Source organism: Bradyrhizobium sp. GW821-FHT12B03, assembly GCF_058807535.1.
In genome coordinates, this window is sequence record NZ_JBXAQU010000033.1 from 1 (window position 1) to 41509 (window position 41509).

Consider the following 41509-nt stretch of genomic DNA (forward strand, 5'->3'; position numbering starts at 1 on the left):
AATACTTCCATGCCCTCTCAGCCGGATGGAGCCTTAGAGATATGTGCATGCCCTAGGGCCTTCGCCGGGACGACATTTGAAATCGGAGCGATATTGTTGCCCTACCCCAGATGCTTCCGGAAAAACTCCGTCGCCCTGCCCCAGGCGAGCTCGGCGGCCTCGCGGTCGTGCACGGCCTGACGCTGCTCGTTGACGAAGGCGTGCTCGGCGTCATAGCGGAACAGCTCCAGCGACTTGCCGGCGGCCTTCATGGCCTTTTCGAAGCCGTTGACCAGCTCCGGCGTGCACCAATCGTCCTTGTTGGCGAAATGGGCCTGGAGCGGGATCTTGACGTCGGCGGGCTTGGCCGCCTGCTCCGGCGGGATGCCGTAGAACACGACGCCGGCGGCGAGCTCCGGCACATGCACCGAGCCGATGATGGTGACGGCGCCGCCGAGGCAGAAGCCTGTCAGCCCGACCTTGGCGCCATTGCGCGACAGGTATTGCGTGGCGCCGCGCACGGTCTGCGTGGTGGCATCCATGAAGTCGAGCGAGTTCATCTCTTTGCCGGCCGCGTCCGTGTCGTGATACGGCACCACCTTGCCCTTGTAGAGATCGGGCGCCAGCGCATCGAAACCGGCCAGCGCGAAGCGGTCGCACAGGCCCTTGATCTGGTCCGACAGGCCCCACCATTCCTGGATCACGACCACGCCCGGCGCATTGCTACGCGCGGCGTTGGCCAGATAGCCCGAGGCATCCTTGCCGTCCGGGCGCTTGAAGGTGATGGCGGTTCCCATGGTGTCCTCCGACGATGTTGTGGGGAGCAGTTGACCGCATTTTGGCGGCTGCGCGTGCGATAGGCAATCGCGCCAAACAACACACACTCGTGTCCAGCAAAAAGCCCCCTTGCGGGGGCTTCTTCGTTTCGCGTCCGGCCTGGCCGCTCAGTGCGAGTCGGCCCAGACTTTCTTCTTGGTGAAGTACATCAGGCCCGCGAAGAGGATCAGGAAGATGAACACCTGGAATCCGAGGCGTTTGCGCGCTTCCATGTGCGGCTCGGCGGTCCACATCAGGAACGTGGTGACGTCCTTGGAATATTGCGCGACCGTGGTCGGCGAGCCGTCGTCATAGGTCACCTGGCCGTCGCTGAGCGGCTTCGGCATCTTGATGGCATGGCCCGGGAAGTACTTGTTGTAGTACGAGCCCTCCGGAATGGTCACGCCTTCCGGCACCTTCTCCTCGAAGCCCTGGAGCACTGCCGAGACGTAATCCGGGCCCTGCTCCTGGTACTGGCTGAAGAAGTCGACGATGAACATCGGGAAGCCGCGCTTGTAGGAGCGCGCCTTGGTGATCAGCGACAGGTCCGGCGGCGCCGCACCGCCGTTCGCCGCACGCGCAGCCTGCTCGTTCGCGAATGGCGAGGGGAAATAGTCGGCAGGCCGGCCCGGACGTTCGAACATGTCGCCGGCATCGTTCGGACCGTCCTTGACCTTGTAGTCCGACGCGAATGCAGCCGCCTGCGCCACCGAATAGCCGGGTCCGCCGGGCTCGGCGAGGTTGCGGAAGGAGACGTAGGACAGGCCGTGGCAGCTGGCGCAGACTTCCTTGTAGACCTTGAGGCCGCGCTGCAGCGCGCCGCGGTCGTACTTACCGAAAGGGCCCGAGAACGACCATTTGTTGCCCGGCGGCGTGTCGCTGCCCTCGGAGGCGCGGGCGTCCTGCATGCTGCCGAGGAACAGCGCGCCGGCGGCAACCAGCGCGATGGCGACGGAGGCCACCGCCTTGCCGCTCTTGGCGAGGATCGCTTCCGAGATCGAGTTCGGCACCGGCCGTGGCTTCTCGATGCGCGAGAGCAGCGGCAGCACGATCAGGAAGTAGGCGAAGTAGCAGACCGTCAGGACCCGGCCGGCGATCACGTAGATGCCTTCCGGCGGCTGCGCGCCGAGATAGCCGAGCAGGATGCAGACCGCGACGAAGATCCAGAAGAACTGCTTGGCCAGCGGACGATACTTCGACGATTTGGTCTTGGCGGCATCGAGCCAGGGCAGGAAGCACAGGATGATGATCGCCGAGAACATGCCGATCACGCCCGCGAGCTTGTTCGGGATCGAGCGCAGGATCGCGTAGAACGGCAGGTAATACCATTCCGGCACGATGTGCGGCGGCGTCACGCCCGGATTCGCCGGAATGTAGTTGTCGGCGTCGCCGAGATAGTTCGGCATGTAGAAGATGAACCAGGCATAGAGCAGCAGGAAGCAGGCGACGCCGAACCCGTCCTTGATGGTCGCGTGCGGCGTGAACGGCACCGTGTCCTTTTCCGTCTTCGGCTCGACGCCGTCAGGATTGTTCTGGCCGGCAACGTGCAGCGCCCAGACGTGGAGCACGACGACGCCCGCGATCAGGAACGGCAGCAGATAGTGCAGCGAGAAGAAGCGGTTCAGCGTCGGGTTGCCGACCGAATAGCCGCCCCACAGCAGCGTCACGATGCTCTCGCCGACATAGGGAATGGCGGAGAACAGGTTGGTGATGACGGTGGCGCCCCAGAAGCTCATCTGGCCCCAGGGCAGCACGTAGCCCATGAAGCCGGTCGCCATCATCAGGAGGTAGATGATGACGCCGAGGATCCACAACACCTCGCGCGGCTCCTTGTAGGAGCCGTAATAGAGGCCGCGCAGCATGTGGACGTAGACCGCGAAGAAGAACATCGACGCGCCGCAGGCATGCATGTTGCGCAGCAGCCAGCCGTAATTGACGTCACGAACGAGCAGCTCGACCGACTTGAAGGCGAGATCGGCATGCGGCGTGTAGTGCATCGCCAGGATCACGCCGGTCAGGATCTGCATCCCAAGCATGAAGGAGAGGATGGCGCCGAAGGTCCACCAGTAGTTCAGGTTGCGCGGGGTGGGGTAGACGACGAAGGAGGAGTGCATGAGGCCGAGGATCGGCAGGCGCCGCTCGATCCATTGCAGGGCCGGATTGCTCGGCTGGTAGTCGGATGGTCCGCTCATGATGCGATCCTGAGGAAATAATACGACGAGACGGCGCGAAGCTTCGGACGAGAGTCCGAAGCTCAGCCGATCTGGATTTTGGTGTCGGAAACGAACTGGTACGGCGGCACCGGCAGGTTCGCGGGCGCGGGCCCCTGACGGATGCGGCCGGACGAATCGTACTGCGAACCATGGCAGGGGCAGAAGAACCCGTCGTAATTGCCCTCATGAGCGATCGGGATGCAGCCGAGATGGGTGCAGATGCCGATCACGACCAGCCACTGCTCGTGGCCGGACTTGACCCGCGCCTCGTCGGTCTGCGGATCGGGCAGGCTCGCCACGTTGACGGCACGTGCCTCGTCGATCTGCTTCTTGGTGCGGTGGCTGATGTAGATCGGCTTGCCGCGCCAGAACACCTTGATGTCCTGGCCCTCGGCGACCGGGCTGAGATCGACCTCGATCGGCGCACCTGCGGCGATGGTCGAGGCGTCAGGATTCATTTGAGAGATGAAGGGCCAGAGCGCGGCTGCGCCCCCTACTGCTGCAGCTGCCCCCGTTGCAACGAATAAGAAATCACGGCGTGTCGGATGGTCCGCCGAAGACGCTGTCGTCACGATTCCAACCCTTTCTTCTTATGCTGCCGGTGGAACCGCTCCAGAGGCCCCCCAAAGGTCCCCGGAACAGTCTGCCGGCGCCCGCGGCCCCCCGCGGCGGCAGAACTTCGCTCGTCCCCGCCAAAACAAGCGAAAACAGCAGTCCAGAATCGTTCTATTGGCACCCTTGCCGGGCGAGCGCAAGCCCGCTAACGGCGGGGAAGCGTGCAATGCACGAATTCCCGCGCCGGCGATGTTTTATTGAGACATTTCCAGCCCGCAACCAACCGTCCGCCGCCCATGCAGATCGCGCTTTTCCAGCCTGACATCCCCCAGAACACCGGCACGATTCTCAGGCTCTGCGCCTGCCTCGGGCTGGCCGCCCATATCATCGAACCGGCCGGGTTCCCGGTCTCCGACCGGCATTTCCGCCGGGCGGGAATGGATTACCTCGACCAAGTCAGCATCGTCAGGCACGACTCCTGGCGGAAATTCGAGGACTGGCGCGCGGCACAAGGCTACCGCCTGCTGCTGTTCACCACCAAGGCCGCCACCGACTACCGCGATTTCCGTTACCAGACGTCGGACATCCTGCTATTCGGGCGCGAGAGCGCCGGCGTCACCGACGCGGTCGTCGAGGCCGCGGATGCGCGGCTGGTGATCCCGATCGCCCCGGGACTGCGGTCGCTCAATGTCGCCATGACCGCGGCGATGGCCGCAGGCGAGGCGCTGCGGCAGATCCGGAACCCGCCAGTTTGAGATGTTGAGGAGAGACCATTGAGTTACACGGTCAAGGAAATCTTCCTGACCCTGCAAGGCGAAGGCGCCCACGCCGGGCGCGCGTCGGTGTTCTGCCGTTTTGCCGGCTGCAACCTCTGGAGCGGCCGCGAGGCCGACCGGGTGGATGCAACCTGCAAGTTCTGCGACACCGATTTCGTCGGCACCGACGGCACGCTCGGCGGCCGCTATGGCACGGCCGCGGACCTCGCGGGCACCATCGCGGCACAATGGACCGCAACGGCCGCCAACCGCTACGTGGTGCTGACCGGCGGCGAGCCGCTGCTCCAGGTCGATGCCGCGCTGATCGAGGCGCTCCACGCGCGAGGCTTCGAGATCGGCGTCGAGACCAACGGCACGATCGCAGCTCCTGACGGCCTCGACTGGATCTGCGTCAGCCCCAAGGGCGGCAGCGAGCTCGTGCTGCGCCGCGGCCACGAGCTGAAGCTGGTCTATCCGCAGGCCCTCGCCGCGCCGGAAACCTTCGAGGGCCTCGCCTTCGAGCGCTTCTCGCTCCAGCCGATGGACGGGCCGGAGGTCGCCGAGAACACCGCGCGCGCGATCGACTACTGCCTGCACCATCCGCAATGGCGGCTCAGCGTGCAGACGCATAAATCGCTCGGCATCAGATAGGATGGGTTGACGACAGATGTGGGAATTGACGAAATCGTTCCGCTTCGAGGCGGCGCATTCGCTGTCGGGAACGACGTTTGGTGCCGCCAGCGAAGAAATCCACGGCCACTCCTTCCGCGCCGAGGTGACGGTGCGCGGCACGCCGGACCCTGCAACCGGCATGGTGGTCGACCTCGGCCTCCTCCAGCGCGCCATCGAGGACGTGCGCTTGACGCTCGACCACAAGTTCCTCAACAAGATCGAGGCGCTGGGCAAGCCGACGCTGGAAAACCTGGCGCGCTTCGTCTGGGAGCGGCTGGCGCATATCGGCAAGCTGACCCGCGTCAGCATCCACCGCGACAGTTGCAACGAGAGCTGCACCTATTACGGTCCGCAGGGCTGACGAAATGGCATCCACAATGGACCCGAGCTTGATCGAAGACCGCAAGACGCGCGCCCGCGCCTGGTTCGAAACCTTGCGCGACGACATCTGCGCCAGCTTCGAGCGGCTGGAAGATGACGCGCCGCAAAGCCTCTATCCGGGCGAAGCCGGCCGCTTCAACCGCACGCCCTGGCAGCGCACCGATCACAGCGGCGCGGCCGGCGGCGGCGGCGTGATGTCGATGATGTCGGGCCGCCTGTTCGAGAAGGTCGGAGTGCACTGCTCGACCGTGCACGGCGAGTTCGCGCCCGAGTTTCGCGCGCAGATCCCCGGCGCGGCCGAGGATCCGCGCTTCTGGGCCTCCGGCATCTCGCTGATCGCGCACATGCGCAATCCGCACGTGCCGGCCGTGCACATGAACACGCGCTTCGTCGTCACCACCAAGGCGTGGTTCGGCGGCGGCGCCGATCTGACGCCGGTGCTGGACCGCCGGCGCACGCAGGCGGATGCCGACAGCATCGCCTTCCATGCGGCGATGAAGGAGGCCTGCACCGGACCGAACGGCGTGGCCGATTACGACAAGTACAGGAAATGGTGCGACGAGTATTTCTACCTGCCGCACCGCAAAGAGGCGCGCGGCATCGGCGGCATCTTCTACGACTGGCACGACAGCGGCGACTGGGACGCCGACCTTGCCTTCACGCAGGATGTCGGCCGCGCCTTCCTGAAGATCTACCCCGACATCGTCAGGCGCAATTTCGCGAGCGCATGGACCGCTGCGGACCGCGAGGAGCAACTGGTCCGCCGCGGCCGCTATGTCGAGTTCAACCTGCTGTACGACCGCGGCACCATCTTCGGGCTCAAGACCGGCGGCAACGTGGATTCGATCCTGTCGTCGCTGCCGCCTGAGGTGAAATGGCCATGACGACGATGAAGCCCGCATCAAAGCCGCTGCCGCGCGCCATGTTGATCGACATGGACGACACCATCCTGTCCGCCTATGGCCGGCCCGAGATCGCCTGGACCACGATCACGAACGAGTTCGCCGAGGAGCTCGCGCCGCTGCCGCCGGAGCAGGTCGCAGCCGCCGTGCTCGCCTGCGCACGGCAATTCTGGTCGACCGCGGAGCCGATCTGGCGGATGAAGCTTGGCGAGGCACGGCGGCTCACGGTGCGAGGCGGCTTCGCCGCACTCGCCGCCGCTGGCCACCGTGCCGTCCCCGACGATCTCGCCGATCGCCTCGCCGACCGCTTCACCACTTATCGCGAAGAAGCGATCTTCGTCTTTCCCGGCGCGCATGATGCGATTGACGCGTTTCGGGCCCACGGCGTCAAGCTCGCGCTCGTCACCAACGGCGCCGCCGACATGCAGCGCGCCAAGGTCGAGCGCTTCGAGCTGGCGCACCGCTTCGATCACATCCAGATCGAGGGCGAGCACGGCTTCGGCAAGCCCGAGGAGCGCGCCTATCGGCACGCGATGGAGGCGCTCGGCGTCACCGCGAAGGACACCTGGATGATCGGCGACAATCTGGAATGGGAAGTCGTGACGCCGCAGCGCCTCGGCATCTATGCGATCTGGATCGACGTGCATGGCGAGGGTCTGCCCGAGGGATCGACGATCAAGCCGGATCGCATCATCCGCTCGCTGACCGAGCTCGTTCCGGGCTGACCGTCATCAGGGCGCGAAAACAAAACATCGAAAACAACCCCATGCACAGTAGCCGGCTGCTGCAAAATCAATGGCTTGCAGCGAACGCCGGCGCGATTGCGGATTTTACGAAATCGCTTGACCCGTCGGGCAAAACAGGCGCATGATGTGACCATCGCGGCGCATGGGACGGACAAGCCCTTGCGCAACCCATCGAGCAGGCGCCCGTGCCTCCGTCATGGTCCCGCTTCCGGCCTGAAGCTCCCTCATCGGCGTTTCAGCAATCCGGCCGGCGGATGCGCGCTGCCGCAGCACATCCACTAATCCCGCAGCTCGTGATCGGCATGTCATGCCGGCCTGCTAGCCTCTTAAGTCAATCAACCCGAAAGGACCATCCATGGAACTGAAAGCCGGCGATATCGTCATGCTCAAATCCGGCGGCCAGCCGCTGACCGTCGCAGAAGTCAAAGGCGACGACGTGATCTGTCTCTGGATGGGCGTCGAAGGCGATTTGTTTCGCGAGACCCTGCCGCTCGCCGTGCTCGAACACCTGGAAGAGGTGGACGAGGATGAAGACGACGAGGACGATGAAGACGAGGAGTAGGCACGGCTAAGGCCGCATCCTACTTGGATCGGAGCGCTCGGCTCCGGCGCGACTGATGTCCGCTTCTTTGCCAACAATGGCGAGGTGGCGGACATCGCTGTATGGCGCGGCGTCTCGCTACTGTGCCCTTCGGGCTTCTGCAACGCGCAACATGACGTAGATCAGAACACCGAACGCTGCCCCGCCGATCAGGCTGATACCAAGCACGGCAGCGATCATAAATGCCATCTGGGCGGGACGTCCCATCGTGTCGAGGACCATCCCGGCGGCAAGCAACTAGACGCGATTGGCTTGGCTGTCGAGCCTCGGGATTACGGTGCAGTCCAGCACTGTCACCGCAATCCGCGGCTCCTAGCGCCCGGCCGCCCGGGGCCCCAGATACTTCTCGTAGATGGCCTCAAAGCTGTGGTCGTCCTTCATACTCGTCAGCGCCCGATCGAAATCGGCAATGACTTTCGAATAGTCATGTTGCTTGGTGAATGCCAGATAACTTGGAATCTCGTCGATGCCTGGAGACAGTTCCCTTATCTTGTCCAGATACCCCTTGTTGCGCGCGGCTTCGAGGACGACATGCCGGTAGCCGATCGCCAGGTCGATCCTCTTCCGAGACAGCATGCCAACGAGGTTATCGACATTGTTGGTTTCGACAACGGTCGACCATACCCCTGCCTTGAGTGCGCTATCGACCTTGAGGCCGTAACTCGTGCCCCTGATGGTCCCGATTCCAAGCCTTCCCAACTTGCCGATGTCGCCGTCAAACTGCACATCGGAATCGGCAGGGACAAAAAACGCCAGCACCTGGGTGATGACCGGGACGTTGGTGTAGGTGAGAAACTCAGTTCGCTCAGGCAGCCTGAAAACGGAGAATATTCCGTCGACACGACCGCTGCGAACTTCGGCCAGGCAACGTGCCCATGGCATCACCTGAACTTCAATCGGCTCGCCAGTCCTTCGAAAGGCTTCGGTCACGACATCGACAAGTATTCCGGACGGCTTGCCATTCTCGACATAGGCTGTGGGCGAACTGTCAGCGGCCACGAGGACAAGGCCGGTGGGATACGCATCGCCGTAGCCGGTTGTCGCGATCGCAAGGGCGAACAGGAGGGATCTCAGGGAAACAGCACCCTTGGCTGAATTCCGGATGCGCTGATTTCGCATCATGTTGAGCTTTCGCGGCGCCGGCTCACGCGCAAATCGAAGTCACGCGCGAATCTCGCACCTCCGCCGAGAGTTGACAAGCGCAAAGGAATTTGGAGCTGCGGGATGCACCGAAATTGGCAGCCGAAGTTCCTTCCGGCGCGATCCGCACCGCGGACGCAGCCTTCGCGGAAGTCGTCGACCGCTCGTTAAGATGCGCGCAAAGATCGTTTGCGAGTTTTGTTTGGCTTCTTAACCGCGCGACCGTTAGCGCCTGACAACCATTTGTCTATCTTTCGAATGACAGAGATATCGGTCGACTCTGCGATTATCTTCGGCAACAAGAATTCCGCAAAACTCGGGTCGCTTGGATTTGGGATGTGTTCGATTCGTTCACCGCGGATGGTTCGCGCACGAAACTCTTCGAGTGTGGCCACCGAGTATGACGATGAAGTCTCAGAGTTGAATTTCTGGAGAAGTGTGACGGCTTGTTGCAGCAATTTCTCATAATCACCTCCAAGCGAGTTCTGGATGGCATTGTCGAGCTTTGAAAGCAGTTCTTGATCTCGCGATAGATCGTAATGAATAAATTCGAAATGCCGGAGATCAACCGGAGCAACCTTGGGATCTTCTTGAGTCATAAAAATGATGGGCTTACGATTCGCTCGTGCGATCCCAAGCTCGTAGAAAACATTCGGGCTCGAGTATGTGATGTCCCCAATAATGAGGTCGGCTGTTTGAATCTCCGCCTCCACCTTCTCCATCAATGACTTCGTCAGGATACTTGTGTCGCCTCTTCGGATGCGAAGCCCATGTGTCTGCATTAGATATTGTTGCAGAAACAAATACAAAAAATTGAGTTCCGATCGGAACGGCATGACCATAAAGCAAACGCGTGATTGGGCCATCAGCGTTGCTCCCGACGCTGAATAACTTGTTGGATTGTTCTACGAAGACGATCCAACAGAGGCGAGAAATTCGAGCTAGAATATGGGATGAACTGATATCCGGCGAGATCGCTGGGCAAATTAGCGCCAGCGGCATCGTCTACTAGAAGCACAAGCGGCTTGCCAAGACCGTGAGCGATTCCGATCTCAAACATCACATTAGGGTTAGACCGTGTTACATCCGCAATTACGGCGTCGCTTATACCGATAAGTCTGTAAACTTCGTCTGCCCAAACAGCACCGGGCTTGATCTCATCGAGGAAAAGTGGCTCACCGTGACTGGCGCGGACAACCTTACCGACAACATCCCTTAGAGACTTGGCGGATGCATCGAAGGGCAATAGCACCAACAATTTCGACGGGGATAGGTCGTTTTCGCCGAGTGCCGGTTCTTGGATATCGTCGTCCGCGCCGCTCATCCGCTTGTCTTTCAGTGCGTAAAGCGTTTCTCCTCGAGTGTTTCCTTTCTTAGCGCGCCTGATTTCTGGTGATCGCTCTAAGATTTTGATGGTATTGTCGACTGAGATACCAGTCTGTTTCGCGATCCAGCGAGCTGTTCGCCATCGGGCTTCGGAATTCGCGAGTGCTTCAGTTATCGTTGTCTTATCACTACTCATTAGTCTAACCTGCAATCTGGTTTCGACCTAAATATCGCTTATAACTCAACACGGAGAGCGGGTACACACATCGCTTTTCAGCATTGCCGGAAACTATTGCCGCCGTGAAAAGCCCGGCACATGCTCCTTCCGTCGATGTGGCATCTTCATTGGGAGCATTCCCGGGCGTGGAATCGGCCGACCTCGTGACTTATCGAAATTACGCCAGTCACTGTCACCGCAATTGCAGCTCAATTCACCTGCGCGCCGGAATTCTTCACGATCGGCGTCCACTTCTCCACCTCCTTGGCGACAAAGGCCTTGAAGGCCTCGGGAGTCGAGCCCTGGATGATGAAGCCCTGCGCCGCGAAGTAGTCCTTGATGTCGGGAGACTGCATGGCCTTGTTGACTTCCGCGCTCAGCTTTTCGACCACCTCGGGCGGCGTGCCGGCCGGCGCGAACAGGCCCTGCCATGACAACGCCTCGAAACCCTTCAGTCCCGTTTCGTCCAGCGTCGGCACGTCAGGCAGCAGGGGGTGCCTGGTTTTCGAGGTGACGGCGAGCGCGCGAACCTTTCCGGCCTGGATCTGCGGCATCAGCACCAGGACATCGCCGAACGTGACCTGGATCTGCCCGCCCATGAGGTCGGTGAGCATGGCGGCGCTGCCGCGGTAGGGAACGTGCACCATCGCGACGTCGGTCGCCTGCTTGTACATCTCGCCGGTGAGATGCATCGAGGTGCCGTTGCCGGCCGAACCGAAACTCAGCGCGCCCGGTTTCGACTTCGCCAAAGCGAGAAACTCGGCCGCCGTCTTCGCCTCCAATTCGGGATTGACGGCCAGCACCAGCGGCGCGCTCACCATCATCGTCAGCGGCGCGAAGTCCTTGATCACGTCGTAGGGCAATTTGGGATACAGCGCCTGCGCGATGGCGTTGCTGCCGGTCACGCCCGCGAGCAGGGTGTAACCGTCGGGCGCGGACTTGGCCACGAAGTCGGCGCCCAGGGCGCCGCCGGCGCCGGCACGATTGTCGACCACGACCGGCTGGCCCCAGGCCGCGGCGAGCTTGTCGCCCAGCCGCCGCGCCAGCACGTCGGTGCTGCCGCCGGGCGCGAACGGCACGACAATGTGGATCGCCTTGTTCGGGTAGATTGCCTGCGCACGACCCGGCACAGGCAGCAGCATCGCAAGACCGGCCAACGCCAGCGTCGCGCGGCGCGAAATCGGGAAGCGGATCATGGGCAACTCCTTGCGAGTGGGTTGGCGGAGTCAGCTGGAGCAAGACGCCCCCAGCCGCCCCCGCCGGCGGTTTCGATGATCAGCAGGTCGCCGGCGGACCACGCGATGCGGGCGCGCGCGGGCAAGTGCTCGACAGCCCCGTCCACACGCAAGACCCGGGCCACCGAATTTGCGCCGGCTCCGCCGCCCTGGGCACCGCGGGCACGGCCGACGTGGCGCTCGCCGCGATAGGCGATCCAGCCCTGCCCTTCGAGCAGGCGATAGGCGCGCCGCACGCCGTCGCCGCCACATTGCAAGCCGGCGCCGCCGCTGCCGCGGCGGATCTCGTAACATTCCACACGCAGCGGCGCTTCGGCCTCGATCACCTCGACCGGGGTATTGCGCGCATTGCCGACGTCGGTGGAGACGCCGGCGCGGCCGGGCGCGCGGACGCTGGCGCCGGCGCCGCTGGCGATGATCTCGGTGAACATCCAGCGCCGCCCGTCCGTCCGCGTGCCGCTGAGCGCCAGCACGGTGGCGACGCCGGCATGCGGCGCCACGCCCGTCCCGTTTGCCGACTGTGACCAGGCACCGAGAATGGCGTTGCATGCGAGCTTCACGGTCGCCGTGCGCGCATTGACCGCCGCCGGCAGCGTCGGATTGACCAGGCTGCCGGGTGGAAGCTTCAGCGTCAGCGGCGCCAGGCAACCGGCATTGTTGGGGGCCTCCGGCGCCAGCGTGCGCATGAAGAACAGCGCTGCCGACAGCATCGCCGCCGGCGACGCGTTGAGCGGTCCCCGCACCTGCGCCGCGGTCCCCTCGAAATCGATCTCCAGCGCGTCACCCTGCTTGCGCAGGCTCACGACGATGGCCACCGGCGCGGTGTCGACGCCGTCGCCATCGAGTTGATCGCGCCAGGTCCATTCGCCGTCGGGCGCAGCGGCAAGAGCCGCGCGGGTCATGCGTTCGGTCTGCGCAATCAAGGCATCGCACACCTCGGGGAAACGGGGCCCGGTGTGGCGCGCGATCTGCCTCAGTTCGCGCGCGCCCTGCGTCAGCGCCGTCCACTGCGCATCCAGGTCGCCCCGCAAATTGTCGGGCGTGCGCGAATTGGCCGCCAGGATGGCGTCGATGTCCGATAGCACCCCCTCGGCGCTGCGCCAGCGCACCGGCGGCAAGCGCAGGCCCTCCTGGTACACTTCGGTTGCATCAGGCGGGATCGAGCCGGCGGCCATGCCGCCGACATCCTGGTGGTGCAGATTGGCCGCGGCCAAGGCGATCACTTCGCCATCCCGGAAAACCGGGTGCACCAAAGCGAGGTCCGGCAGATGCGTGCCGCCGGACCAGGGGTCGTTGAGCAGATAGACATCTCCGTCGGACATCGTGTGAAGCGGGAAGCGCGCGAGCACGCCTGAAACCGCCGGAATCAGCGAGCCCAGCAACAGCGGCAGCGAACGCGCCTGGGCCAGCAAGCGCCCGTCCGGCAGGAACAGCGCTGCGGCACAGTCGCCGCTCTCGCGGGCGATGGACGACACCGCGGCGCGCATCATGCCGTCCTGCATGCGGTCGGCCGTGCCTTGCAGCGCCAAGCGCAGCGGCTCCATGCGCAGCGCGATCTCCGGATCGGATGCGACGTCGCGCGCGCGCGGCATCATGCCTTCGCCTCCAGCGCCAGCGTCCGATCCGGCATCAGCCGCCAGGACCAGCCCGCCGGCACAAAGGCGGTGGTCATCGGCGTGAACAGGGAATGCGGTCCCTCGCCTTGCGGGGATAGCGAATCCCACGGGCTTTCGCCCGCCGCCAGGCGGACGTCGCCCTCGTTCGGACTGCAGAGCATGCCGAGCGCCGCCATCACGCCGGCATGCGGCATCACCAGCACGCGGCGCATGCCGGCGAGTTCAGCGATCTCGGCCGCATGCTGCGCGCCGCCGCCGCCGATGGCGACGAGCACCGCGTCCGCCGGATCGAGGTTGCGCTGGAAGGCGTGGGTCTTGAGCGCCTCCGCCATCCCGGCGGCGGCCGCGCTCACCACGGCCTCGGCCGTGCGAGGCACCGATAGACCGAGCGCACCGGCGACATCGCCGAGCGCGCGCTCGGCGGCGGCGCGGTCGAGCACCATCCCGCCGGCGAGCCGGGGCGGCAGGCGGTCCAGCACGCAGAGCGCATCGCTCAGCGTCGGCAAGTCACCGCCCAGACCAAAGGCGGCCGGCCCAGGCCATGCGCCTTGCGAGCGTGGACCAAGGCGCAGCGCGCCGCCCGGCAGCACCGACACCACACTGCCGCCGCCGATGCCGATCGACGTGATGTCCGCGCAGCGCTGGCGGATCGGCAAGCCGCCGCATTCCAGCGCGTCGGTGAAGGTCGGCCTGCCGTCCAGGAGAATGCTGATGTCGGCGCTGGTGCCCCCGACATCCAGGATGATCGCAGGACCGGAGGTTCCGAGGCAGGCCGCCACGCCCTGCAGCGCCGCGCAGGGGCCGGACATGGCAAGGCCGATCGGCTGCGCGGCGAGATCGCGCCAGGGCGCGGTGCCGCCGGCCGATCGCATCAGGCGCAGCGCCGGCAGACCGCGCGACGTCAGCGCCTCGGCCAATGCGTGCAGATAATCTGTTGCCAGCGGCTTGGCATAGGCGTCGAGTGCCGTGGTCAGCCAGCGCTCGAACTCCCGCGGTTGCGGATCGACCTCGCTGGACAGGGAGACGTACAGGCGAGGTAAGCGCGCATGCAGCGCAGCCCGCAGCGCGCGCTCATGCGTGGGATTGCGGTGCGAGAACAACAGACCGACCGCCAGCGCGCGCACGCCGGCCGCGCTCACCGCATCCGCAATGGCGTCCACGGCCGACAGGTCGAGCGGCTCGATCTCACGCCCCTCGGCATCGATCCGTCCGCCGATTTCGAAACGCAGCGGCTCCGGAAACAGCTTGGCTTCGGGCAAGGCCGGCGCGATCACCGGCTCATACAGCTCCTTGCGGTCCTGGCGCGCCAGGACCGGCACGTCGCGCATGCCGCGCGTCAGCACGAGGGCCACCGGCGGCTCGTTCAACTCCAGCAGCAGATTGGTGATCACGGTGGAGCCGTGCACCACGCGGTCGACGTCGCCGGAGCCTATGCCGGACTGCGCACAGAGTCGATCGAGCGCCTCGACGACCGGCTCCGCCAGACTTCGTCCGGCGCGCGGATATTTGAGCGCCGTGATGTGCCCGTCGCTCCGCAAGGCCACCGCATCGACGAAGGTGCCACCCATGTCCAAGGCGAGCGACCAGGACGCGCTCAACGGAATCGCTCCGGCGAAAACGGCGTCAGATCCACCTGCGTCGGCCGGCCAGCCACCAGATGCGCGATCTCGCGGCCGGTCGCCGCACCCATGCACATGCCCATATGGCCGTGACCGAAGGCGAGCCAGGCGTTGTCGGCCGCGTGGACCGGACCAACCACCGGCATACTGTCCGGATGACAGGGACGATGGCCCATCCAGCGCGTGACGGACGATGTGTCCAAATGCGGGAATAATTGCTGTCCCTGGCGAAGCAGGGCGTCGGCGCGCGCCATGTTGGGTGGCGCTTTCAAGCCGGCGAATTCCACCGTGCCGGCGAGCCGAAGGCCCATGGCCATCGGGTTGACCATCAGATTGTGCTCCACCGCCATCACGGTGTGGCGCAGTGCCAGGTTCGAGCTCTGCACGGTGACATGGTAGCCGCGCTGGGTCTCCAGCATCACCGGGCTGTCGAGCTGTGCGGCCAACGGGCCCGACCAAGCACCGGCCGCCACCACCACGCCGTCCGCCACCAGCGGCTCGCCGCGCTCCAGCAGCACCGCCGTGACGCGCCGGCCCTGACGCTCGAAACCGCGGACACGGTCGCGGACGTGACGCGCGCCGTCGGCGATGCAGCGATTGTAGATCGCCTTGACGAGGGCCGACGGGTCGGACGTGGAGCCGTTGTCGGGCGCCAGAATGCCGAAGCGAAAACGTCCCTTCAGGTCCGGCTCGAGACTTTCCAGCTCGTCCTGTTCGACGTCCTGCATCCGCACACCCAGCGATCGCCGCAGGTTCATGCCCCAGGCCCACTGGGCCGCCGTCTCGCGCGAGGAAAAGACATACAGGCAGCCGCTCCGCCGCACCAAATCCTGCGCATCGGCATGGGCGAGCAGCGGATCGTAGCAGTCGAAGATCGGCGCCAGCAGCGAACGCAGCGCGGTGGCGATACGCGTGACCTCGTCGCGCGACGAATGACCGAGCATGCGCAGCAGCCATGGCGCCACCAGCGGCGCATAGGCCCAACGCACCGTCAGCGGCCCCAGGGGATCGAGCAGCCAGCGCGGGACCTTCTGCCACATGCCGGGCATGCCCACCGGCAGGCAGGCGCTGGGCGACAGCGAGCCGGCATTGCCGAAGGAGCAGGCCTCGCCCGCGTCCAGCGGATCGACGAACGTCACCGCATGGCCGTCGCGCTGCAGCCATGCCGCGGTACAAGCGCCGACGATTCCGGTCCCTATGACGACAATGTGCATGCCCGGGAATTCTGAAAAATTAGTCCCCCATCACACAAGCCAATTCTTTTAATACTGTCATCAGGTTTCCTGATAGTCGATGCATTTGCGCGAGGATCTGTGATGCGGCCCGCAATTCTCTCCACGCTCAGCCTGCGCCAGATGCGCGCCTTTGCCGCGGTTGCCCGCGCGGGCAGCTTCACGGCGGCGGCGCGACAGATCAACCTGACGCAGTCGGCCGTCAGCATGCTGGTTCAGCAGCTCGAGGACACCCTCGGGCTGAAACTGTTCGACCGCGGCGCGGTCGTGCTGTTGACGGCGGCCGGCGAGCAATTGCTTCCGCTGGCGCGCCGCATCCTGGACGACGTGCAACAGATCGCGGAGGGCGCTTCGGACCTTCGCTCGCTGCGCACCGGCCTGCTCCGCGTGGTCGCGCCGCAGATGCTGGCATGCACCTGGGTGGCGGCGGTGCTCGGCGAATTCGAGCGGGCGCATCCCGATGTCGGTCTGCGCGTGACCGACGCGATGGCGGACGAGGTGGTGAGCATCGTGCGCCGGGGCGAGGCGGAACTGGGCGTCGGCCCCGAGCGCGCCACCGGCGAGGATGTCACCAGCACGTTCCTGATGGACGTCCCGATCCGCGTGGTCTGCTCGGCAAGGCACCCGCTGGCGCAGCAACGTGCCGTCTCGTGGAAAAAACTGCGCGACGAGCGCTGGGTGATCTATTCCAGCGAGTTCAACCGTCACCTGGAGAGCCTGCTGCATGCGCATGACAGCTCTCTCTCCATACAGACCGCCGTCGAGGTCAAATATCTGACCACCGCTTTGGCGTTGGTGGGCGTCGGGACCGGCCTTGCCGCCGTTCCCGACTACGGACGGCTGTTCGCGCCGAATTTCGACGTGCGTTTCATCAAGCTGCGCGCTCCGGACATCCAACGCCGCTACTACATCTATCAACGGCGGGGACTCGTGCTCTCACCGCCCGCGGAGGCGTTCGTCAAGCTGCTGCGCAGCGCGGCACGCAACGATGGATGAAGCCGTGCCCGCGAATGTGCCGGTGCACAGGGCGATGCCGATCGCTGACGCACCAATTGCGTTGGACGAAAAGGCTGACTAGGACGTTCGGATGAGCATCGAATCGCCTCCGAACTGGCCGGTCGTGGAGCCGCCGCCTTTACTGCCCGCGCCTCCTCGCCGATGGCCGTTTGTGCTCTTCGCGGTCGTCGTCCTTGCACTCGCAGGCGCAGGGGCATCTTACGCCTGGCTGAACCCGGGATTGTTCGGTCAGTCCGCCGGGCGCGAGGACGGGGAAGCCGACAGCGGATCCAATGACCGGGCGATCATGACGGACCTGCTCGCCGCGCAACAAAAGACGGCCGACGACCTGGCGGCGATCGACAGGGCCATCGCCGACCAGCAAGAGCAGCTCAAGGCGATCGTCAGTCAGCTTGCCAACCTCAATTCGAAAATCGACGCACTGAAGAGCCCGGCCCCGCAGGCATCGGCCGCACCGGCTCTGCCGACTGCGCCCAGCGTCGCGATGCCATCGGCTTCAGCGCCTGCCGTCGCGCGAGCTCCGACAGGGCGTGTCACCCCGAGGCCAAAGCAGCCGCCGCGCGTAACGACCCCGTCGGGTCCGATCTCGGTCGGGGGAGCGCCGTTGAACGCGACGCCCGATGCGACTGTGCGCTGAGCCGGGTCGGCCTAAGCGATCAGCTGCTTTGCCGCCGCCGAGATCATCACCAGCCCGCCGGTGATCACGGCCGCATCGAGGATCGCGGTGTGGATGTGCACCGGCATCCGCTCGACGAAGGCTTTTGCCAGGAACGCGCCGGGGATCGCGATCCCGCCGATCAGCAGCGCGAAGGCGAGCACCTGCGCATTCACGGCGCCGGCAAGGCCGAACACCGAGATCTTGATGAGGCCGGTGCCGAGCGAGATCATCGCGTCGGTCGCGATCACGGCGGCGCCTTCGAGGCCCGCGGCCATCAAGAGCGAGAGCAGGATCACGCCGGAGCCGGAGGTGCCGCCGACCAGCACGCCGTAGCCGACGGAGCCTGCGGCAAGGCCGGTGTCGCCGATCCTGACCTGGCGCCGTCGCAGCACGCGGCGCAGCGGCACGCTCAGGATCAGCATGGAGCCGATCACGAGCGCGGCGCCGGCATTGGTGAGGCGCGTGTAGCCGTAGGCGCCGAGCGCGGTCGTCAAGGCCGCGCAGGCGAGCACGATCAGCGCGCGGCGGCGGTCGGCGTAACGCAGATAGGCAATGGCGCGGCTGCAATTGGTGAAGATCGCCGAGATCGCGATGATCGGCACCACGGGCTCGGCGCCGACCAGCGGCACCAGCACCAAGGGCATCAGCGCGCCGGTGCCGTAGCCGGCGAGACCACCGATGATCGAAGCAAACAACGCCATCGACGCGACCAGCAGGAGCTGGAAAATCGAGATGTCGGCGAAGCCCGAGACGATGGTCACGTTTTCCGTTCGCGGCTGACTCGTGCCGCAGCTTGATCTGCGATGGAAGCGAGCGCGGCTTCCTCTAGTGGAAAATCCGCCGCAAGCCAAGCGTCCTCGGCGAGTGTCAACACATGTCCGAGCGCGGGCCCTTCCGCCATCCCGCGCGCGATGAAGTCGGCGGCGCGCAGCGGAAATTTCGGCGCAGTCCAGCGCTGCGGCAGTTCGGCGAGCGCGCGCCAGCGCGACGAATGCACGTCCCCCGCCGCCCGCGACCAGCCGAGCAACACGCGATCGTGATAGCGCTCCGCACCGAGCCGGTAGAGCAGACGCCGCGCATTGCTCTCGTCCTTGGTGGCGAACCGCCACCAGCGGTGGCCCATCGAATCCAGCGCCTTGGCTTCGGCATTGGAGAGCCGCAGGCGCGTGGCGAGGCGCTTGGCGTCTTCGGTCACGGCCACCGTCAGCGCGGCCAGGCGCCGGGTTACGCTCGCCGGCAGGCCAAGCTCGCGCTCGATCGCGATCATCGTCGTGAGCGGCCCGGTGTAGACGACGCCGCCGGTCAGCGCCTGCAGCAATCCGCCCTCGGCCATCGCCAGCACGGCGGCGGATGCACCGCCGGCCAGCAGCAGCTTCAGCATCTCCATGCGCACCCGCTCGGCCGACAAATGGGCCAGGCCCGCACGTCCCCGGATGCAGGCGAGGTAGCCGTCGCGGTCGGGCTCGCCGGCGCCGAAGGCGGCATGGATGCGGAAGAAGCGCAGGATGCGCAGATAATCCTCGGCGATGCGCTGGTCGGGGTCGCCGATGAAGCGCACGCGGCGCGCTTTGGTATCCGCGATCCCGCCGACATAATCGTAGACGACGCCTGTCGCATCGACCGACAGGCCGTTCATGGTGAAGTCACGCCGCTCGGCGTCCTTCACCCAGTCGCGGCCGAACGCGACCTTGGCCTTGCGGCCGAAGGTTTCGGTATCCTCGCGCAGGGTCGTGACTTCATAGGGATGGCTGTCGATGACCAGCGTGATGGTGCCGTGGTCGATGCCGGTCGGCACGCTCTTGATGCCGGCGGCCTTGGCGCGCCGCACCACCTCCTCCGGCCGCGCCGTGGTCGCGATGTCGATGTCGCCGGGCACGAGGCCGAGCAGTGCGTTGCGCACCGCGCCGCCGACCACCCGCGCCTCCTCGCCATCCGCGCCCAGCAATTGCAGGACGCGCGCGGTCCCGCCGGCGGTCAACCAGGGCGCATCGGCAAGGACCGGCTCCGCGCTCATCGGCAGGCCCCTATCTTTCCGTGCCCGGCACGAACTTGCCGTTCTCGACATGGGCGGGAACGTAGGTCGAATCCGGGCCGGCGCCGGAGAATTGCGCCAGGCCGATCAGCCCCGCGATCACCAGCACGATCGCCATGATGGCAAGGCGGGCGACGATGGTGACCGGCCAGGACGATTGCACGAACAGTCCGGACCGCGTGGCGGCCAGGAACAGCGCATAGACGGCAAAGGGAACGAGGAAAATCCCGATCTCGGTCAGGATCGGCCGGATCATGATGAATAGATCCGCTCATACAGCACACGCAGCATTCCGGCCGTCGCACCCCAGATGTAACGTTCCGCGAACGGCATCGCATAATAGAAGCGCTCCATGCCGCGGAATTCCTTGCTGTGCATCTGGTGGTTGGCCGGATCCATCAGGAAGGATAGCGGTACCTCGAACGCATCATCAACCTCGGAATGGTTGATCGTGAGCGCAAAGCCGGGCCGGACCCTGGCGACCGTCGGCAGGATGCGAAAGCCGAAGCCGGTACCGTAGAGATCGAGATAGCCGATCGGCTCGACGAAATCTCGGGACAGGCCGACCTCCTCCTCGGCCTCGCGCAGCGCCGCATCGAGCGGGGACGCATCGGTCGCGTCGATCTTGCCGCCGGGAAAGGCGATCTGGCCGGCGTGGTCGTTGAGATGCGCCGAGCGCTGCGTCAGCAGGATCGTCGGCTCCGGATGGTCGACCACCGCGATCAGGACCGCCGCCGGCCGCACCGGCTGCTCGCGCGCGACGATCTCCAGCATCTTGTCGGTTCCCGGATCGCCCGAGGCCGGAATGATGTTCGGATCGTAGAGGCCGGGCGGAACGTCGAAGCCGAGCTTCGCCCTGGAACGGGCGAAGAAATCCGCCGCGCCGAGCACGACAGGTTCGCTTTTCAGGATAGGCTTGTTCAAAGCGCGGCCCTCACCTGCTCCGCATCCGCCATGGCGAAGAATTCGCCTGATGATTCGACGCCGAACATCGGCTGGCCATCGACCATCCGCTCCTCGCCCATGTCAACCAGATCGTAATAGAGCGCGCGGGTGACCTTGGCCCAGAGATCGGCGCGGACGTGCAGATAGGGCGTCAGCCCGCCGTCCTCCGCCTGCTCGAAGCGCAGCCGGTGCGCGGCATCGCAGGTGACCCAGTCGTCGACATTGGTGCGGAAGCGCAGCACGCGATGGTCGTCCTCGCGGTCCTTCTGCATCTCGACCGCCATGAACGGCGCGTCGTCGACGCGAATGCCGACCTTCTCGACCGGCGTGACGAGGAAATGCTTGTCGCCTTCGCGCTTCAGGACCGTCGAAAACAGCCGCACCAGCGCAGGACGGCCGATTGGCGTGCCCATGTAGAACCATGTACCATCCGAGGCGATTCGGATGTCGAGATCGCCGCAAAACGGCGGATTCCACAGATGCACCGGAGGCAGGCCCTTTTTGGCGCCTTCGGCACTGGCAGCACTTTTGGCGGCGGCAGTCAGCCCCTCAAGACCGCGATCGGCGCTCTGCCCTTGGTTCGCCATGGTTTGCCCTGACTTTGTCATTTGGCACGATTGGTGCAGGTCTGACTTGTAAGTCTACGTTGTACATCGGTGCACGGTTCCACCCCGGATTAGTCCGGTGTGGAGGTCGCCACTTCGTGATGCCCTACATACCCTTAAGCCGATAAGGTGGGGATAGGTTAATTCAACGAATACATGGCCTTCCTGCAAGTCTAGCATAGGGCCATGATTTGACGCGATGCGATGATTTGACGACGCGAGCGAGCCGCGTGGCAGGCTGAAGGAGCTAACGGATGGCGGAGAGTGTCGAGAAACTCGAAGATGGAATCGTCCGCTCGGCCGAGCAGGTCTCAGCCCAAGTTCGCGCGGCGAAGGACGCGATCGCGTCCGTCATCTTCGGCCAGGACCGCGTGATCGAGAACACGCTCGTCACCATCCTCTCAGGCGGCCATGCGCTGCTGATCGGCGTGCCCGGCCTTGCCAAGACCAAGCTGGTCGAGACGCTCGGCGTCACGCTCGGTCTCGACGCCAAGCGCATCCAGTTCACGCCCGATCTGATGCCGTCGGACATTCTCGGCGCCGAAGTGCTGGACGAGACCACCTCGGGCAAGCGGGCCTTCCGCTTCATCTCCGGCCCGGTGTTCGCGCAGCTCCTGATGGCCGACGAGATCAACCGCGCCAGCCCGCGCACGCAGTCGGCACTGCTCCAGGCGATGCAGGAGCAGCACATCACCGTTGCCGGCGCGCGTCACGACCTGCCGAAACCGTTCCACGTGCTCGCCACGCAAAACCCGCTGGAGCAGGAAGGCACCTATCCGCTGCCCGAAGCGCAGCTCGACCGCTTCCTGATGGAGATCGACGTCGACTATCCCGACCGCGACGCCGAGCGCCGCATCCTGTTCGAGACCACCGGCGCCGACGAGACGCTGGCGAAGGGCTCGATGACCGCGGACGCGCTGATCACCGCGCAGCGGCTGGTCCGCCGCCTGCCGGTCGGCGATTCCGTGGTCGAGGCGATCCTGTCGCTGGTCCGCTCGGCCCGTCCGGGCGAGGAGAGCGGTGAGGCCGGCAAGTTCATCGCCTGGGGCCCCGGCCCGCGCGCCAGCCAATCCCTGATGTTGGCGGTGCGCGCCCGCGCGCTGATCGACGGACGGCTGGCGCCGTCGGTCGACGACGTGCTCGACCTCGCCGAACCCATCCTGAAGCACCGCATGGCGCTGACATTCCAGGCGCGCGCCGAAGGCCGCACGATTCCGGACGTGATCCGGCAGTTGAAAACACGGATCGGTTGATGGCCGCGGAGAACGGGCACACGGCGAAGGAGATCATCGCGATCCGACGTGCCGATGGCGAAAGCCGCACGCTCGCAGCTTCCTTGCCGCGCCTGGTGCTCGAGGCCCGCCGCATCGCCGCCAACGTCATCCACGGTCTGCACGGACGGCGCCGCGCCGGCTCCGGCGAGAATTTCTGGCAATACCGCCGCTTCGTCTCCGGCGAGCCGTCGCAGAACGTCGACTGGCGGCGCTCGGCGCGCGACGACCATCTCTATGTCCGCGAGCTCGAATGGGAAGCCTCGCACACGGTCTGGATCTGGCCCGACCGCTCGCCGTCGATGGCCTTTGCCTCGAAGACCGCGCGCGAGTCCAAGCTCGAACGCACCCTGATCGTCGCCTTCGCGCTGGCCGAGCTGCTGGTCTCCGGCGGCGAGCGTGTCGGCATTCCCGGGCTGATGGCGCCGACCGCGAGCCGCAGCGTCATCGACAAGATGGCGCAGGCGATGCTGCATGACGATGCCGACCGCTTGAGCCTGCCGCCGTCCTTCGTCCCTTCGGCGCTCGCCGAGATCATCGTGCTGTCGGACTTCTGGTCGCCGATCGCGGAGATCAGGACGACGCTCGCGGGGCTCTCCGGCTCCGGCGCGCATGGCACGATGGTGCAGGTCGTCGATCCCGCCGAAGAGTCGTTCCCCTATTCCGGCCGCGTCGAGTTCGTCGAGCCGGAAGGCTTTGGCGTGATCACCGCCGGCCGCGCCGAGAGCTGGGCGCAGGACTACACCGCGCGGCTCGCGCTGCACCGCGACCAGATCCGCGCCGAGACCTCAAAGCTCGACTGGCTGTTCACGACCCATGCGACCGACCGCTCCGCCGCCGAGCTGCTGCTGTATCTGCATGCCGGCATGCAGGTGAGCAAGTCGGGCGCCCGCACCACGACGATCAAGGCGGGGCCGGCCGCATGATGGGATTGCCGCTCGCCTTCACCGAACCTCTGCTCCTGATCGGCCTCGTCAGCCTGCCGGTGCTGTGGTGGCTGCTGCGCGTGATGCCGCCGCGGCCGCGCCGGATCGAGTTTCCGCCGACGCGCCTCTTGTTCGACATCGCGCCCAGGGAAGAGACACCGTCGCGGACGCCGTGGTGGCTGACCGCGCTGCGCCTCCTGGCTGCGGCGCTCGTCATTTTCGCCGCCGCCGGCCCGATCTGGAATCCGCAAGTCGGGGCAGCCGGCAGCAAGGCGCCGCTGATGATCATGTTCGACGACGGCTGGAGCGCGGCCTCGCGCTGGGACATCAGGATCAGGGCCGCCGACGAATTGATCGCCAACGCCGACAACGACCGCCGCGCCATCGCGCTGGTGCCGCTGTCCGAGCCGAACCGCGACATCACCCTGATGCCGGCGGGGGCCGCGCGCGTCGCGCTGCGCCAGCTCACGCCAAAGCCCTATTCGATCGAGCGCGTCGAAACCCTCGCGGCGGTCGATCGGTTCCTGAAGGCGACCGGCGACTGCGAGATCGCCTGGCTGTCCGACGGCGTCGACACCGGCCGCGGCGAAGAGTTCGTGCAGGCCCTCGGCAAGACCATCGGCGATCGCAGCCTGACCATCTTCGAGGGCGGCACCTCCTCGCCGCTGGCGCTGGTCGCGGCCGAGAACGCCGCCGCCAGGATGACGGTGAAGGTGCTGCGTACCGACAGCGGAATCGCAATCGGCACCGTGCGCGCGCTGGACCAGAAGGCCTCGCCGATCGGCGAAGCGCGATTCTCGTTCGGCCCGCAGGACAAGGAAACCGACGCGGCGTTCGACCTGCCGGTCGAGCTGCGCAACGACATCACGCGGCTCGAAATATCGGGCGAACGCTCCGCCGGCGCGGTGCAGCTGCTCGACAAGCGCTGGCGCCGCCGCGCCATCGGCATCGTCTCGGGCGCGAGCAGCGAAACCGCGCAGCCGCTGCTGGCGCCGACCTTCTACCTCACCCGCGCGCTGGCGCCGTTCGCCGACGTGCGGCTCGCCGACAAGGGCTCGCCGCAGCAGGGCATCACCCAGTTCCTCGACCAGAAGCTGCCGATGATCATCCTCGCCGATGTCGGCACCATCGCGCCTGAAATCCGCGAGCGCCTCAATGCGTGGATCGACCAGGGCGGCGTGCTGGTGCGCTTCGCAGGGCCCCGCCTGGCGCAGGCCGAAGACGATCTCGTGCCGGTCAAGCTGCGCAAGGGCGGCCGCACGCTCGGCGGCAGCCTGACCTGGGAGAAACCGCAGCATCTCGCCTCTTTCGCCGCCGACGGCCCGTTCGCCGGCGTGGTCGTGCCCAAGGACGTCACCGTCAGCCGTCAGGTTCTCGCCGAGCCCGATGCCGTGCTCGCCACCAAGAGCTGGGCCTCGCTGGAAGACGGCACGCCGCTCGTCACCGGCGAACATCGCGGCAAGGGCATCGTCAGCTTGTTCCATGTCAGCGCCGACATGCGCTGGTCGGACCTGCCGATGTCGGGCACCTTCGTCGAAATCCTGCGGCGGGTCGTCGACATGTCCGGCTACACCGCCAAGCCCGGCGCCGGGGTTGCCAGCGAAGCGACCGCCGAGACGGTGGCGCCGCTGCACATCCTCGACGGCTTCGGCGCCTTCGGTCCGCCGCCGGCGACCGCAAAGCCGCTTCCGGCCGATTATCGCGACCGCGCCACGTCAGATCATCCGCCGGGCTTCTATGGTCCCGCAGAAGGACCGCTCGCCGTGAACACGCTTGCCAGCGCCGACCGCATCGCAGCCTTGAACACCGCGAGCCTGCGCGCCCGGCACGCCACCTACACCAATGCCGAGCCGCGCGACCTGCGCGGCTGGCTGCTGTCGACGGCGCTCACTTTGTTCCTGATCGACGCCATCATCATCGCGGTGCTCGGCGGCGGCCTCGCCGCGCTGCTGCGCCGCCGCGCCGCGCCTGCCATGATCCTGCTCGGCCTCGTGCTCGCGGGCCTCCCGGCACTGTCGCCGACGCCGGCGCGCGCCGACGGCGTCACGGACGAATTCGCGATGAAGGCGGTATCGCAGACCCGCCTCGCCTATGTCGTGACGGGCAATGCCGACGTCGATTCCATCGTCAAGGCCGGCGTGACCGGTCTGACGCTGTTCCTGGCGCAGCGCACCGCGCTCGAAGCCGGTGATCCCGTCGGCATCGATCCCGCGCGCGACGAGCTCGCCTTCTTCCCGCTGATCTACTGGCCGATCGTGCCCGGCGCGCCCAAGCCGCCGCGGGACGCGATCAACAAGATCGATGCCTACATGAAGCAGGGCGGCACCGTGCTGTTCGACACCCGCGACGCGATCGAAGCGCCGCCCGGCGACAACGGCGCCTCGCAGACGCCGGGCATGCGGACCTTGCGCGAGATCCTGTCCTCGCTCGACGTGCCCGAACTCGAGCCGGTGCCGCGCGAGCACGTGCTGACCAAGACCTTCTACCTGCTGCGCGACTTCCCCGGTCGCTTCAACACCGGCCAGACCTGGGTCGAGACCTTGCCGCGCGAGGACGACGACGAGAGCGCGCAGCGTCCGGCGCGCGGCGGCGACGGCGTCTCGCCGATCATCATCACCTCCAACGATCTCGCCGGCGCCTGGGCCGTGCGCCCCGACGGCCAGTACATGCTGCCGGTGACCAGCGGCGACCCCCGCCAGCGCGAATTCGCCTACCGCGCCGGCGCCAACATCGTGATGTACACCCTGACCGGCAACTACAAGGCCGACCAGGTGCACGCACCGGCGTTGATCGAACGACTGGGGCAATGATGCGGATGTTGAAATTGCATATCCGCCAGACAGAAGCCGTCATGGGCGGGCGTAGCCGTTCGAAGAACGGCGTCGCTTCGCTCGCCTATGTCCCGGCCATCCACGTCTTGCCACACGACGCGGAGAACGTGGATGCCCGGGACAAGCCCGGGCATGACGATGCGGATGGGTTCGTACGATGAATTACGGCATCGCATTCACGCCGCTTGTCCCTTCGATCGTTCTCTGGCTCGCGCTGGCCGCGATCGTCGTCATCGCGCTCGTGCTGCTGCTGGCGCGTGCGCGCGGCGCGGCGGTGCGCGTGGCCGCGCTGGTGCTGTTCCTGCTGGCGCTCGCCAATCCCTCCTTCACCCGCGAGGACCGCGATCCCCTCACCTCGGTCGCGGCCGTCGTCGTCGACAAGAGCCCGAGCCAGAATTTCGGCAACCGCACCCGTGAGGCAGCCCAGGCGCAGGAAGCGCTGGTCGACGGCCTGAAGAAGATCAAGGGCCTCGAGGTCCGCGTCGTCGACGCCGGACAGGCGGACGGCGAGACCGACGGCACAAAACTGTTCGGCGCGCTGGCCTCGACCTTGTCGGACGTGCCGGTCGACCGCGTCGCCGGCGCGTTCCTGATCACCGACGGCCGCGTTCACGACATTCCCGCCAATGCCGCTGCGCTCGGCTTCCAGGCGCCGGTGCACGCGCTGATCACCGGACAGAAGGACGAGCGCGACCGCCGCATCGCGGTCACGGCGGCGCCGCGCTTCGGCATCGTCGGCCAGAGCCAGACCATCACCTACCGCCTCGACGACCAGGGCGTCTCCGGCGAGCGCGCCAAGGTCACGGTCCGCCGCGACGGCGAGGTCATCAACGAGCGCACGCTATCGAGCGGCCAGACCGCGAGCGTCGACGTCGACATCAAGCATGCCGGCCCGAACATCGTCGAGATCGAGGCCTCGCCGCTCGAGCGCGAGCTGACGCCCGTGAACAACCGCGCCGTCGTCGCCATCGACGGCGTGCGCGACAAGCTGCGCGTGCTGCTGGTCTCGGGCGAGCCGCATTCCGGCGAGCGCACCTGGCGCAATCTGCTCAAGTCCGACGCCAGCGTCGACCTCGTGCACTTCACCATTCTGCGCCCGCCGGAGAAGCAGGACGGCACGCCGATCAACGAATTGTCGCTGATCGCGTTTCCGACCCGCGAGCTGTTCCAGCAGAAGATCAACGAATTCCAGCTGATCATCTTCGACCGCTACGCCCGCCAGGGCGTGCTGCCGATCGCCTATTTCGACAACATCGCGCGCTATGTGCGCGCGGGCGGCGCCGTGCTGGTCTCGGCCGGTCCCGACTATGCCTCCAACACCAGCATCTGGCGCACGCCGCTGGATTCGGTGCTGCCGGCAGAACCCGTCGGCGTCACCGAGAAGCCGTTCTATGCGCATCTGTCCGACGTCGGCAAACGCCATCCCGTCACGCGCGGCCTGGAGGGCTCGGGATCCGAGCCGCCGCGCTGGAGCCGCTTCTTCCGCACCGTCGACACCCGCAACTCCGTCAATCCGCCTGTCATGACCGGCGTCGACGGCAAGCCGCTGCTGTTCCTGTCGCGCTTCGGCGAGGGACGCGTCGCGCTGCTGCTCTCCGATCACATCTGGCTGTGGGCGCGCGGCTATGAGGGCGGCGGCCCCCATCTCGACCTGCTCAGGCGGATGTCGCACTGGCTGATGAAGCAGCCCGATCTCGACGAGGAAGCGCTGCGCCTCCAGGTGCAGGGCAAGGATCTCGTGGTGGTGCGCCAGACCATGTCGGACAGCGTCCAGCCGGTCAGCGTGACCTCGCCTTCGGGCGTGTCGCGTGACCTGACGCTGAGCGCGGGCGATCCCGGCGAGTGGCGCGCCAGCCTGCCGGCCAGCGAGCTCGGCCTGTGGCAGGCGACCGACGGCACGCTGAAGGCGCTGATCAATGTCGGCCCGACCAATCCGAGAGAGTTTTCGGAAGTCACCTCCACGACCGAAACCTTGAAGCCGCTGACACAGGCGACCGGCGGCAATGCCGTGCGCGTGGCCAGTGGCTCCAGCGTCGAGCTGCCGCGCATCGTGCCGGTGCGCTCGGTCAGCGTCTTCCACGGCGACGGCTGGATGGGCGTGCGGATGCGCGATGCCAGCGTCGTGAAGGGCGTCGGCGTGCTGCCGATCTTCGCCGGCCTGATCGGCCTGCTGCTGCTGCTCGGCGCCTTCGCCGCAACGTGGGTGCGCGAAGGGCGCTGAACCCGATCGGCTGCGGTTCACCTCTCCCCAGCGGGGAGAGGTGTTTCGAGTTCTGGGCGCGCACCTATTCAACCAAGACGCATCTCAGGCTAGTTGCCCGAACGCCACATCGCGCGGCCACCCGCGCGAGATCGCCTGACCGCCGTTGACATAAGCGGATCGATGCTGCGATGTTACAATGTAACATCGCGACGCCAGATCGGCGCCTCGCGATGCAGAATGGCGTTTCCAGATGAAGTGGTTCCGGTCGAATATCAGGCACGGCGCCCGGCTCGCGTTGTTCGCGATGCTGGTGCAGTTCGCGCTGACGTTCGGCCATAGCCATTGGTTCGCCCAGGCCGCGCCCCTTGCGGCAGCCTCGCTTCAGCAGACCGACAGCACGAGCGGCGTTGCCTCGACCGACCGCGCCGCGGTCCAGAAGCAATCGCCAGGGAGCCCCGACCGCGAGCAGCCGGGCGAGGACAATTGCGCGATCTGCGCCTTGGTCGCGATGGCGGGCACCGTCCTGTTCGCGACGCCGCCTCTCCTGGAGCTGCCGCAGGCAATCGAACTGCTCTATCGCACCACCGATGCCGAATTCGCTCACCTGAAATCGGCCGGCACGGCGTTCCAGCCGCGCGCTCCTCCCGCGTCCTGACCTCCAACGTTTGATCGCACCTGGGCTCGCATGCCCGGGAACCGTTGAAGTCGAATTCCGTCGCGCTGCGACGGCAGGCCGCCTCCGATCAGCAAAGACTCTTTCGGACGGCGCCTGACTGGAATCAGGACCATGTCATTTGAATCGCGACGCGTGCAGCGTCTCGCCGGAGCGAGCCTGCTCCTGCTCGGCGCCGCCGCCACACCGGCGCTCGCCCAAACACCCGCACAACAGCCTGCACCAGCAGCGCCTGCGCAATCGTCGACCGAGATCCCCGCCGTCACCGTGACGGCGCCGAGCCCGATCGTGCGCAGGGTGGTCCCGACCCGCAGCCCGGTCCGTGTCGCGCGTACCGGACGGTCGCGCAGCCAGCCACACGCGGCGGAAGCTGCGCCAGCGGCAGCAGTCAGCGCCGCGACATCCCAGCAAGGGGTGCTGCCTATTGTCACCAACCAGTTCGCGACGGTCACGGTGGTGCCGAACGAGGAGATCCGCCGCGAGGGCGGCGGCCAGCTTGGCGATTTGCTGTTCTCCAAGCCCGGCATCACCGGCTCGAGCTTCGCGCCCGGCGCCTCCAGCCGGCCGATCATCCGCGGCCTCGACGTCAACCGCGTCGGCATCGTCGAGAACGGCACCAATTCCGGCGGCGCCTCCGACCTCGGCGAGGACCATTTCGTCCCGATCGATCCGCTCGCGACCAACCAGGTCGAAGTGGTGCGCGGGCCGGCCGCACTGCGTTACGGCTCGACCTCGATCGGCGGCGTCGTCAGCGCCACCAACAACCGGATCCCGGATGCGCTGCCAAGCTGCGGCACGCAGCCGTTCCAGAGTTACGGCCTGCCGGTCAAAGCGCCGCTGGCAACTGCGGAGACCTCGCCCTGCGTCACGGCGGAAACGCGCAGCGCGTTCAGCTCGGTCGATCGCGGCGTCGAAAGCGGCGTGCTGCTCGACACCGGCGGCGGCAATTTCGCGTTCCATGCCGACGTCTATGGCCGCAACACCACCGATTACAGCATCCCGAGCTACCCTTATCTGAACGACCAGACGCGGTCCGTCGCCAACGGCCGCCAGCCCAATTCGGCGACGCGCTCGGACGGCGCCTCGATCGGCGGCTCCTACTTCTTCCAGGGCGGCTATATCGGGGCTGCGATCACGCAGAACGACTCGCTCTACCACATCCCCGGCATCGACGGCGCCGACCACAACACGCGCATCGACGGCCACCAGACCAAGATCAACGTCAAGGGCGAGTACCACCCTGATGCGGCCGCGATCGACACCGTCCGCTTCTGGGCCGGAGCGACCGACTACCGGCACAACGAGATCGGCCTTGCCGATCCCGCCGACCCCACCAGCGACGGCGTGCGGCAGACCTTCACCAACAAGGAGCAGGAAATCCGCACCGAGGTGCAGCTGATGCCGTTCAACGCGCGCTTCGCCGAGGTCACGACGGCGCTGGGCTTCCAGGTCGGCCATCAGGAGCTGAGCGCGCCGAGCCCGGACAATCCCGGCACGCTGTTCAACGGCCTGTGGGACCCCAACAACAGCACGCGCGTTGCCGCTTACGCCTTCAACGAGTTCAAGTTCAGCGAACAGACGCGGGCGCAGATCGCCGGCCGCATCGAGCACGTCGAGCTGCACGGCACGACGCCCGATTTTCCGGCGGACTATTTGCCCGACGGCACGCCGCAGGCAGGCATAGCGCGCAATCCCTCGTTCACGCCGAAGAGCGGCAGCATCGGCCTGCTACAGGACCTGCCCGGCGGCATGGTCGGCAGCATCACCGCGCAATATGTCGAGCGCGCGCCGAAGGCGGCGGAACTGTTCTCGCGCGGCGCGCATGATGCGACCGCGACGTTCGACATCGGCAATCCGAACCTGACGATCGAGACCGCCAAATCGGTCGAGCTCGGCGTGCGCAAGGCGACGGGGCCGTTCAGGTTCGAGGCCACCGTCTACTACACGCATTTCGACAATTTCATCTATCGCCGTCTCACCGGCGTGATGTGCGACGACGACTTTGCCTCGTGCGGCACGCCCGGCGCCGAGGTCAACCAGGCGGTCTATTCGCAGGCCAACGCCAACTTCCGCGGCGGCGAATTCCAGTCGCAGCTCGACGTCGGCGCATTCCAGGGCGGCATCTGGGGCATCGAGAACCAGCTCGACGTGGTCCGCGCCACCTTCACCGACGGCACCAACGTGCCGCGGATTCCACCGCTCAGAATGGGCGGCGGCGTGTTCTGGCGCGACGACAACTGGCTGATGCGCGTCAATCTGTTGCACGCCTTCGCGCAGAACAACGTGGCGGTGATCGCGGAGACGGCAACGCCCGGCTACAATTTGTTGAAGGCCGAGGTGAGCTACAAGACCAAGCTCGATCCGCGTCTGTTCGGTGCGCGCGAGATGATTGCCGGCCTCGTCGGCAACAACCTGCTCAACGAGAACATCCGCAACTCGGTGTCCTACACCAAGGACGAGGTCTTGATGCCCGGCATCGGCGTGCGGGCGTTCGCGAACTTCAAGTTCTAGCCTTGCTCCGGTCGGGGCCTGCGGGCCCCGACACATACCGTCATTGCGAGGAGCCCTTGCGACGAAGCAATCCAGACTGTCCCTGCGGAGAGATCCTGGATTGCTTCGCTACGCTCGCAATGACGGAGGATGGAGCGCGGGCATGCTCACGCCACAGTCGTAAGCTGCTTCTCGAAGCGCCACTGGTCGACGGGGAAAGGCCCGTTCGACGTCTCCGACATCATCACGAACGTGCCGGCGTTGCGCCAGCCGCTCTTCTCGTAGAACCGCGCGGCGCGCATGTTGCCGACCGCACATGCCAGCCACGCCAGCTCCACCCCGCGCGCGGCGAGGCGTGCCTCCGCATCGGCGATCAGCGCCGCAGCCACACCCGTCCCATGCGCTTCGGGCGACACGAAGAGCTGGTACAATTCGTCGCCCTTGAGGGCGCATAAGCCGAGCGGCGCACCGGCCTGACCGACAACGCAGACATCGGAAAGCATCGCCTCGAGCCGATCGCGAAAGCTCGAAACGGTGCGAAGGCGGACCAGCTCCGGCGGCGCAAGATGCGCGTGCGCTCCATGCCAGGCATCGTGCCACAACCGCGCGAGATGATCGATCTCAACGGGATCTGCGGGACGCACCTGCATCTTCGATACTCCATCCGGGCTACGAACCAACCTATCCCCGCGCCTTGCTCCAGTCCGGGCCCACCGGACCCGACACGCCCTCGAAGGCGCCGTCGACGAGCTCGAACACCAGGATGCGGGCGGCGTCGACCGGGCCGGGCATGGTGACGCGGCCCTTGGCGACCTGCTTGAAGCCGACGCGGCTGTAATAGGGCTCGTCCCCGACCAGCAGCACCAGGCGGTGACCGTTCTCCTTGGCGTCCTTCAGCGCGCGCTCCATCAACAGGCGGCCGACCCCGCGGCTGCGGAACGGCGGCTCGACGGTGAGCGGTCCGAGCAGCAGCGCCGGCGTCTCGCCGCCGATCAGGATCGGCAACTGCCTGACCGAGCCGACCAGCAGCGTGCCGATGCGGGCGGTGAAGGAGAGCTCGAGCAGATGGTCGACGTGCTCGCGAATCCGGTAGGCGCTGAGCACGAAGCGGCCGGGGCCGAAGGTGCGTTCGTGCAGCCGCTCGATCGCCTGGGCGTCGCCGGCAGCTTCGGGAAGGATGGTGAGCGAGAGATCGGTCATGTCGGCATGCGTCTTCGAGCGAAATGGTTTCAGGTTCGCGTCGGGAAAACGCGTCAATGTCGGGAGCGGGATAACATCTCGGCGGGCCGCGGTCCATCGGACTCGTCGACGATAAGACCCTGTGCCGGGCCGCGGACGAGGACGGTCGCAAACAGCAGGGTCCAGAGCGACAGCATCAAGATGGGAATGACGTAATACTGCGTGAAGACGGGGTGCGTGGCAAAGAACGCCAGATTCAATGCGAGATTGCCGGCGACCAGCAGCGTGAGTTGCCTGACGCCGGCATGGTTCGCCAAACGCCACAACAGCGCGGTCCATGCACAGGCGATCACGATCAACGGGAACTGGGTGTCGCCGAGATAGGCGCGCAGCACGGCCGCGTCGAGACCCCGCGCGGCCGTATCCTGTCCGCCATAGGCCGAGACAAGCGGATTGCCCGAATTGACCAGGTTCGCCGCGAACACCGGCAACAGGCCGACGAGGAACGCGAGGCCCAGCACGAGACCCTGCAGCAAGCTGTCGCGGTTGCGCCGGACCAGGAACGACAATCCGAAGAACAGGAAATAGCCGGCCGACAGAACCACGTTCGCGATCCTGAAGCTCGCGGACAGGCCGAGCAGAATGCCGACGATGGCGACGATCAGCAGCCGCCGGTTTTCGCCGAGGAACAGTCGTGCAGTGAGCAGACCCGCCAGCGCGCAGACGAGCATCGTCGGCGCCATCGAATAGCTCGCCTTGGTCGGATTGATCATGAAGTAGATCGAGAGCGCACCGAACAGCGCTGCCGACGTCAACGACACCGGCTCGCGCGCCCGCCACAGCCCGTACAGCGCAAAGCCGGCGATGATTGCGTTCGCCATCACATAGAGCGGAATGACCTGGAACCCTTCCGGGAACAGCGCCAGCGCGAAGCCCGTGCCCGGCGGCGGGGTCATCACCCATTTGCCGTCGGCAGTCTGCGTGTGGCAGGGTGCCCGGGTCGGCTCGTTCCAGTTCGGAAAATCGATGCTGCGCAACTTGCCCGCGAGATAGCCGTCGGTTTCACGGGCAAGGCTGGTGTCGAGCCCTTGCCATCCGAAGCGCTGAAACAGATGCGCCTGCCTGAGATAGCAGATGTCGTCATAGACGCCGCGGCTCTCGCTCCAGTGCGAGATCAGGCGGATATTGCTGGCCAGAATTGCCAGAAACAAAATCGAAAGAAATACTTTAACAGCTCTCATGGGCTCCTGTCGGGCGAGCCGCGCAGCTCGAAAAGGGCTCCGCCGCCTGTACAGGAAAAGCGCCGGCAAGTATAGCAAGGCTGGCATTTCGGGGGCGAGGCGGCCGTGACCAATAGGGAATTGGGTTCGACCGACATTTGCGGTGCTGTTGCACCGCACGCCGGCGCGCCACGGATCCTGCTCGTCATTCCCTGCTTCAACGAGGCGGCCTCAATCGGCGGTCTCCTCAACGAGATTGCGGCGACAGGCTGCCACTACCACACCCTGGTCGTCGACGACGGCTCGTCCGACGCGACATCCGCGGTGGCCAGCTGCCGCTCGCCGGTCGCACGCCTCGTGCAGAATCTCGGCATCGGCGGGGCCGTCCAGACCGGCATCAAATACGCGGCGCGTCAGGACTTCGATTTCTGCATCCAGATCGACGGCGACGGGCAGCATGATCCGCGCGCCATCGAGACTCTCCTGAACGCCTATCGCAAGGACCCGGCCAACATCACGATCGGAAGCCGCTTCATCGACAATGCCGGCTTCTGCTCGACGCGGATGCGCCGTGCCGGCATCAGGCTGATCGTGCTCGCGCTCAACAGCCTCTTCAGCGGCGGCCGCATCACCGATCCGACCAGCGGCATGCGGCTGCTCGACCGGCCCGCCATCGCCTTCTTCGCCAAGGCATACCCGACGGATTTTCCGGAGCCGATCTCGCTGGCCTGGGCCATGCGCGCAGGCCTCACCGTCAGCGAGGTCCCGGTCGCGATGCGGGCGCGGGAGACCGGCGTCAGCTCGATCGACGGGCTGAAGTCGGCGAGCTACATGATCCGCGTCCTCGGCTATATCCTGCTCGCGCGTCTGGTGCGATCGCCATGACGCCGCGCTTCTCCGTGCCCGTTTGCGAACCCGTCACTGATTTGAACATCCTGAGGAGGCGGCCATGACCAACGTCCTTCCAAGCGCAGAGACGGTCGCCGTCATCTCCGCCTTCGCGTTGATCTACATGCTGGCGCTGCTGCGCAAGACGCTGCAAGGCAAGTTCGATCTCTATGATTTCCTGATGCTGTCCATGGTGGCGATCATCCCCGCGGGTTTCACGCTGTTTCCGAAGCTGGCCTATTTCGTCAGCCATTTGACCGGCGTGGTGTTCCCGTTCGTCGTGATGTTCGGCGCGCTATTCCTGGTGGTGTTCGCGTTCATGCACAACATGACCGCGCGGCTGCACCGGCTGGAGCGGCAGAACTGTGCGCTGATCCAGGAGCAGAGCCTGCTGGCGCTGGAGCTGAAGGCGAAGGAAAGCAGCCAGCCCGGCGGTTAAAGCGGGATCAATGTTGGTTGAAGAGATGCGAGCGTCGAACTCGGACCACCTCTCCCGAAGGGAGAGGTGAGCCGAGCAAGCCGAACGAGCCCAATTTCGTCATGTACTCGGCGTTCAACGCCACGTCGCGATCGGCGGCTTGCCGTCCAGCACTTCCGCGATCCGCAGACGCGTGCCGCGCGTGGTCCCCTCGGGCAATGCCGTGATCGCGAAGAACCCGCATTCGACGATCTCGTGGTTGGGGTCGGGCAGGCGATCCTGCCTGAACTGCCTGACGACGTAGACCGCGACGTGGTCGCGGCGGGAGACGTGGCTGTTGAGGAAGATGCCGTGCAGCGCGGCCTCGCCGGTGAGGTCGATATCCCCCTCCTCCTTGAGCTCGCGCCGCATCGCCTGCTCCATGGTCTCGCCGAGATCGACGCCGCCGCCGGGCAGATACCAGCCGGCGACGTAGCTGTGCCTGACCAGGAACACCCTGTTCGCGGAATCCAGCACCACGGCGCGAACGCCGAGGGTCATGCCGCGCACGATCAGGAAATAAGCGTGGAAGATTCGCCGCAGCAGCGGCTCGAATTTCCGTCGGACGCGGTTCAGACGATCTCCCATCAAGCTTCCTTCAGGCCCGGCTTGCGCAGTCCTCGCGACCTTGCCATTACAGCGGAGCAATAGCGAGGCAATCGCGCGCCATGACTCACAACATGCTGGCCCCCTTCACGCTCGCCCATCTGTCCGACCCACATCTGCCGCCTTTGCCGAAACCGCGGCTGATCGAGCTCGCCGGCAAGCGCGCGCTCGGCTACGTCAACTGGACGCGCAACCGCTACAAGTACCAGCGCCGCGAGGTGCTCGACGCCCTCGTCGCCGATATCAAGACGCAGGCGCCCGACCACATCGCGGTGACGGGCGATCTCGTCAACCTGGCGCTGGAGGCGGAGTTCGCTCCCGCGCGCGCCTGGCTCGACGGCGTCGGCCCGCCCGACCGCGTCACCACGATTCCCGGCAATCACGACGCCTATGTCCGCGCCACCTTTCATCGCTTCGGCGAGACGTTTGCGCCCTATCTTGCCGCCGACGACGGCAGCGTCGGCTTTCCTTCGGTGCGCCGGCGCGGACCGCTCGCGCTGGTCAGCCTGTCCACGGCGGTGCCGACCTTGCCGCTGATGGCGACCGGCACACTCGGGCGCGATCAGCTCGCAGCCCTCGAACAGGTCCTCGAACGGCTTGCGACTGAAGACGTCTTCCGCGTGCTGCTGGTGCATCATCCCCTGAAGTCCGACGCGCCGCAGAAGCGGATGACTGATTCTGCCGATCTGCTGGCGCTGCTCAAGCGCCACGGCGTCGAGCTCGTCCTGCACGGGCACGACCACATTCATTCGACGATGTGGTTCGAGGGGCCCAACGGCAACATTCCCGCGATCGGCGTGCCGTCGGCCTCCGCGCTCGCACACGGGCGCTATCCGGCAGCGGCGTATAATCTGTTCAGAATCGTGAAGGACAATGCCGGCTGGCGCTGCGAGCAGACGGTGCGCGGCCTGGGCTCCGGATTTCAGATCCAGCAGATCAAGCATGCGCGGTTGATTTAGTCCCACGCCGGAGAGAGATTCACCAGCTCCGCAGGGCCGCCAGCACGGCGAGGCCGAACAAGGCGGCGGCGCCGAGGATGAAGCCGAACACGAACGGCCAGACCCGCGAGCGGGCTGGCCGCGCCGCGGCCTCCGGCTTCGGCTCGGGCAAAACCACCATCGCATGCTCGCGCTCGATCATGCGTCGGGCGACATAGTCGGTGACGGCCTCGACGATCACGGATGTATCGTGCGATTCGGCGAGCACGATGCGGCCGAAGCGGGTGTCCTGGACGAAGCGGTACAGCCGCTTGTCGCGTCCCATCATGATGTGCGCGACGACGTCGATCCAGAGCCTGGGCGTGTCGCCCTGGCTGATGCCGCGGTCGAACAGGTCGATCTGATCGGGCACCTGTGCGAACAGCGGATCGAGCGCGTCGTTGAGGATTTCGAGCCGCGCCACCTCGGCATCCCTGAGATCGACGACGACACCGGTCCGGTCGGCGGCCTCGATCCGCGCGCGCAGCAGCGCGTCGCGCAGCCGCACCGGGCGCGGCTGGCTGGGATGGGTCCCGCTGGTCTCGGGCTCTGACATTGTCGGCCTCGTCCTCAATTCCTGACGTTAACCTATCAGCAACCAAACGGTCCGCAAAGGGTCCGCAATTCCAGAGACTTAACGAGCCCACAGGCCATTCACCTGTGCCAAAAACAGACGATCCCACCCGGCTTGCGCCGGATGGGACCCTCCGTCCTTGGACGTCTTCTTAGATTTTCAGGCAGCCGTCAGGCCGAGACCCGCGACGGCTCTTCCACGATCGAGAAGCGCACGCCGGCCTTGTGGCGGTTCTCTTCCGAGACCGTGCGCCAGGCATCTTCGGCTTCCTTGCGGGTCTTGAACGGACCCTGCACCTGGGCCGAGCCTTCCACGAGCTTGTGGAAGTTCATCGAGCCGAACTCACCGCCGATCACCCAGAAATTGCTGCCTTTGGTCATTGTCAGTCTCCTGTTACCCGGCTTAACCGAACTGGTTCATCGTGTTGTGCGCGCCGCCCGCCTTCAGGGCAGCCTCGCCGGCGAAGTATTCCTTGTGGTCGTCGCCGATGTCGGAGCCGGCCATGTTCTGATGCCTCACGCAGGCGATGCCCTGACGGATCTCGGCGCGCTGGACGTTCTTGACGTAGCCGAGCATGCCCTGCTCGCCGAAGTACTCCCTGGCCAAATTGTCGGTCGAGAGCGCCGCGGTGTGGTAGGTCGGCAGCGTGATCAGATGATGGAAGATGCCGGCACGCTTGGCCGAATCCGCCTGGAAGGTGCGGATCCGCTCGTCGGCTTCCTTCGCCAGCGGCGTGTCGTCATATTCCGCCTTCATCAGCTCGGCACGGTTGTACTTGCTGACGTCCTTGCCGGCTTCCTTCATCGCGTCGTAGACCTGCCAACGGAAGTTGAGGGTCCAGTTGAACGACGGCGAGTTGTTGTAGGCCAGCTTGGCGTTCGGAACCACCTTGCGGATCCGGTCGACCATCTTCGCGATCTGCTCGATATGCGGCTTCTCGGTCTCGATCCAGAGCAGGTCGGCGCCGTTCTGAAGCGAGGTGACGCAATCCAGCACGCAGCGGTCCTCACCGGTGCCCGGGCGGAACTGGTAGAGGTTGGAGGGCAGCCGCTTCGGACGCATCATCTTGCCGTTGCGGTTGATGATGACGTCGCCGTTGCGGGCGTTCTCCGCGGTGATTTCCTCGCAATCGAGGAAGCTGTTGTACTGGTCGCCGATGTCGCCGGGCTTGTGGCTGACGGCGATCTGCTGCGTCAGGCCGGCGCCGAGCGAGTCGGTGCGGGTCACGACGACGCCGTCTTCGACGCCGAGCTCGAGGAAGGCGTGGCGGCAGGCGCGGATCTTCGCCAGGAAGACGTCATGCGGCACGGTGACCTTGCCGTCCTGGTGACCGCACTGCTTCTCGTCCGAGACCTGGTTCTCGATCTGGAGCGCGCAGGCGCCCGCTTCGATCATCTTCTTGGCGAGCAGGTAGGTCGCCTCCGCGTTGCCGAAGCCGGCATCGATGTCGGCGATGACGGGCACGACATGGGTCTGGAAGTTGTCGATCTTCTCGATCAGCTCCTTCTCGCGGGTCTTGTCGCCTTCCTTGCGCGCCTTGTCGAGGCTGCGGAAGATGTCGTTCAGCTCGCGCGAGTCGGCCTGGCGCAGGAAGGTGTAGAGCTCTTCGATCAGCGCCGGCACCGAGGTCTTCTCGTGCATCGACTGGTCGGGCAGCGGTCCGAACTCGGAGCGCAGCGCCGCGATCATCCAGCCCGAGAGATACAGGTAGGTGCGATCGGTCTTGCCACCGAAGTGCTTCTTGACCGAGATCAGCTTCTGCTGGGCGATGAAGCCGTGCCAGCAGCCCAGCGACTGGGTGTACTTGGTGGGGTCGTTGTCATAGGCCGCCATGTCGGCCCGCATCAAGGCCGCGGTGTAGCGGGCGACGTCGAGGCCGGTCCTGAAACGGTTCTGCAGGCGCATGCGCGCGACGTGCTCGGCCGTCACCCCGTTCCAGGTCGGCTTGGTCTCGAGGAGCGCCTGGGCTGCATCGATCTCGCTCTGATACGAGGCCGGCGCCTGGAAAGTGCTGATGCCGCGGGGCTGGTAGTTCATCTGCCTGATCCTTTCGCTGACGATGGCGATGGCTGGCCATCGACATTCTTGACAGTGCATTGCGAAATGCGTGTCACGACGTAAACGCGAAAACGGAAACTTCGTATAGATGGCTTGTTTTTTATTGGTGATGTCATGTAACATCAGGACATGTAATAGATGTTATTTTGTAAAGTTTGTAAAATAATAGGACAGCAAGACTGTCCTTGATGCGCCCATAGTTCCCTTGGAGATCCGAAAATGCCCGCCGCCTCAGGGAAAAAACTGTTCGTCGGTCCGCGCTTCCGGAGAATCCGGCAGCAATTGGGGCTGTCGCAGACCCAGATCGCCGAAGGGCTCGGGATCTCCCCGAGCTACGTCAACCTGATCGAGCGCAACCAGCGCCCGGTGACGGCGCAGATCCTGCTGCGGCTGGCCGAGACCTACGACCTCGACCTGCGCGACCTCGCCACCGCCGACGAAGACCGCTTCTTCGCCGAGCTCAACGAGATCTTCTCCGATCCCTTGTTCCGCCAGATCGACGTGCCCAAGCAGGAGCTGCGCGACCTTGCCGAGCTCTGCCCCGGGGTCACCCATGCGCTGCAACGGCTCTATGCGGCCTATACCGAGGCCCGTCAGGGCGAGACGCTGGCGGCCGCGCAAATGGCCGACCGCGACGTCGGCACGCGCTACGAGACCAATCCGGTCGAGCGGGTGCGCGAGCTGATCGAGGCCAACCGCAACTATTTTCCGGAGCTCGAGCAGGCCGCAGAAGCCTTGCGCGACGAATTGAACGTGCCGGCCGAAGGTCTCTACGCGGCACTGGCCGCGCGCCTGCGCGAAAAGCATTCGGTGCAGACCCGCATCATGCCTGTGGACGTGATGCGCGAGACGCTGCGGCGCTTCGACCGCCACCGCCGCCAGCTGCTGATCTCGGAGCTGGTCGACCCGCCCGGGCGCGCGTTCCAGCTCGCCTTCCAGCTCGGCCTTGGCGAATGCGCGCAGCATCTGGAGGCGATCATCGGCCGCGCCGGCCCGCTCGACGACACTCCGCGCCGCCTGTTCCGCATCACGCTCGGCAATTACTTCGCGGCGGCGGTGATGATGCCCTACCCGGCTTTCCTTGCCGCGGCGGAAGCGCTGAACTACGACATCCATTTGCTGGCGCAGCGCTTCAATTCCGGCTTCGAGCAGGTCTGCCACCGCCTCACCACCTTGCAGCGACCGAACGCGCGCGGCATTCCGTTCTTCCTGCTCCGCGTCGACAATGCCGGCAACGTCTCCAAGCGCTTCTCCTCCGGCACGTTCCCGTTCTCGAAATTCGGCGGCACCTGTCCCTTGTGGAACGTGCACTCGACCTTCGACACGCCGGACCGCCTGCTCAAGCAGGTGATCGAGCTGTCCGACGGCACGCGCTACTTTTCAATCGCGCAGATGGTGCGCCGCCCGGTCGCGCCGCACCCGCTGCCGCAGCCGCGCTTCGCCATCGGACTCGGCTGCGAGATCCGCCACGCGTCACGCCTGGTCTATGCCGCGGGCATGGATCTGGAGAAGGCGGAAGGCACGCCGATCGGCGTCAACTGCCGTCTCTGCGAACGCGAAAACTGCGCCCAGCGCGCCGAGCCGCCGATCACGCGCACGCTGATCCTGGACGAGACGACGCGGCGGGTGTCGAGTTTCGCGTTCTCGAATGCACGGGAGTTGTGAGGGTGGCTGCGCGTTTGGCGGAAGACGCGCGCTACAATCTCCGTGTCGTCCCGGCGAAGGCCGGGACCCATAACCACAGGATTTGATTTGGCGAAGACGGGTAACTCCGATCTCGCGCCACAACTACTCCCTGGGGCTATGGGTCCCGGCCTTCGCCCTAGGGCATGCACATATCTCTAAGGCTCCATCCGGCTGAGAGGGCATGGAAGTATTGGAGACCATTGCTGAA

Annotated in this window: 41 protein-coding genes; 19 read left to right on the forward strand and 22 right to left on the reverse strand. The window is 65.7% G+C overall.

The window, feature by feature from the left end:
• Positions 1-101: 101 nt before the first annotated feature.
• The 3 genes from AC1RUR_RS36870 to petA form a co-directional block, all read right to left on the reverse strand.
• Positions 102-776, reverse strand: a complete 675-nt coding sequence (locus tag AC1RUR_RS36870; RefSeq protein WP_354135576.1) for a dienelactone hydrolase family protein — start codon at positions 774-776, stop codon at positions 102-104.
• A 147-nt stretch (positions 777-923) separates the two neighbouring features.
• A complete protein-coding gene (fbcH, locus tag AC1RUR_RS36875) occupies positions 924-2987 on the reverse strand; it encodes a cytochrome b/c1 (protein ID WP_492853039.1) in 2064 nt (687 codons plus the stop codon).
• 62 nt (positions 2988-3049) lie between these two features.
• Positions 3050-3580: a ubiquinol-cytochrome c reductase iron-sulfur subunit gene (gene petA, locus AC1RUR_RS36880; protein ID WP_128924114.1), complete on the reverse strand. Its 531-nt coding sequence runs from the start codon at positions 3578-3580 to the stop codon at positions 3050-3052.
• Positions 3581-3859: 279 nt separating this feature from the next.
• On the opposite strand from petA, the gene AC1RUR_RS36885 reads away from it, so the two are divergent.
• From AC1RUR_RS36885 to AC1RUR_RS36910, 6 genes are all read left to right on the forward strand, one after another.
• A complete protein-coding gene (locus tag AC1RUR_RS36885; protein ID WP_492853040.1) occupies positions 3860-4318 on the forward strand; it encodes a tRNA (cytidine(34)-2'-O)-methyltransferase in 459 nt (152 codons plus the stop codon).
• Between the two features lie 18 nt (positions 4319-4336).
• Positions 4337-4969, forward strand: a complete 633-nt coding sequence (gene queE, locus AC1RUR_RS36890) for a 7-carboxy-7-deazaguanine synthase (RefSeq protein ID WP_492853041.1) — start codon at positions 4337-4339, stop codon at positions 4967-4969.
• Positions 4970-4985: 16 nt separating this feature from the next.
• Entirely contained in the window at positions 4986-5351 is a 366-nt protein-coding gene (locus AC1RUR_RS36895) for a 6-pyruvoyl trahydropterin synthase family protein (protein WP_492853042.1), read from the forward strand.
• 16 nt (positions 5352-5367) lie between these two features.
• Positions 5368-6255 carry an oxygen-dependent coproporphyrinogen oxidase gene (gene hemF / locus AC1RUR_RS36900; RefSeq protein ID WP_492853074.1) on the forward strand — a complete coding sequence of 296 codons (888 nt, stop codon included), beginning with the start codon at positions 5368-5370 and terminating at the stop codon, positions 6253-6255.
• The gene (locus AC1RUR_RS36905) at positions 6246-6998 is read left to right on the forward strand and encodes an HAD family hydrolase (RefSeq protein WP_492853043.1); all 753 of its coding nucleotides are present in this window, start codon (positions 6246-6248) and stop codon (positions 6996-6998) included. The genes hemF and AC1RUR_RS36905 overlap by 10 nt, the downstream gene beginning before the upstream one ends.
• 376 nt (positions 6999-7374) lie before the next feature.
• Positions 7375-7581: a YodC family protein gene (locus tag AC1RUR_RS36910; RefSeq protein WP_492853044.1), complete on the forward strand. Its 207-nt coding sequence runs from the start codon at positions 7375-7377 to the stop codon at positions 7579-7581.
• Between the two features lie 351 nt (positions 7582-7932).
• Here AC1RUR_RS36910 and AC1RUR_RS36915 read toward each other — a convergent pair whose 3' ends face one another.
• The 7 genes from AC1RUR_RS36915 to AC1RUR_RS36945 form a co-directional block, all read right to left on the reverse strand.
• The gene (locus AC1RUR_RS36915) at positions 7933-8742 is read right to left on the reverse strand and encodes a substrate-binding periplasmic protein (RefSeq protein WP_492853045.1); all 810 of its coding nucleotides are present in this window, start codon (positions 8740-8742) and stop codon (positions 7933-7935) included.
• Positions 8743-8927: 185 nt separating this feature from the next.
• Positions 8928-9626 (reverse strand): hypothetical protein, encoded by a 699-nt coding sequence (locus AC1RUR_RS36920; protein ID WP_492853046.1) that lies wholly within the window; start codon positions 9624-9626, stop codon positions 8928-8930.
• Entirely contained in the window at positions 9626-10282 is a 657-nt protein-coding gene (locus AC1RUR_RS36925) for a hypothetical protein (RefSeq protein WP_492853047.1), read from the reverse strand. The genes AC1RUR_RS36920 and AC1RUR_RS36925 overlap by 1 nt, the downstream gene beginning before the upstream one ends.
• Positions 10283-10512: 230 nt before the next feature.
• Entirely contained in the window at positions 10513-11499 is a 987-nt protein-coding gene (locus AC1RUR_RS36930; RefSeq protein ID WP_492853048.1) for a tripartite tricarboxylate transporter substrate binding protein, read from the reverse strand.
• The gene (locus tag AC1RUR_RS36935) at positions 11496-13133 is read right to left on the reverse strand and encodes a hydantoinase B/oxoprolinase family protein (RefSeq protein ID WP_492853049.1); all 1638 of its coding nucleotides are present in this window, start codon (positions 13131-13133) and stop codon (positions 11496-11498) included. Before AC1RUR_RS36935 ends, AC1RUR_RS36930 begins: the two co-directional genes overlap by 4 nt.
• Positions 13130-14752: a hydantoinase/oxoprolinase family protein gene (locus AC1RUR_RS36940; RefSeq protein WP_492853050.1), complete on the reverse strand. Its 1623-nt coding sequence runs from the start codon at positions 14750-14752 to the stop codon at positions 13130-13132. Before AC1RUR_RS36940 ends, AC1RUR_RS36935 begins: the two co-directional genes overlap by 4 nt.
• Complete coding sequence (locus tag AC1RUR_RS36945; RefSeq protein WP_492853051.1) at positions 14749-15987, reverse strand: NAD(P)/FAD-dependent oxidoreductase; 1239 nt, start codon at positions 15985-15987, stop codon at positions 14749-14751. The genes AC1RUR_RS36940 and AC1RUR_RS36945 overlap by 4 nt, the downstream gene beginning before the upstream one ends.
• Before the next feature lie 102 nt (positions 15988-16089).
• Between AC1RUR_RS36945 and AC1RUR_RS36950 the strand changes: the two genes are divergently transcribed.
• Together AC1RUR_RS36950 and AC1RUR_RS36955 are read left to right on the forward strand one after the other, a co-directional pair.
• Positions 16090-17001 carry a LysR family transcriptional regulator gene (locus AC1RUR_RS36950; RefSeq protein ID WP_492853075.1) on the forward strand — a complete coding sequence of 304 codons (912 nt, stop codon included), beginning with the start codon at positions 16090-16092 and terminating at the stop codon, positions 16999-17001.
• A 91-nt stretch (positions 17002-17092) separates the two neighbouring features.
• Positions 17093-17659: a hypothetical protein gene (locus tag AC1RUR_RS36955; RefSeq protein WP_492853052.1), complete on the forward strand. Its 567-nt coding sequence runs from the start codon at positions 17093-17095 to the stop codon at positions 17657-17659.
• A gap of 11 nt (positions 17660-17670) precedes the next feature.
• Here AC1RUR_RS36955 and AC1RUR_RS36960 read toward each other — a convergent pair whose 3' ends face one another.
• The 5 genes from AC1RUR_RS36960 to AC1RUR_RS36980 are packed head-to-tail and all read right to left on the reverse strand — an operon-like array spanning position 17671 to position 21244.
• Positions 17671-18441, reverse strand: a complete 771-nt coding sequence (locus AC1RUR_RS36960; protein ID WP_492853053.1) for a sulfite exporter TauE/SafE family protein — start codon at positions 18439-18441, stop codon at positions 17671-17673.
• Entirely contained in the window at positions 18438-19694 is a 1257-nt protein-coding gene (locus AC1RUR_RS36965) for a CCA tRNA nucleotidyltransferase (RefSeq protein ID WP_492853054.1), read from the reverse strand. Before AC1RUR_RS36965 ends, AC1RUR_RS36960 begins: the two co-directional genes overlap by 4 nt.
• 10 nt (positions 19695-19704) lie before the next feature.
• Complete coding sequence (locus AC1RUR_RS36970) at positions 19705-19968, reverse strand: DUF6111 family protein (RefSeq protein WP_492853055.1); 264 nt, start codon at positions 19966-19968, stop codon at positions 19705-19707.
• Positions 19965-20636, reverse strand: coding sequence for a CoA pyrophosphatase (locus AC1RUR_RS36975; RefSeq protein ID WP_492853056.1), 672 nt, complete (start codon positions 20634-20636; stop codon positions 19965-19967). Before AC1RUR_RS36975 ends, AC1RUR_RS36970 begins: the two co-directional genes overlap by 4 nt.
• Complete coding sequence (locus AC1RUR_RS36980) at positions 20633-21244, reverse strand: DUF1285 domain-containing protein (protein ID WP_492853057.1); 612 nt, start codon at positions 21242-21244, stop codon at positions 20633-20635. The genes AC1RUR_RS36975 and AC1RUR_RS36980 overlap by 4 nt, the downstream gene beginning before the upstream one ends.
• 272 nt (positions 21245-21516) lie before the next feature.
• Here AC1RUR_RS36980 and AC1RUR_RS36985 point away from each other — a divergent pair, with 272 nt between their 5' ends.
• The 7 genes from AC1RUR_RS36985 (at position 21517) to AC1RUR_RS37015 (ending at position 31677) form a co-directional block, all read left to right on the forward strand.
• Positions 21517-22515: an AAA family ATPase gene (locus tag AC1RUR_RS36985; RefSeq protein WP_492853058.1), complete on the forward strand. Its 999-nt coding sequence runs from the start codon at positions 21517-21519 to the stop codon at positions 22513-22515.
• On the forward strand, positions 22515-23459 hold the full coding sequence (locus tag AC1RUR_RS36990) for a DUF58 domain-containing protein (RefSeq protein WP_492853059.1): 945 nt from the start codon (positions 22515-22517) through the stop codon (positions 23457-23459). Before AC1RUR_RS36985 ends, AC1RUR_RS36990 begins: the two co-directional genes overlap by 1 nt.
• On the forward strand, positions 23456-26269 hold the full coding sequence (locus tag AC1RUR_RS36995; RefSeq protein ID WP_492853060.1) for a DUF4159 domain-containing protein: 2814 nt from the start codon (positions 23456-23458) through the stop codon (positions 26267-26269). The genes AC1RUR_RS36990 and AC1RUR_RS36995 overlap by 4 nt, the downstream gene beginning before the upstream one ends.
• Positions 26266-26451, forward strand: coding sequence for a hypothetical protein (locus AC1RUR_RS37000; protein ID WP_492853061.1), 186 nt, complete (start codon positions 26266-26268; stop codon positions 26449-26451). The genes AC1RUR_RS36995 and AC1RUR_RS37000 overlap by 4 nt, the downstream gene beginning before the upstream one ends.
• Positions 26448-28511 (forward strand): hypothetical protein, encoded by a 2064-nt coding sequence (locus AC1RUR_RS37005; RefSeq protein ID WP_492853062.1) that lies wholly within the window; start codon positions 26448-26450, stop codon positions 28509-28511. The genes AC1RUR_RS37000 and AC1RUR_RS37005 overlap by 4 nt, the downstream gene beginning before the upstream one ends.
• Positions 28512-28743: 232 nt before the next feature.
• Positions 28744-29148, forward strand: a complete 405-nt coding sequence (locus AC1RUR_RS37010) for a DUF2946 domain-containing protein (RefSeq protein WP_492853063.1) — start codon at positions 28744-28746, stop codon at positions 29146-29148.
• Positions 29149-29280: 132 nt separating this feature from the next.
• Positions 29281-31677, forward strand: coding sequence for a TonB-dependent receptor (locus tag AC1RUR_RS37015; RefSeq protein WP_492853064.1), 2397 nt, complete (start codon positions 29281-29283; stop codon positions 31675-31677).
• A gap of 146 nt (positions 31678-31823) precedes the next feature.
• On the opposite strand, the gene AC1RUR_RS37020 is transcribed toward AC1RUR_RS37015, so the two are convergent.
• Genes AC1RUR_RS37020 through AC1RUR_RS37030 form a run of 3 tightly spaced genes read right to left on the reverse strand, consistent with a single transcriptional unit; the run spans position 31824 to position 34076 of the window.
• Positions 31824-32306: a GNAT family N-acetyltransferase gene (locus AC1RUR_RS37020; RefSeq protein WP_492853065.1), complete on the reverse strand. Its 483-nt coding sequence runs from the start codon at positions 32304-32306 to the stop codon at positions 31824-31826.
• A 31-nt stretch (positions 32307-32337) separates the two neighbouring features.
• Complete coding sequence (locus AC1RUR_RS37025) at positions 32338-32856, reverse strand: GNAT family N-acetyltransferase (protein WP_492853066.1); 519 nt, start codon at positions 32854-32856, stop codon at positions 32338-32340.
• A gap of 53 nt (positions 32857-32909) precedes the next feature.
• Positions 32910-34076, reverse strand: coding sequence for a hypothetical protein (locus AC1RUR_RS37030; protein WP_492853067.1), 1167 nt, complete (start codon positions 34074-34076; stop codon positions 32910-32912).
• Positions 34077-34181: 105 nt separating this feature from the next.
• On the opposite strand from AC1RUR_RS37030, the gene AC1RUR_RS37035 reads away from it, so the two are divergent.
• On the forward strand, positions 34182-34940 hold the full coding sequence (locus tag AC1RUR_RS37035) for a glycosyltransferase family 2 protein (RefSeq protein ID WP_492853068.1): 759 nt from the start codon (positions 34182-34184) through the stop codon (positions 34938-34940).
• 64 nt (positions 34941-35004) lie between these two features.
• Positions 35005-35382 carry a DUF2304 domain-containing protein gene (locus AC1RUR_RS37040; protein ID WP_492853069.1) on the forward strand — a complete coding sequence of 126 codons (378 nt, stop codon included), beginning with the start codon at positions 35005-35007 and terminating at the stop codon, positions 35380-35382.
• A gap of 114 nt (positions 35383-35496) precedes the next feature.
• On the opposite strand, the gene AC1RUR_RS37045 is transcribed toward AC1RUR_RS37040, so the two are convergent.
• On the reverse strand, positions 35497-35988 hold the full coding sequence (locus tag AC1RUR_RS37045; RefSeq protein ID WP_492853070.1) for an NUDIX domain-containing protein: 492 nt from the start codon (positions 35986-35988) through the stop codon (positions 35497-35499).
• A gap of 95 nt (positions 35989-36083) precedes the next feature.
• Here AC1RUR_RS37045 and AC1RUR_RS37050 point away from each other — a divergent pair, with 95 nt between their 5' ends.
• The gene (locus AC1RUR_RS37050; protein WP_492853076.1) at positions 36084-36965 is read left to right on the forward strand and encodes a metallophosphoesterase family protein; all 882 of its coding nucleotides are present in this window, start codon (positions 36084-36086) and stop codon (positions 36963-36965) included.
• 19 nt (positions 36966-36984) lie between these two features.
• Here AC1RUR_RS37050 and AC1RUR_RS37055 read toward each other — a convergent pair whose 3' ends face one another.
• The 3 genes from AC1RUR_RS37055 to AC1RUR_RS37065 form a co-directional block, all read right to left on the reverse strand.
• Entirely contained in the window at positions 36985-37539 is a 555-nt protein-coding gene (locus AC1RUR_RS37055) for a hypothetical protein (protein ID WP_492853071.1), read from the reverse strand.
• Positions 37540-37727: 188 nt separating this feature from the next.
• Positions 37728-37937: a DUF4170 domain-containing protein gene (locus AC1RUR_RS37060; protein WP_018323282.1), complete on the reverse strand. Its 210-nt coding sequence runs from the start codon at positions 37935-37937 to the stop codon at positions 37728-37730.
• A gap of 22 nt (positions 37938-37959) precedes the next feature.
• Positions 37960-39594 (reverse strand): isocitrate lyase, encoded by a 1635-nt coding sequence (locus tag AC1RUR_RS37065; protein WP_492853072.1) that lies wholly within the window; start codon positions 39592-39594, stop codon positions 37960-37962.
• 240 nt (positions 39595-39834) lie between these two features.
• Between AC1RUR_RS37065 and AC1RUR_RS37070 the strand changes: the two genes are divergently transcribed.
• Positions 39835-41280 carry a helix-turn-helix domain-containing protein gene (locus AC1RUR_RS37070; protein ID WP_492853073.1) on the forward strand — a complete coding sequence of 482 codons (1446 nt, stop codon included), beginning with the start codon at positions 39835-39837 and terminating at the stop codon, positions 41278-41280.
• Positions 41281-41509: the final 229 nt, after the last annotated feature.

Coding starts and splice junctions, on each gene's coding strand:
- AC1RUR_RS37045 (WP_492853070.1), bottom strand. CDS start 35,988: ATGGGAGATCGTCTGAACCGCGTCCGACGGAAATTCGAGCCGCTGCTG.
- hemF (WP_492853074.1), top strand. CDS start 5,368: ATGGACCCGAGCTTGATCGAAGACCGCAAGACGCGCGCCCGCGCCTGG.
- AC1RUR_RS36930 (WP_492853048.1), bottom strand. CDS start 11,499: ATGATCCGCTTCCCGATTTCGCGCCGCGCGACGCTGGCGTTGGCCGGT.
- AC1RUR_RS37070 (WP_492853073.1), top strand. CDS start 39,835: ATGCCCGCCGCCTCAGGGAAAAAACTGTTCGTCGGTCCGCGCTTCCGG.
- AC1RUR_RS36885 (WP_492853040.1), top strand. CDS start 3,860: ATGCAGATCGCGCTTTTCCAGCCTGACATCCCCCAGAACACCGGCACG.
- AC1RUR_RS37060 (WP_018323282.1), bottom strand. CDS start 37,937: ATGACCAAAGGCAGCAATTTCTGGGTGATCGGCGGTGAGTTCGGCTCG.
- AC1RUR_RS37015 (WP_492853064.1), top strand. CDS start 29,281: ATGTCATTTGAATCGCGACGCGTGCAGCGTCTCGCCGGAGCGAGCCTG.
- AC1RUR_RS37010 (WP_492853063.1), top strand. CDS start 28,744: ATGAAGTGGTTCCGGTCGAATATCAGGCACGGCGCCCGGCTCGCGTTG.
- fbcH (WP_492853039.1), bottom strand. CDS start 2,987: ATGAGCGGACCATCCGACTACCAGCCGAGCAATCCGGCCCTGCAATGG.
- AC1RUR_RS36915 (WP_492853045.1), bottom strand. CDS start 8,742: ATGATGCGAAATCAGCGCATCCGGAATTCAGCCAAGGGTGCTGTTTCC.
- AC1RUR_RS36905 (WP_492853043.1), top strand. CDS start 6,246: ATGGCCATGACGACGATGAAGCCCGCATCAAAGCCGCTGCCGCGCGCC.
- AC1RUR_RS36910 (WP_492853044.1), top strand. CDS start 7,375: ATGGAACTGAAAGCCGGCGATATCGTCATGCTCAAATCCGGCGGCCAG.
- AC1RUR_RS36980 (WP_492853057.1), bottom strand. CDS start 21,244: ATGGCGAACCAAGGGCAGAGCGCCGATCGCGGTCTTGAGGGGCTGACT.
- AC1RUR_RS37030 (WP_492853067.1), bottom strand. CDS start 34,076: ATGAGAGCTGTTAAAGTATTTCTTTCGATTTTGTTTCTGGCAATTCTG.
- AC1RUR_RS36945 (WP_492853051.1), bottom strand. CDS start 15,987: ATGCACATTGTCGTCATAGGGACCGGAATCGTCGGCGCTTGTACCGCG.
- AC1RUR_RS36870 (WP_354135576.1), bottom strand. CDS start 776: ATGGGAACCGCCATCACCTTCAAGCGCCCGGACGGCAAGGATGCCTCG.
- AC1RUR_RS36920 (WP_492853046.1), bottom strand. CDS start 9,626: ATGGCCCAATCACGCGTTTGCTTTATGGTCATGCCGTTCCGATCGGAA.
- AC1RUR_RS37020 (WP_492853065.1), bottom strand. CDS start 32,306: ATGCAGGTGCGTCCCGCAGATCCCGTTGAGATCGATCATCTCGCGCGG.
- AC1RUR_RS37065 (WP_492853072.1), bottom strand. CDS start 39,594: ATGAACTACCAGCCCCGCGGCATCAGCACTTTCCAGGCGCCGGCCTCG.
- AC1RUR_RS36955 (WP_492853052.1), top strand. CDS start 17,093: ATGAGCATCGAATCGCCTCCGAACTGGCCGGTCGTGGAGCCGCCGCCT.
- AC1RUR_RS36925 (WP_492853047.1), bottom strand. CDS start 10,282: ATGAGTAGTGATAAGACAACGATAACTGAAGCACTCGCGAATTCCGAA.
- AC1RUR_RS36995 (WP_492853060.1), top strand. CDS start 23,456: ATGATGGGATTGCCGCTCGCCTTCACCGAACCTCTGCTCCTGATCGGC.
- AC1RUR_RS36990 (WP_492853059.1), top strand. CDS start 22,515: ATGGCCGCGGAGAACGGGCACACGGCGAAGGAGATCATCGCGATCCGA.
- AC1RUR_RS36950 (WP_492853075.1), top strand. CDS start 16,090: ATGCGGCCCGCAATTCTCTCCACGCTCAGCCTGCGCCAGATGCGCGCC.
- AC1RUR_RS36935 (WP_492853049.1), bottom strand. CDS start 13,133: ATGATGCCGCGCGCGCGCGACGTCGCATCCGATCCGGAGATCGCGCTG.
- AC1RUR_RS36970 (WP_492853055.1), bottom strand. CDS start 19,968: ATGATCCGGCCGATCCTGACCGAGATCGGGATTTTCCTCGTTCCCTTT.
- AC1RUR_RS37025 (WP_492853066.1), bottom strand. CDS start 32,856: ATGACCGATCTCTCGCTCACCATCCTTCCCGAAGCTGCCGGCGACGCC.
- AC1RUR_RS37055 (WP_492853071.1), bottom strand. CDS start 37,539: ATGTCAGAGCCCGAGACCAGCGGGACCCATCCCAGCCAGCCGCGCCCG.
- AC1RUR_RS36985 (WP_492853058.1), top strand. CDS start 21,517: ATGGCGGAGAGTGTCGAGAAACTCGAAGATGGAATCGTCCGCTCGGCC.
- AC1RUR_RS36895 (WP_492853042.1), top strand. CDS start 4,986: ATGTGGGAATTGACGAAATCGTTCCGCTTCGAGGCGGCGCATTCGCTG.
- AC1RUR_RS37005 (WP_492853062.1), top strand. CDS start 26,448: ATGAATTACGGCATCGCATTCACGCCGCTTGTCCCTTCGATCGTTCTC.
- AC1RUR_RS37040 (WP_492853069.1), top strand. CDS start 35,005: ATGACCAACGTCCTTCCAAGCGCAGAGACGGTCGCCGTCATCTCCGCC.
- AC1RUR_RS36965 (WP_492853054.1), bottom strand. CDS start 19,694: ATGAGCGCGGAGCCGGTCCTTGCCGATGCGCCCTGGTTGACCGCCGGC.
- AC1RUR_RS37000 (WP_492853061.1), top strand. CDS start 26,266: ATGATGCGGATGTTGAAATTGCATATCCGCCAGACAGAAGCCGTCATG.